A 57,671-nucleotide genomic window follows, 5' to 3' on the forward strand; every position below is an offset into this window, starting at 1 on the left:
ACTCTGCATACGAAGGCTTTCACGCTCTATACCACGTAAAGTTCCCTGAAGCATTGATGCGTCTACCCAAGCTGGCACTATCGAATGAGAACTTGCTTTGGGTTGACTCATAGTATTCCTCACTTTAATTTTTCGCTGTCTATTTTTACAAAGTATATTTTTGCATGAATCTCACAAAACTCTACGTTCAATCATGCAAATTTCATGTAGATTTTAAGTGACTATGCATGTCCAAATCATATTTAAATCGTAAACTTGTACAATATCAAGACATACATTTATGATCCAATAAAAATATATATGACTGAATAAGGTTTATTATGAATAAAAATACCGTTCTTGATTTTTGGTTTAACCCTGAACGTAAAGCAATGTGGTTTGCAAAAGATACACAATTTGATCAAAAAATTGCAGATCAATTCCAAAAAATTCATCATGCAGCATCACAAGCTGAGTTATGGTCATGGAGAACAACTGCTGAAGGTCGTTTAGCTGAGATTATTATTCTTGATCAATTTTCTAGAAACCTTTTTAGAGATCAGCCACAAGCATTTGCACAAGATGCGTTGGCGCTTGCACTCGCACAAGAAGCTATTTCTTTAGAATTAGATCAAGCACTCTCTCCTGAACAACGTTCATTTTTATATATGCCATTTATGCACAGTGAGTCAAAAGTTATTCATGAGCATGCTGTGGTCTTATTTGAAAAATTGGGTAATCCACTTAACTTAGAGTTTGAATATAAGCATAAAGTTATTATTGATCGTTTTGCGCGTTACCCTCACCGTAATAAAGTTTTAGGGCGTAAATCTACAGCAGAAGAAGAAACATTTCTTACACAACCAGATAGCCACTTTTAAGACTTAGTCTTATTAGGTCGGCATCATTTGGAGCATAAAAAAGATGAATAAGAAAATCTTGCCATGTTTAGTTTTGGCTGTTGCAGCTAGCCTTACAGGCTGTATGACTACATTTGAAAAACCACGTACTTTTGATCAACTTGGGCATTTTTCAAGTTATCCGCTTAATCAGCATAGCTTCCGTGTAAGCTTTAAGACCAGTCCAAACATGAGCTATGGTACAGCACAAGAGATTACGCTCGTTAAGGCAGCTCAAGTTACAATACAAAGTGGATTTAGTGCTTTTAAAGTTCTTAATGATCCAAGCAACCGTAATCAACCACCAAGACAAACCGTTATCTATCCCGCACCACCCCCTATGTTTGTTGGGCCATATGGTTTTTATAGACCTGCGCCCGGATTTGGTTATGGACCTTGGGATGACTCCCCTGAAGTTGTAAATTTAGATCCAACGGAAGTTTCTTATACCATTGAGTGTTATAAACAACCTGAAAATACACCAAGTGATGCATTTAGTGCAGGAGTTATTTTACAATCTCTCGGTGCAAAATATGGGGTCTCACCTAACGGTAATGTGTTACCCCCTGTTCAAACAGGAAAATATAACGCACAACCATAAAATATAAGAGGATTAACACATGGGGATACTCACACCTTCTAGTCATTTAAAGCGTAGCCAACGACTTGCCACAATTGCGCTTTTAGTTGCCATTTTGGTTTGGATTGTCTTCATGGTTACAGCCAAACTCTTTCCTGAATATGCATGGTGGCTACATATTCTCATGCTCTCTGCTGAGGCGGGTGTCGTGGGTGGTTTTGCCGACTGGTATGCTGTGACAGTACTTTTTCGTAATCCATTTGGTAAATTCCCTATCCCACACTTTTTAAGAGACCATACGGAAATTATTCCTCGGAATAAAGCACGTATTGCAGAGTCGATGGGACGATTTGTTCAAGAGAACTTTTTATCTCCGCAAATTGTAGAAAAAAGTCTAAGTAAAACTGACCTTACCTTGAGTATTGGGCAATGGTTAGAAAATCCAAACAACAGCACACAAGTCACGCAAGTCGTGCAACAAACACTACCTAAAGTTTTTGATTTTGTGGAACAAGAGCAAATTGCACAGTTTATTCAAAATAATAGCGTGCAGTGGATTCAAAATACCAAAATTAACCACCTTGCCAGTGAAATGCTGCATTCAGTTTTAGACAATGACTTTCATCAAGATGTTTTACAACGTGCTTTAGATTACTCGCATGAATGGGTACGAAAATACCCTGAAAAAACGCGTGAAATCGTCACCCGTATTTTTAAAGAAATGGGCATTTTAAAACTGTCTAAAGGGGTAAGTTGGTTAGGCATCGACATGGAGCAACGCACTGTAGACAGCTTCATGCATAAGCTTGAAGAGATTTTAAAAGATCCTGAACACCCTTGGCGACAACATATCGAAGACTACGGACAAACGCTCATTACTGAGCTTAAAAATGATGAAAGTCTGATTAGCCAACGTTTAAATGCAGGTAAAAATGCATTATTAGAAAACCCACATGTACTCAACTTTATGAGTGGTGCTGTGGTCATTTTATTCAATGCCATCAAAGAAGATCTACTCAAAGAAAACTCAGGTATTGCAATGAATATGCGTGCCGCTATCGAATTGGTCGGTAAAAATCTCGCAGAAAACAATGATGTCAGACAACTCTTAAATACGCGCCTGATTACCCTTGCAACTTATTTTAGTGACCAATATAGCGATAAAGTCATTCGTTTTATTAGTCAACGCATTCATGAATGGGACTCTACAGAGATGATCGCCAAAATTGAAAATTCAGTCGGTGGCGACCTCCATATGATTCGTGTGAACGGCGTGATTGTCGGTGCATTTATTGGTTTAATTCTAGGTGTGATTCGTGCTCTAGTCGACTATCTACTTTAACTAAATAACTAAATCATATTTTTTCATTAAGTCATGGATGACGCATGAAAGAATATACTGCATGATGTATGAGAACCCGTCTAAATATAACAATAGCAACTAGGTCATCTCATGCAAATTCCAAATGCAAAACTTCCAAATCAGGGCACGACTATTTTTTCAGTCATGTCTCATCTCGCACAGCGTTTAAATGCCTTAAATTTATCGCAAGGCTTTCCCGACTTTTCTGCACCACCACAACTTTTAGAAGATTTAGCACAAGCAACTCTAGCAGGCTATAACCAATATCCTGCAGGAGATGGACTACTCTCCTTACGTGAACAAGTTTCAGAAATATTTTATCAGCGTGATCAAACACCATTAGACCCAATTACAGATATTACTATTACCGCAGGTGCAACCATTGCACTGCATAGTGCCATACAAGCATTTGTTCATGCAGGTGATGAAGTCATTATCTTTGATCCAAGCTATGACAGTTACAACCCAACTGTACTACTTGCTCAAGGCATTCCTAAACATATTACGCTCGATGCACCAAGCTTTCATGTCGATTGGCAACGTGTAAAAGACAGTATTACTGCTAAAACACGCATGATTATTGTAAATACACCACATAATCCCACAGGAGCTATTTGGTCAAAAGAAGATTGGCAAACACTTATTGAACTCATTCAAGACACCAACATTATTGTGCTGTCAGATGAAGTTTACGAGCATATTCTTTTTGATAAAAAACATCACTATAGCGCCCTCTCATTTGCAGCACTGCGTGACAGAAGCCTCGTAGTAGGCTCATTTGGAAAGACCTTTCATGTGACAGGATGGAAAACAGGCTATTGCGTAGGGTCATCCGACTTAATGAAACAGTTTAGGCAGGTATATCAGTTTGCCTGTTTTTGTGGGGTCTCACCTGTACAAATTGCTTTAAGCAAGTTTATTGAGCATACGCCTGAACACATTACAAACCTTGCTTCTTTTTATCAAAATAAACGAGATTATGTCCTTAATGGACTGAAAGATTCTGCATTTGAGTTACAAGCAACTCAAGGCACTTACTTTCAATTGCTTGACTATCGCAATATTCGCCCCAACTTATCCGACCATGAAATGTGCCAATACCTTGCAGAGCAATATAAAATCGTGACTATTCCATTATCGGCATTTTACAAAGAAGCACCACAATCATTAAAACTATTGCGCCTTTGCTTTGCAAAAAAACAAACCACATTAGAACAGGCAGTTGATATTTTAAATCAAGTAAAATAAGTCGATATTACAAAGCAATGCTGTACCAAAACCAAGAGAAGTTTTAAAATTATGTCTTTTAGTGAGTAGGTCAGTTTAATGCAGCAGCGTCCCTTAGTAACTGACCAAAAACTTTGGAAGTCATTTTTTCTATTTTTACTACCACTGATTGCCACCAACATTCTACAAAACCTTTCTATGACCATTAATACTGTTTTTGTAGGGCAGTTACTTGGTGTTCATGCAGTTGCTGCGGTTGCGGTATTTTTTCCAATCATATTTTGCTTACTGTCTTTTATGATCGGTCTATCTTCAGGTGCAAGCGTTTTAGTTGGTCAGGCATGGGGAGCAGGTAACTTAGAAACCGTTCGCCGTGCAGTAGGCTCTACGGTGTTTATGACTATTATTTCAGGGGTCATTATTGCAATATTGGGCTTAACATTTACACACCCTTTATTACAACTCCTTGGTGTTGCACCCGATGTTTCTCATCTAGCAGAGCCTTATATACGAAGTATGCTTATTGGTAGTCCATTGCTCTTCTTATATATTGTCTATACCTCTTTACTTAGAGGCGTTGGAGACAGTTTTACTCCGCTTCTTTCCCTTGCTATCACCAGTTTACTCGGTTTATTTATTACACCTGCACTCATTCAAGGTTATTTTGGACTACCTCAACTCGGCATTATCTCACCTGCAATTGCTTCTATTATTGGCAATCTCGCTATTCTGCTCTTCTTAGGGTTTTACCTAAATAAAAAGCAACATCCACTCAGACCCAACAAAGCACTCTTTAAAGAAATTAGACACCATGCTCAGCTCAGTACAACCATTTTAAAACTCGGTGTCCCAACAGGTATTCAAATGATTACCGCATCTGTTGCAGGGCTTGTAGTCATTCGTTTAGTCAATTCTTTTGGTGCAGATGCAACCGCAGCATATGGTGCACTAAATCAAGTCATTAATTACATTCAATTTCCTGCCTTTTCAATTGCAATCGCAGCTTCGATTTTTGGTGCACAAGCCATTGGTGCAGGAAAAGCAGAGCTATTGTCGAAAGTGACTAAAACTGCTTTGCTTATGAATTTAGCAATTACAGGATCTTTGGTACTTCTCGCGTATCTATTTTCTCGCTATTTAATGAATTTATTCATTACAGACCCTAATGTTGTCGCGCTAGGGCAAAAATTACTTTTTACAATTTTATGGGCAATTTTATTCTTAGGGATCAATGCTATATTTGCATCAATCATGCGCGCATCAGGGACTGTTACACCTCCAATGCTCATTAATATTGCAACGATTTTTATTATAGAAGTGCCATGTGCATATTTGTTTAGCCACTTTTGGGGCTTACAAGGCATTTGGTTTGCGTATGCCCTATCATTTGTCAGCTTAAGCCTTTTTCAATTTAGTTATTACCAATTTGTTTGGAAGAAAAAAGCCATTCGTAAACTGGTTTAATTTCATTAAGGTATATTCATAATGAATATACCTTACAGCACGTACAGCAAGATCAGAACTGAATTGCATCAATAATTTTTTGTAGATACTGTGCATCCACTTCATCAAAAGTATTCAGCTCACTGCTATCAATATCTAATACGCCCATACATACCCCATTTCTTAGAATAGGCAGTACAATTTCAGACTTTGACTGCGAGCTACATGCAATATGCCCGGGATATGCATCCACATCAGCTACAATTAATACTTCTGACTTTTCCCATGCATCACCACATACCCCTCGTCCTTTTGCAATACGTGTGCATGCGATTGGTCCTTGAAATGGTGCTAAAACAAGTTCATTGTCTTTCACCAAATAAAAACCAACCCAAAACCAGTTAAACTGTTCTTTCAATGCTGCTGTAATATTTGCTAGGTTTGCAATTAAATCAGGTTCATCTGAAATAATTCCCAAAATCTGCGGAATAATATCTTGATATTGTTCAGCCTTACTACCTTGCGTTACTTTTAAATCTTCAGCCATCATTCTTCGTTCAAAATGTAATAGATATTCTTGAGTTTACGCATTTCAATCAGGCGATAAAATAAAATATCTCATTTTTTATTCGTTTTTTAATTATTTTTATATGCTTTATATCGATTCTCTTTAAAAATTAATTTAATTTATTGTTTTTAAACAAATTAAATGAATTATTAAACAGAAATAAAATCTAAAAGTTATATTATAAATATTTAATGTATTGTTTTGTAAAAAAAATGTCATGTAATATTCATGAAGAATATGTGATTTTGTCATAAAAAAACATTAAAATGTTACATCCTTACAACTATTGCAATAATACTGTCATAATAAATCTTTGTAATACTCCTATAAGGTTTTAATGAAATTCTCATATAGGGTGTGACGTAGTGAAAGATGACTATATTTTAATTGTCGATGATGAGTTACCTATTCGTGAAATGATTCATACTTCACTAGATATGGCAGGTTATCAATGTTTACAGGCTGAAGATGCAAAACAAGCACATCAAATGATTGTAGACCGACGCCCATCTTTAGTGTTACTCGACTGGATGTTACCGGGTGGTTTAAGTGGTGTAGACCTGTGCTACCGTCTAAAAAGAGACGAAACACTTGCCGAAATTCCTGTCATTATGCTTACAGCTCGTGGTGAAGAAGATCATAAAGTACAAGGTCTAGATGCTGGTGCAGATGACTATATGACTAAGCCTTTTTCCACACGCGAACTTATTTCACGTATTAAAGCTGTTTTACGTCGCTCAAGTGCTTTAAGCGGTGAAAAAACGATTGATGCCAATGGATTAATTCTTGACCCTGTAAGCCAACGTGTTAGCTTTAACGACAATATTTTAGATATGGGTCCAACGGAATACCGTCTACTTGCATTTTTCATGACGCATTCTGAACGTGCTTATACACGTGCACAACTTCTAGACCATGTTTGGGGTGGAAGTGTTTATATTGAAGACCGTACAATTGACGTTCATATTCGTCGCTTACGTAAAATTTTAGAACCTTTTGGTGCCGATCGTTTTGTCCAAACTGTTCGTGGAACAGGCTATCGCTTCTCGACACGCACAGACGCTTAAGACCTTTTTCCTATGTATGAACCCTATCCAACGCCTGAGTTAAGTCACGAGCATAAAAAGTATCGTTATAGTAGTTTGTGGGAATCTGCAAAACAAGACTTCAAATTACTGCTCTTTTTTCTACTTATTGCTGGGCTTATTGGGCTTGGAATTGGGCACTTTTGGCTATGTATTGCGATTGGGTTTAGTGTATTTACTGCCCTGCAAATTCGAGCACTCTATTTAGTCAATGAATGGATTTCAAATCGCCCTTATGATGCACCACCAAATATTAATGGTATTTGGGGTGCGCTGCTTTTTAATATTTATCGTGCACAACGCCAAGAGCGTGTTGTACAAGCTGAAATGGTCAGTCTCATCGACCGTGCACAGGCATCGCTATTTGCACTTACTGAAGCCGTAGTTATTACAGATGAACTTCATCAAATTGAATGGTTTAACCCTGCTGCCGAACGTATTTTAGGCATTAAGCCAAGTGACCAAGGCAATAATATTTTAGGGATTTTACGCCGTCCTGCATTTGTTGAATATTTCCAAGACATGGAACAGCACCCAGACGGTATTAAAATTGAGTCTTCTTTATATGAAGGTCATTACGTCCAAATTAAACTCACTCGCTTTGGTGTAGAAAGTCGCTTATTACTCGCATACGATGTCACGCGTATTCATAACCTAGAACAAATGCGTAAAGACTTTGTCGACAATATTTCGCATGAGTTACGTACACCTCTAACCGTTTTAAGTGGTTACTTAGAAACATTTCAAGAGCAAGATGATTTTAACCCACGCTGGAAACGTGCATTCGATCAAATGCAGTCTCAAACACGCCGTATGAATGCGTTGGTTAATGATTTACTGCTCCTTTCTCGTCTTGAAAGTGAAAAAATAATTACCAAAAACCAAATTGTTGAAATGCCAAGTCTAATGACTCAACTTTTTGATGATGCACAGGCATATAACAGTGAATATGGTCATATGCTGCATCTAGAAATAGATAGCCACTGTGATCTTATTGGCTCAGATATGGAGCTTGCGAGCGCTTTTGGCAACCTAATTACCAATGCCATAAAATACACCCCTAAAGGTGGTGGTAATATCACTATTGGTTGGCATGATGACCAAGAGAATGGCTACTTTACCGTACAAGACAATGGTATTGGCATCGACCTCAAGCACCTCCCTCGCCTCACAGAACGTTTTTATCGTGTAGACAGTGCACGAAGTCGTCAAACAGGTGGAACAGGACTCGGGTTAGCAATTGTTAAACATGTCCTCATGCAACATGGTGCATATTTAGAAATTGAGTCAATTCCCAATGAGGGTTCTTGCTTTAAAGCCGTTTTTCCGAAAGAATGTCTCTACCAAAGCGAAAACTAAATTAGATTGGAAATTATGACCACAAAAAAAATAGGTTTACCTATTCTCGGTATACTCGTTGTTATTATTGCATCTGTCTACATCTACATCGTAAAACACCAACCGAATGACGATGATAAGGCATATCATCGAACGGCGCTTTGCTTTGTTATTAGTAAACCAGAATTATCAAAAAACCCTGATGATATGTATTCAAACTTTAAAGATATTGCAACAAATGGTATTCCAGATTATGCCTATTATAAGCCTAAAATCTATGAAGATTATGCACATAAACTCATGAACCACTATTTTAGCCTTTCGCCTGATGAACAAGCAAAAATAAAAGCAGATCCACTCTTATGTACAAAAGTTTTAAGTACTGAGTAAAAAATAAAAGCGCGATAAATTATCGCGCTTTTTTATATTTAAAAGCTAAAACTACAGTAACTCACCTAGCTTTTCACCCATTACAACTTGAGATGTTGCTTGAAACGTTTGATCCCATTGCATTGCATTTTCTTCAAATAAAACCACTGCTGTCGAGCCCAAGTAAAAACGACCAAGCTCATCACCTTTTTGTAGTTCAAGCTGATGCTGTTGTAACTCAAGACGTCCTGTCGGTTTCACTTTGCCTGTCGCGACAGTTTCAATACCTGCAACAATCATTGCACCAACAAGCACGACTGCCATACGTCCAACTTGCGTATCAAAAAGACACACCATACGCTCATTACGTGCAAATAAACCATCGACATTTTCAGCAGTCACTTGGTTAACCGAAAACAATTCTCCGGGCACATACAATGTTTCTGTAAGCGTACCTGTAAATGGCATATGTACACGATGGTAATCTTTTGGAGAAAGATAAACAGTTGCAAATTTGCCTTGCTTAAAAGGCTGTGCAAGCTGTGGATCACCAATTAATTGCTCAACTGTAAACTTCTGACCTTTTGCCTGAAAAATATCGCCATTCACAATTTCGCCAATTTGGGAAATCGCACCATCAGCAGGAGAAACAATATGCGTTTGAGCTTCATCAATCGGACGTACACCCGATTTAAGCGAGCGTGTAAAGAACTCATTAAACGATTTATATTTTAAAGCATCTGATTGTTCAGCAATCGAAAGGTCAATGCCATATTTTGCTTTAAAGGCCTGAATAGCTAAGTTCTTAACCACTAAGTTTTCACTTGCAGCCACCTTCCCCACGACACGGCTAAGTTGGTGCTGAGGAACAATACGTTGTGCCTGTAAAAAAACCTTATTTTTTAATGATGCAAGACTCAAAGTGGTCTCTCTCCCATAACTATTGGACTATCTGACATATTGCCCCACTCACTCCATGCGCCATCATATGCACGGATGTCCCAATTCAATAATCGCCCGACAAAATAAGCGAGTGCTGACCGATGATGAGCTTGGCAATATACCACTACAGGCTGATCTAAATTAAAGCCCACATGCTGTAGACTCTTTTTAATATGATCAAAAGAATGCAATTTTAAACGATTTTCACGATTTAGGGCACTACTCCATTCAAAGTGATAGGCATTGGGAATATGCCCACCCTTTCGTGCAGCTAGTCTTTTCCCTGTATATTCATCAAAAGTTCGACTGTCCCAAATCTGAACATCTTGTTTTTCAACATGTTGCTTCAAATCTGTATAACTAATTTGATATTTTTCTTGTTCTTTAATTTGAGCAGGAATCAAATGACTCGTACGTTCAATATTTTCTATAACATCACTTGTAGGCAACCCTGCTCCAAGCCAAGCATGAATACCACCATTTAATAAACTGGTGTTATGAAAACCAATACAGTGTAAGTTCCACAACAAACGACTTGCCCAACCACCACCTTCATCATCATAAGCCACAACATGATGCTCAGGTGAAAGTTGCAAATAGTCCACAAGTGCTTGAAGCTGTTGTTCATCAGGCAAATACCCCGATGCAGTTCCTTGTTGTTGAACCAATTGCTGTGGCTTTACATGAATTGCATGAGGTATATGCAGTTGCTCATAAACAGATGGTCGTGTTAAATCTACAATACGTAGTTTTGGATGACCTAAATATGAAACAAGTTCTTCTGCTTCAATAAGCAAACCAAAGGGCAAGTCTGGTGTGGTCATAATGAATAAGTTCTATATTTTTTGACATTTTCAATATTATCATAAGCCAAACACATGCTTTTCTGAATTTTGTATAAGCTCAATACAAAAAAGAATGTGTTATTCAGCCGGAATTTCAAAAATCTGTCTTAAATATGCCAAAAACGTATCATTGTCTGTCATAGTTTTTCCGGGACTATCTGAAATTTTAGCGACAGATTGACCATTGCACTCAACCAATTTCAATACAATGTTTAAAGGCGTAAGCCCCATATCATTAGTGAGATTTGTTCCAATACCAAAACTTACTTTAAAACGATCTTTAAAGTACTCGTATAAATCCCAAGCACGATCTAAGTTTAATCCATCACTAAATGTGAGCATTTTAGTTTTACTGTCTATTTTTAACTTTTGGTAGTGTGCATAGGCTTTATCACCCCACAAGTACGGATCACCACTATCATGGCGTAAACCATCAAATAATTTGGCAAAATATAAGTCAAAATCTTTTAAAAATGCATCCATACCTACAACATCGGTCAAAGCAATGCCAAGGTCTCCTCGGTATTCTTGCACCCATGCTTCAAGTGCTGCTTTTTGAAAATCACGTAGTCGAACATCGAGTGCTTGAAAGGCTTGTAAAAACTCATGTGCCATTGTGCCAATTGGAATCATTCCCAACTCTTTTGCAAGTAAGACATTACTCGTCCCCCTGAAAATGGTTGGTGCAGTAAGTTTGAACTCTTGTACAACATGGCGTTGCCAATCTAAGCTATAACGGCGACGCGTTCCAAAGTCTGCAATTAAAAATGGTGGCTCTGTACCTGCCTGTCTTTTTTCAAGTACTTTTAAACGTTCAAGTTTTTGTTGTAGTCGACGCTCTCCTTCTGCTAAAACCTCTGTAGAGTGCAGTCTTCTAAAGTAAAGCTCATTCACAATCGATAGAACAAATATCTCAAACATCAATGCCTGTATCATAGGTCCTTCAATATGGATATCTAAACGTCCTTGCGAATCTAAGCCAACCTCAATAAAACGCCGCTTCAGTTGAAACAACTCTAAATAGTCAACAAAGTCACTTTTAATAAAACGCAGTTTTCTTAAATATAATAGCTCATCTGGCTGAAATCGTAGTTCACATAATAAGTCGAGTTGCTCATTTAGCTCATCTAATATGTCAGGTAAAGGATAAATCGTATCCTCTAAGTTACGACAACGAAATTGGTACACACTATGTGTTTGTGGAAACTTGTGTAATACCACTTGGAGCATTGTAAATTTATATAAATCCGTATCAAGCAACGACTGTATTATTGGTTCCATATCAATATAGCTTTTTTTTGACTTCTAGCATTAAACCATATTTTTCAAGAGATGAAAGGTCGGAAAAACAATTGAGTTCAAAAATGTATAGGAATTTAGTAATGCTTGTTCAATAGCGATGCTGTTATCTATTTTCTTTCACTTCAGAACATCTCATATTATAGTAAAAATACAATTCTTATTTTATTTAAAGATTATGCGTGCCCTCATTCAAAGAGTACTAGAAGCTAAAGTCGTTGTAGATGAAAAAACAACAGGTGAAATTCAACATGGTTTACTTATTTTTTTAGGTATTTCAAAAGAAGACCATTTGGAAATTGGTAAAAAACTAATTGATAAAATTCTAAAATATCGCATTTTTGATGACGAGCAAGGAAAAATGGGATGGAATGTCTCCCAAGCTCAAGGCAGTATTTTATTGGTTTCTCAGTTTACCCTTATGGCAAAAACACAAAAAGGCTTACGTCCAGATTTTGGCGATGCGATGCCACCGCAAGATGCAAAAGTCCTCTATGAAGAACTTGTGCAATATGCTCAAACACAAAATATAGCAGTTGAAACAGGCATCTTTGGAGCAGATATGAAAGTCCACCTCATTAACGATGGCCCTGTTACATTTAACCTTGAAATCACGAATTAAAAAAAGCCCTTTCAAAGGGCTTTTTTATTATCTACCTGTTTTCTTACGAATAAAAGCACGCGCATGCTGTACTTTTTGTTGTACAGATGTTGGTAGTTTTGGTGGTAATAAACGTAATAACTTTGCGAAAACAACCAATACTCTTTGGTCACCCTCTAATTCAATCGTTCCTTTTTGAATGCCAGATAAGATTGCTGAAGCATCATTCTTTAAAAAGGTTTTGACACCTTGGTCACTATTTCTAAATTGGAGTACCAAATCGGCTGGTTCTGCTTGTCCCGATACACTTGAAACAGCACCCTTATCAATAATAATTTGGCGTGCCATGCCTTTTTGCGTACTGATTTGAACACGTACTTGGCGATCATGTGTTAACTCAATAAACTTTGGACTTGTTTTTGCAAGTTGCTTCATACGCAATGCAATACCTGCCACCAACAAATCTAAAGGATCTGTACTGACATCAACGACTGGTAACTTCACAACAGGAATTGCTGAAAAATTCATACGCATTTCGCCTATTCTCATATTCCCAAATATTAGAGCATCGTATCATACCCAAGGAAACATTAGATTTGAACTAAAATACATATCTTGAAATATCTAGATAAAAAAAAGGTGTATTTTTCAATACACCGAGTCGAGTGAGTTACTACTGCTTATTATTATTGTTTGTCTTCATACACAGGGGTATGTTCAATGAGCTGTCGATTTGCAAGTGTTTTTTGTTCAGTATAGTTTAGGCGAAGTAATACAAACAGCATGCCTGCCATTCCTATAAATACTGAAATTATATAGCTATAAGCTGCTGGGCATTGCAAAATATATTGCACGCTCAATCGCATAATTTCAACGCTGCCCCAAAAAACCATACCCGCTAGCATAAACCCAAGCCAATGACGATACGGTGAAAAATATACAGAGACAAGCGCAATCATGATGAGAAACATCCCCACCATACTGGCAAAACTTGCTGTTAGCATAAAACCTCCGTCAATCACTGTATGTGATGAACCATAAATAAAGTATATGTTATTTATTTTGTTGCAACTCAAAGGAGCTAAACATCTGATTCAACACTCCTTACGAAGACATTATGCAGTAAAAAAAAGGAAAAAAAAGAGCTGTATCTGCTTAGTACGACACAAGGTGTCGCTATATTATTTTGTCATTACACTTTTTCAATTTGTACTTTACCGTATAGCCAAGTAAGACTATAGCTTAGCGTGTCATTACAAAAAAATACCGCCTATAAAATGCTGGAAATATATTTTTTATAAGAAATATTGTTTATGAAAATCGTCTTCATCTATAAAAAGAGAAACACCATAATTTATAAGCACTTCTATGAAATTATGGTGTTTTATTGCTATATGTGATTAGTTTCAATTTGATTATCTGAGTAATCAAGCAAATACAGCACACCATCTAAACCAACATGAGAAATGGCTTGTTTTGCACTTTTACGTACCAATGGTTTCGCTCTAAATGCTACCCCTACCCCTGCAAGTGAAAGCATTGGCAAATCATTTGCACCATCACCAACAGCAATCGTTTGTTCTAGACCGATATCCAACTTTATAGATAGTTCCTTCAAGAGTTCAGCTTTACGCGCACCATCTACAATTGTGCCTTTTACTTCACCTGTTACATATCCATTTTGGATATCTAAAGTATTGGCATGTACTTCATCTAAGCCCAGTTTCTTTTGTAGATATTCCGCAAAGTATTGAAACCCACCTGAGAAAATTGCGGTATGAATGCCTTGTGCTTTCAAAGTAGAAATTAAACGCGCTGCTCCTTCATTAATTGTTAAACGAGACGCAATTTTTTCTAAAACATCTATGTCTAGTCCTTTTAACAACGCGACACGAGCACGAAAGCTTTCTTGGAAGTCTAACTCACCTTGCATAGCACGCTCTGTAATCTCTGCAACTTGTGCACCTATGCCTGCTTCTTTTGCCAACTCATCAATTACTTCTTGTCCAATAAGTGTTGAGTCCATATCAAAGCATACCAAACGGCATTGCTTTGTATTAAAGTCCAATGATTGCACCACAAGATCGACATGCTCTGTTTCAGAAAAAGACAAACATAAATCACGCAATATCTCGAAGGGCTGTTCTGCTGTTACGATAAACTGCGTAGCATCGTGCCCTTGCCCTTCAGATAATGTCTTGGTCTGACTTTCAACATGAACTAAATGATAGCGCTGAAAGAAATTTGCTAGTGCTTGAAAATGATGACTCGTGAGTTCCTTCCCTAAAAGGGTAAACTTATATGATAGGCCTTGGGTAATCTGCGTCATATGGTTAATCTTCTATGTTACTCATTGGTTTCAATTTACCTACTTTAGCATTCTATTATGTTAAAATAATGCCTATTTTTTTACACTTATAACAATAAGTTTGATGTTAAGCCCGAAGCTCTTTATACATAAATTAACTGAATTTGACATAATAAAATGTCATATTTTAAATAATGATGAGTAATTTCAATTTATTAGCAATAATATTTATATACTTACTGAGTATTTTGCTGAAATTAACTGATGAAACTCATAGATATAAGTAAACTTCGGCTCAATGGCCAAACTATTGTAGATAGACACTAGAAATACACTCAATTGCTTTGGAATGTTACCTTGAATGCACCTAGACAAGGGCTCTTTGCCAGCCTGCTTATCATCAGTTTTGCACTACAAACTTTTTTATTAGTTTTAGCAACGACGTATCAACTTAAAGAAAATCGTGCAAACCAAGGTCAACTCATGACAAGTCAACTGGTTGCAGATAGCTTGCAAGAAATAAGTCCGCCCAATACCGTTTCGTTGGCACTTATTGCAAACCGCTATTCGAGTAATCCGAGTGTTGCTTCAATTCGTATTCTAAGTGCCAACAATGATGTATTAGCAACCAGTGGGCTGCAACAAACCCGTACAGGTGAGGTCTTTTCACGCGATGCGCTACAAAACGAAAGAAAAATTGGTCGTATTGAAATCACACTCATAAAACCAAGTATTGGTGAAATTTTACGTACTGAGTGGATTGCAATTGTTCTCTCTTTCTTTTTACATGTTATTTTATGGCTCGCCTATCGTGTTATTGCAAGACCAAGTCGCACAGAGTATTTAGCCCGTATTCATAATGAAATGCGTTTAAAAAATGAAATTCAAGCACTGACTGAAGCACTTGAGCAAGAAAAATCCGCATCAGCTTCTACTGCCGAAAATGAAACACCAAAAGCAAAAACGCTTGATACAGCACAACTTTTAGATGATGGAAAGCAAGTAATACTTGATAAACAAGTCATTGCTTTAAATATTCAGTTCTATGACCCAAAGCAACTGCTCAATTCAGTAAGTCAATCTGTTGCAACCTCTCATTTTAATCTATGTCAGATTTTTTTAAATAAGAGTATTGCTTTATGTGCACAACACTATCAAATTCCAACATCAACCATTTCTATTGAAGAAGAATTTAGTGCACAAGGTGCAACCATTTGCATGAGCACAGAAAAACCTAAAGCAGCAACTTGCTTACTCATGATCTCAGCTGTGTTCCAACTACTGTCAGAGGTTCTCTATAAAAGATATAGAGAAGAAAAGCGATTTGTTTTACAAACACGTTGTGGTGTATCTAATGCAGTAGATGAAATGCAACTTGAAGCACCTCAAGCTGCCGCAAAACTATGCCAAACTCTTAGTGCTAAAGAAAGTGCAATTCATCTAGACCATACCATGCTAAAAAATATTAATGAATGTTACCAACTGATTACCTTACCAAATCCAACCAATGTGCTCACACGCCATGCATTTATGATTAATGGTATGAATACGCCATGTGCTATTTTAGCTCAAAAATTTAGAACAGATATTCTCAAAGGGAAGACCCCTCCTCAAAAATAAATTCTTACGCCTGCATTTGCAGGCGTTTTTCATTTACTCAAGCTTACGATATTCAACAGAATTAACGATAAACAATGAGAAGCAGACATCTATGACTTTTCAAACCTTTATATTTCTTTTATTGTAGAGATTAGATTATATAAATTTCGTTGTAGGACATATTGTCTGAATATAAAATATCAGCAAGTCCTATAAAATATTGCTAACATAAATCACTTAATACGATTTGTATCATGTCATGTTATGCAGCTTGCTAAAGGTGGACGAATGTCACTCAATACAGTAGAAGAAATCATAGAAGATATTCGTGCTGGTAAAATGGTTATTCTCATGGATGACGAAGATCGTGAAAATGAAGGTGATCTTGTCATGGCAGCGACACATGTACGCGCTGAAGATATTAACTTCATGATTACCCATGCACGTGGCCTCGTCTGCTTAACACTCAGTAAATCACGTTGTGAACAGTTAAACCTTCCATTAATGGTTGACCAAAATGGTGCGCAACATGGAACAAACTTTACACTTTCCATTGAAGCAACAGAAGGTGTAACTACAGGTATTTCAGCGGCTGAGCGTGCACATACAATTCGTACAGCCGTCGCAGCACATGCCAAACCTTCAGATATTGTACAACCTGGGCATGTTTTCCCACTCATGGCACAACCAGGTGGTGTGCTACATCGTGCTGGACATACGGAAGCTGGTTCAGATTTATCACGCTTAGCTGGTTTAGAGCCTGCATCTGTTATCTGTGAAATTATTAATGATGACGGCACAATGGCACGTCGTCCAGATTTAGAAAAATTTGCCGAGAAACATCAGTTAAAAATTGGTACAATTGCCGACCTGATTCATTATCGCATGACAAATGAACAAACAGTTGAGCGATTAGGACAAGAGACCATCGAGACAGAATATGGCTCATTTGAACTCTACCGTTACCGTGAACATGGTAATACTGAAACACATCTTGCACTTGTTAAAGGTGAACCGAAAGAAGGGGTAACCACTGTTCGCGTTCATGGCTTTAACCCACTGCGTGATCTCGTGAAACTAAAAGCGCAATCTGGTGAAACCGCATGGAATTTAGATCATGCACTTCAATACATTGCACAAAGTGAGCGTGGTGTTTTAGTATGGATTGGTCAAAAACATTTGTTAGACCTTGGTCATGCTTTAGAAACATCTTTACTACCACGTAAAGCAAGTAAGTCAAATGCTGAGTTATCTAAGCAATACCAAAATATTGGTGTGGGTGCTCAAATCTTACGTGATTTAGGGGTTGAGCAAATGAAATTACTCAGCTCACCTTTACGTTTTAATGCACTATCAGGTTTTAACTTAGAAGTAGTAGAATATATTTCTGCTGATCAATCTACTGAAAAATAATAGAGGTTTCTTATGGCTATTCGCCGTATTGAAGGTTTAATGCATCTCGCTGGTGAAGGCCGTTATGCGATTTTAGTTGGACGTTTCAACAGTTTTGTTGTTGAACATCTTCTTGAGGGTGCCATTGACACATTAAAACGTCATGGTGTTGCTGAAGAAAATATTACTGTTGTTCATGCACCAGGTGCATGGGAACTTCCTGTAGTTGCTAAGAAACTAGCAAATACATCAACTTATGATGCCATTATTGCGCTTGGTGCTGTAATCCGTGGTAGTACACCTCACTTTGACTTTGTTGCAGGTGAATGTGCAAAAGGATTAGGCGTTGTTGGTCTTGAAACTGGTCTACCAGTGATTAATGGTGTCTTAACTACAGACAGCATTGAACAAGCCATCGAACGTTCAGGCACTAAAGCGGGCAACAAAGGTAGCGAAGCTGCTCTTACTGCCATTGAAATGGTTAACTTGTTAAAGGCAATTTAATCGATGTCACAAACACAACAAGCAATTTATGCTGCTAAACGTAAAGCACGTCGCTTTGCAGTACAAGGGATTTATGAATGGCAAATGAGCCAAAATCCTGTACATGAAATTGAAGCACGTACACGTGCAGACAATGCTATGCATAAAGTTGACTTAAACTACTATCATGAGCTTCTTACACGTGTCATTGCAGAGCGTGAGGTTCTTGATGAACTGCTTAAAAGCGTACTTGATCGTGAATTGACTGCACTTGATGGTGTAGAGCTTGCAACTTTACGCTTAGGTGCTTACGAACTACGTGATCATGCAGAAATTCCGTACCGCGTTGTACTTGATGAAGCCATTGAGCTCGCAAAACACTTCGGTGGTGCAGACAGTCATAAATACATTAATGGTGTATTAGACCGTTTAGCACAAACATTGCGTCAAGCTGAAAAGCAAGCATAAAGATCTGAGTTATGGCCGAATTTTCAATTATTGACCGTTATTTTAAGCAAAAGCATGCTTACCAAAGCAATATTAACTTAGGTATCGGCGATGATTCGGCCTTAATTACCCCTCCTGTTGACCAACAACTCGTCATTTGCACAGATACCTTGGTTGCAGGGCGCCATTTCCCCCTTTCAACCACTGCTCATGCCATTGGATGGAAAAGTGTTGCTGTCAATTTATCTGACCTTGCAGCAATGGGAGCAACGCCACATAGCATATTATTGGCAATTACATTGCCTGAAGTAGATGAACCATGGCTTGATGAGTTTTGCCAAGGTTTATTCGCCTGCTGTTCTTCCCATCAAGTCGAACTAATTGGTGGTGATACAACTCAAGGTCCTCATCTCACTATTAGCGTGACGGCATTAGGTTGGGTACCCCAAGGGCAAGCCATTACTCGCAGTGGCGCTCAAGTTGGTGACTATATTGTGGTGAGTGGTCAAATTGGTGATGCTGCTTATGGGCTACAACATTTACAGCACCCTTTACAACATCGACTTGACTACCCTACTCCACGCTGTGAATTGGGCAAACATTTACTCGGACTTGCTTCGAGTATGATTGACCTCTCCGATGGGTTAATCCAAGACCTACAGCATATTCTCAATGCATCACATGTAGGTGCAATGATTCAGCTTGAACATCTGCCAATAGATAAAGCATTACGCTCCCTCTCATTTCAAGAACAGTGGCAATATGCGCTCGCTGGGGGTGATGATTATGAGTTATGTTTTACAATTTCCCCTGAAAATTATCAAAAAATTTGTCTAGAAGAAACTATTCCCCTCACTATTGTTGGTCATATTGAATCTAATTTGGGTCTAAGACTGACATATAAAGATAAATTACAATCATTAAACTTTCATGGGTATCAACATTTTGCCTAAACCAAAAATTCATTTTAAGCAATTCTCCTTATACCAACGCTTCATTATTTTTCTTGCAGTCGGTCTTGGGTCAGGTCTTGCACCTAAAGCTCCTGGTACATTTGGCTCTGCTTTTGCACTGTTATTTATTCCATTATTCTTAATCTCAGGGTTTTATGGCACGTTAGCAATTACGGTCATCATGTCAATTATTGGCATTTATATTTGTGGTAAAGCTGCAACACTCATTAAAGTACACGATGATAGCCGAATTGTTTGGGATGAATTTGCAGGGCAATCAATTACTTTTCTGCCTTTAATTTATTTTAATGAAATGAATATACAATGGGCACTTATTGGCTTTGCCCTATTTCGTTTATTTGATATATGGAAACCATGGCCTATCCACATTATTGATACAAAAGTGGATGGTGGCTTTGGCATTATGCTAGATGACATCATTGCAGGTCTATGGGCTGCAATATGTATACTTATTTATTTACTTTTCTCGGTTTAACTCCAATAGGATGATTATGTCTACTACCGTGATTATTCTCGCTGCTGGTAAAGGAACGCGTATGCGCTCTCAATTACCGAAAGTGCTCCAACCTTTAGCAGGCAAGCCTTTACTTGGTCATGTCATTCAAACAGCAAAACAACTACAAGCCCAGCGCATTATTACTATTTTTGGGCATGGTGGCTCGACGGTTCAAGAAACTTTTAAACAAGAAAAGATTGAATGGGTTGAACAGGCAGAACAACTAGGTACGGGTCATGCTGTACAAATGACTTTGCCTGTATTACCTCATGATGGTTTTTCACTTATTTTATATGGCGATGTTCCTTTAGTCACTTCAGAAACGCTTGAAAAACTTCTCGAAGCCAGTCAAAACACTGGTATTGGGATGATCACCCTAAATGTAGTTAATACGACAGGATATGGTCGAATTGTACGTAAAAATCAAAAAGTACAAGCCATTGTCGAACATAAAGATGCCTCTGAAGAGCAGCGTCAAATCACAGAAATTAATACTGGGATTTATTGCGTTGAAAATCGCAAATTACACGAATGGTTACCAAAACTTTCTAATGCAAATTCACAGGGTGAATATTATTTAACTGACATTGTTGCAATGGCTGTGGCCGATGGTCTAGAAATTGCTTCAATTCAACCCGCACTCGACTTTGAAGTAGAAGGTATTAACGACCGTATTCAGCTTGCAAGTTTAGAACGTGCATTTCAACAACAACAGGCATTCAACCTAATGCGTAATGGTGTTGCTTTTGCCGACCCTGCACGATTCGATTTACGTGGCTCTGTCACAACAGGACAAGATGTATATATTGATATCAATGTCATTCTTGAAGGTCATTGTGAAATTGGCAGCAATGTAGAAATTGGTGCAGGATGTATTTTAAAAGATGCACGTATTGCTTCGAATACAAAGATTCAGCCATATAGCGTCATTGATCATGCCATTGTAGGCGAAAAAGTTATTATAGGCCCGTTTGCACGCCTAAGACCAGGTACAGAACTTGCAGATGAAGTTCATATTGGAAACTTTGTGGAGGTTAAGAACTCACGCCTTGAAAAAGGTGTCAAAGCGAACCATTTTACCTACTTAGGAGACAGTGAAGTCGGTGCAACATCCAATATTGGTGCAGGAACAATTACATGCAATTATGATGGTGTAAATAAGCATAAAACAATTATTGGTGAGTCTGCTTTTATTGGGTCAAATAGCTCTCTTGTTGCGCCATTATCTATTGGTAAAGGAGCAACTATTGGTGCAGGTTCTGTCATCACAAGAGATGTTCCTGAAAACACACTTGCTTTTGAACGTTCACAACAAATCGAAAAAGCAAATTATCAACGTCCCCAAAAGACTAAATAATAGCGAGAAATAGAGGTTAAAATATGTGTGGTATTGTTGGTGGTATTGCCGAACGAAATATTAGTGACATCCTTATTGAAGGACTAAAGCGCTTAGAATACCGTGGATATGACTCTGCGGGGCTAGCATTGATTAATAACAAAAATATCTTACGTGAACGACGTGTTGGTAAAGTTATTAATTTAGAAGAAGCTGCCAAAGAGCAGCACCTTAATGGGCATATTGGTATTGCCCATACTCGTTGGGCAACTCATGGTAAGCCAACGGAAACAAATGCACATCCGCATATTTCAGGTAAAGTTGCTGTCGTTCATAATGGTATTATTGAGAACTATGTCGAGATTAAATCTGAGCTTGAACAGTTAGGCTATATATTTGTTTCTCAGACAGATAGTGAAGTTGTTGCTCATCTCATTGCTGAAGCAATGAAGACACATCCTACTCTTTTTAATGCAGTTCAAAGTATTGTTCCCCGTTTAAAAGGTGCTTTCGCTTTGGGGATTGTACATGCAGACCATCCAGAGGATTTAATTGCCGTACGTGAGGGTTCTCCTCTTGTCATTGGTGTAGGTATTGGTGAGCATTTCATTAGCTCAGACCAACTTGCTTTATTACCAATTACAAATCGCTTTATTTACCTTGAAGAAGGTGATATTGCACATTTAACACGTACATCTGTTGAAATCTTTAAAAACCACGGTAAAGAACGTATTGAACGTCCAACCAAAGAGTTAGATGCAACTGTCAGCCATGCATCTAAAGGTGAATATAAGCATTTCATGCTCAAAGAAATTTATGAGCAACCAGAAGCAATTCAACAAACAATTGCACAAGCATTGAATGACAATGCCCTGCGTGATGATTTTCTAAGTGATGCCGTTACTAGCTTTCAAAATATAGACCAAATACAAATTATTGCCTGTGGTACAAGTTACCATGCGGGTATGATTGCAAAATATTGGGCAGAACAACTGATTGATTTACCATGTCAGGTCGAAATTGCAAGCGAATTCCGTTATCGCTCACCTGTAATTATTGATCGTACATTATATGTATGTATCTCCCAGTCTGGTGAAACAGCAGATACTTTAGCTGCGTTAAGAGACACACAGAAACGTGCTAAAGATAAAGGTCTAAATATTTCTACAATGGCTATTTGTAATGTGCCAACTTCATCTATGGTACGTGAAACAGATCATCATTTATTGACTTTAGCTGGCCCTGAAATTGGTGTTGCTTCAACTAAAGCATTTACAACACAGCTTTCAGCGCTCATGTTGTTGCTACTTAAAATCGGTCAAGTGAAAAAGCGTTTAGCTGAATCTCAACTTACTGAAATTGTGGCAAGTCTATGGCATTGTCCAAAAGTCATTTTAGATACTTTGCAACATAATGCAGAAATTTTACGTCTTTCTGAACTATTTGTTGAAAAGCAACACTGCTTATTCTTAGGTCGTGGTACAAACTACCCGATCGCACTTGAAGGTGCATTGAAGCTCAAGGAAATCTCTTATATTCATGCTGAGGGTTATGCTGCAGGCGAACTAAAACATGGGCCTTTAGCACTTGTAGACAATGAAATGCCTGTCGTTATTTTAGCGCCTAAAGATGATATGTTAGATAAGCTAAAATCAAATATGGAAGAAGTACAAGCACGTGGCGGTGAACTCTTTGTATTTGCAGATGAACACAGTGGAATCGCAAATAAAGAGCGCCAACATGTTGTCGACATTCCAACTGTAAACCCTTGGTTAGCACCAATTATTTACAGTATTCCTGTTCAGCTTCTTTCTTACCATGTTGCAGTATTACGTGGTACAGATGTAGACCAACCACGTAACTTGGCAAAATCTGTAACAGTCGAATAATTTTGAGATTTACGAGGGTATATTTTTACCCTCGTAAATAATAAGCATAAATATTTTTTAATTCAGCGTTAAAATTTGAGCATATCTTTCCAAATCAATATTGCCGCCTGTAACAATTACGCCTATTTTCTTTCCTTTACATAATGATTGATATTTCAAAAGTGATGCCAAACCTAAACAGCCTGTTGGTTCAACAACCATTTTCATTCTTTCAGCAAAAAATCGCATTGCTTGTTTTATTTCTAAATCATTGACTGTTTTTATATCAGTTACATATTTTTGAATAATTGGAAAAGTTAACGAACCTAAACTTGTTACTTGTGCACCATCAGCAATTGTTTTTGGTGTATCAATTTGAATAATTTTCCCAGCTTGTAATGATTGCTCACCATCATTTCCTGTTTCAGGTTCTATACCGTATACCTCACAAGATGGTAATAAATCTTTTGCTGTCAGTAATGTACCTGCCAGCATTCCACCGCCACCAAGTCCTACAAATATTTGATCAAGCTCTCCCACATCTTCTATAAGTTCTTTTGCTGCTGTTCCTTGTCCAGCAATGATATCGGCATGGTTATATGACGGAATAAGTGTCATTTCATACTCTAATGCTAAACGCTTACCAATTTCTTCCCGATTTTCTGTATAACGGTTATAGAAAATGACCTCTGCACCATAAGCTTGTGTGGCTTGAATTTTAGACTTTGGAGCATCTTCAGGCATTAAAACTTTTGCAGGTATACCTAAAGTTTTTGCTGCATATGCAATGCCTTGTGCATGATTTCCAGATGAAAATGCCAAAACACCTTTTTGTCGTTGTAAAACATTAAAATTTAATAATGCATTGAGTGCACCTCTAAATTTAAATGCACCCGTTTTCTGAAAGTTTTCGCATTTGAAATAGATTTCTGCATCCAACAAATTATTTAAAGTTTGAGAAGTTTGAATTTCTGTTCTTTTGACGTGCTGTCTAATTTTTTCATGTGCTTGAACTACATCACTATATTGAATAGTCTTCATCGTCACTCTTCTAAAGTCATTAAACCATATTTACAAAATATTAATTTAATGACTTTTTGTAAAGTTAAATTTTTAAAAAATACTACAAGGTGAGGCTATAAACACTATTATTTTAGATATGAATAAATTGTAGGTCGTGAAACACCAAGATGTTTTGCTATTAAATCAATTGAACGACGAATCTCTAAAAAGCCTTCATTTTTTAATTCATGCATTAATTGTTTTCTTTCCTGACTATTCAAACCTCGTACAGGTATTCCCTTTTTCGCTGAAAACTGATCTATATAATGAATCAATTCTTCTTGGCTCAAAGGCTGTAAACTTTCTTTAGGCTGTAAGTCATGAATTGCTGTAAATTGAGCCAGCATATTTTGTACTATTGAAAATGCTGCTATATCCAGATTTAGGCATAATGCAGCAATATACTCTCCCTCTTTGTTTTTAATCCCAATAGAAGTACTCTTCAACGGCTTACCATTGGGTAATCTATTGGCATAATTAGCAATAATATTTGGATAATTTTTATCCTCAATCCGTACTTGACCTAAGGCGGTTATATCATCACCCTCTTTACGGTCAGATAAATTATTATAAATACGGTGAATACCTTGTTGCTCACCTTTTAAATGATGAACTACAACTTCACAAAAAGGTTGTAAGGTTTGACTAAGACCATCGGCAATATTATCTAATTGCTCTAAAAGATGTTGCTCTTCTACGTTATATTTAGACATCACTTACCCAATCACAATATAGTCATTTTCAAAACTATTTGGTTCAAATGTGCCTTTAACAAGATGTATATGCTTCTGATCAAACAAACTTAATTCAATACAAGCATCTACATCAACCACTGCATCTGTATGTGGTTTAAACCAATGTTTTTCTATTGCCTGTTTCCCTTGTTGCTTTGCCTCTGCTGGATTCGTTCCTGCAACAATAAGATACTTATGAACCTCACCAAACTCTTGAGGAATATATGCACCTAAGTTAATTAAATAAGGTTTTAAATCTGAAAGCTGCGGTTGCTCAGAAATAGTTATTTTATAAGGCTGGTTATGATAATGCACACCATTAATTTTCATCCAGCCATCAATATGTAAACCTTTTTGTACACCAAACCATTGTTGCTTTAATGCAGTATAAGCATCCGATAAATTCGAGCAAATAACAGGTCGAATATCATGAACCTCTATATTTGCTTTTTCATGTTTTCCACCAAGTAAAACAATATATAGATTTTCTTGTGACATCTTTCTTTCCTATTATATGGGCTTAAATATAAGTACTGAAGCAATTGTAAACATCATTATAGCGACAAAGCCATCTATAAAACGCCAAGCGATTGGTTTTTGTAACCATGGGGCAACTTTTTGTGCTCCCCAACCCAATAGAGTAAACCATAAAATAGATGCAGAAATTGCTCCCATCGTAAAGGCTATTTTTGCATTACTTTCACTATGTTGCCCACCAATAGCACCCAATAAAACCATCGTATCTAAATATAAATGGGGATTAAGTACAGAAACAGCTAAAACCAATTGAACGGCATACATTCTAGTAAGCGTTTTATTTTGCTGCTCAACATAAAGACCCTCTTTAGCAAAGAGTGCTCTTTTTAATGCTAAAAAGCCATATGACAATAAGAACAAAGCACCACCCCAACGTGCAATATTCATTAAAATATCATTGCTTTGAATAAAAGTACCTACACCTGCAACCCCAAGTGATATTGCAATTGCATCACATAAAATACAGATTAAAACAGTAAGTAGAACATGCTGTCGTTGTAATCCTATGCGTAATACATGTGCATTTTGCGCACCCACTGCAATAATTAAACAAGCTCCCATCACAAGACCTTGTACCCAAATTCCCCACAGCATTTTAAGCTCCTATATTCCATATTTCTATTTAGATGTATTATTCATATATTTCTTGCTTTTTAAGTATTATTAAGAAAATATAGGTCAAACTAAAAATAATTTAGGTAAAATATGCTTGATGATAAACAGTGTGAAGCCTTTTTAGCTGTCATTGAAACAGGAAGTTTTGAGCTTGCGGGTGCACAACTTCATGTCACTCCCTCAGCCATTACCTTACGCATTAAGTCCCTTGAGCAATATTTAGGAAAAACATTATTATTACGTGAACGTCCATGCAAACCGACTCAATCGGGGCACGAGTTACTGTCTTATTTAAGAAAAGTTAAAATTTTAGAACAAGATTTATTACAACAGTTTTCAGGAAAAGAACTTTCTTCTGAATTTTTTAAACTCGCGATTGCTATTAATGCCGATACATTAGCAACATGGTTTTTACCTGCATTACAGCAAATAACCCTCAATGAAAAGATTCTCTTAAACTTACAGTTAGAAGATCAAGACTATACCCATTATTTATTAGAAACAGGACAGGTAAATGCCTGTATATCTACCGAGTCAAAACCTAGAAGTGGGTGCTATGCTACTTTTTTAGGTAAGGTTCGTTATCATTTGGTCGCATCAGATGCATTTATTCGTACTTGGTTTCCTAATGGTATATCTAGAGAAGTACTTAAGCATGCCCCTGCTGTTATTTTTAATCGTAAAGACAACATGCATGGTAATGTATTACTTGAACATTTTGGTCTTCCTAAAACAGCCTATCCTTACCACTTCATTCCCTCTTCAGAATCTTTTGTAGATGCAATTGAGTTAGGTCTCGGCTATGGCATGGTTCCCGAGCTACAAATACGAGATACTAAATTAGTTGTACTTACACAAAAAACAACACTAGATATCTCTTTATATTGGCATCATTGGCAACAGCAATCGCCTCAACTTGAAAGGCTCACGAACCATCTGATTATGAAGTCACAAGAATTTTTACTTTAACTCATTGTTGCGGGTGTATACGTCACAATAAACTGTCCATCAGGTAAGCTCTCAACCGTATAAATGACTGAATTATTCACAGTTTTTTGTGCAAAACTTTTAGGGCTAGCCACTGATGCTTCTATCACATCTTCTAATAAATCACCTTTTTTCTTTTCATCCATATTTGGCGGTAAAACCTTTGCCGTCAAATCGACCAATGCCATTGTTTTTATTAAACTTTCATCATCTACCATACGGCTTTTATAAGTAATGGAGCTTAACTCTCCATTGGGTGCAACTGTACCCTCTAAAATAATATTTCTTTGTGAAATATCATCGACCTTAAATTTATTTTTCTGAATATCAAATACTTGAAATGGAGCTAACCTCTCATTAGTTGTTTTACTCATACGTTCATTTATTTGCTGACGAAAACTCTCTGCCGTTATACCAAACGTTTTTTGGCTATCATCATATTTAGACTTGGTATTTGATGAAACTTCATTTTTTGAGTTTTGTACTGAAGTAGAACATGCCGTTCCAACAATCGTAAAAAAACAAAGCATGATGCCTATGACGTATTTTTTTTTCATTAATATGCCTACTTATAATTCATTTTAGGTCGTTACATTTAATCTAATTATTAATATTCACATTCATATCGAATGTTTAATGTACTTCAATATATCAAATTTTTATAATATTAAAACCTCAGAATAGCCAAAAACCACAACCAAATAAGACTAATTAAATATTAAAGCAATACATGAAATAATTTATATACTTTAAGTGACTTAATATACAAAAATGATAAAAACATCTAAAACTTAAATAAATCAAATACTTTTAACAATATTTACATTATTTTTTTCAAACACTGTCTTAAAAGATGAAATGCATCAAACATCTGCTTTTCATCAACACAGGCAAAACCAAGTAAGAGTCCTCTCTCAGCTATGTTTTTATTAATATAATATTGAGACAACGGACGAACCTTTACCCCCTGTTGAATGGCATATTGACTTAAAGCCACATCATCAATTTCTTTCGGCAGTTTCAGTACAAGATGTAAGCCTGACGCATTATCATACTCATGTAGGAACGTATGACCTAAATATTTAAAAATAAGATCGATCAAATACTTTCTGCGTTTGGCATACAGTAATCGCATACGTCGAATATGTGCCTCATAATGTCCCTCTTCTATAAACTCAGCTAACGTATTTTGGAGCAACGTATGTCCTCCACGATACAGTTCAGTCGCTGCTTGGCGTAAAACTAAAGCCAAATTTTTAGGCACAACAACATATCCAATACGCAAAGCAGGATAAATAGTTTTACTAAATGTTCCCATGTAGATCACAGGACTATTCTTTTCTAACCCCTGTAAAGAAGGATAAGGTTGTCCTGAAAAACGAAACTCACTGTCATAGTCATCTTCGACAATCCAACTCTGATTTTCACGTGCGAAATTAATCAATTGCTTACGGCGTTGTAAACTTAAATGTGGCCCTAAAGGGTATTGATGAGAAGGCGTCACAAAAATAAGTTTTGGTGAAATCTGATTAGATTCAATGGGTAAACATAATCCCTCATCATCGATTGGTATTGGTTCTACAGCCAACCCATTCACATTAAGGTTGTTCTTTACTCCCCAATACCCCGGTTCTTCAACCCATGCAGTATCGCCAACATCCGCAAGTAAGCGAGTAATTAAATCAATGCCTTGGTGAATTCCCTCTGTAATAATAATTTGATCTGCATCGCATGCAACAGACCTAGAAACTTTTAAGTACTGTGCCAAAGCCAAACGTAGCCTTAGGCAACCGCCCTCATGACTATAGATAAGCTGTTCCACTTGGGGAGATTTACTCAGCTTGGCTTGAATACGCTGAAAAATATGATGCGGAAATGCCGTGACATCGGGTGCACCGGGAACAAAAGCTCCCCATTGATACGGCGATGCAGCCGCATTTTCAATTAAAAACTGTCCTCGTTGAGAAATTTCATATTGAGCATCTTTACTTTTCTCTTCTTTTTGCGAAGTTTTATCTAATAATGAAGATAAAAAAGTATCTGGGATAGTGCTCGAAACCCATGTGCCATGCCCTGTTTTTGCTTCGACATATCCTTCTGCTTGCAACTGATCGTAAGCACTTAGTACTGTATTTCTCGAAACATGTATTTCCTGTGCAAGATCGCGTGATGCAGGTAGCCGTGTATTGGACTGTACCACCCCATTCACAATAGCATGTCTTAAACAGCGAAATAAGCGACTGTGCAATGCGCCACTTTGCTCATTTTGTAAATGCTGTAAGACATAATCTCCAAGCAGACTACGCAATTGGTACCCTCCAAATTTAAGACAATGGCTCTCGTCAATACCTATAAAACAAGACACATTAGAGCATAAGAAAAGTTAGATTAATCTTTACATTATAAAGCATTGTATATGCACGATGTAATCATCAACACCAAGGATGTCACCATGGAAACAAATACCTCATTAAATACACGTAAACAACAAGCTACCCCGCGTGGTGTAGGTGTTATGTGTGATTGGTATGCCCAAAAGTCAGAAAATGCAACGATTTGGGCGACAGATGGTCGTACATTTACAGATTTTGCAGGTGGTATTGCGGTACTCAATACAGGACATCGCCATCCAAAAATTATTAAGGCTGTAAGTAATCAGCTTGAGCATTTCACACATACAGCTTATCAAGTCACACCCTATGAAAGTTACATTTCTCTTGCTGAACGTATTAATGCACTTGCACCCATTGATGGTGATGCCAAAACAGCATTTTTTACAACAGGTGCAGAAGCTGTTGAAAATGCAGTAAAAATTGCAAGATCATATACAGGACGTCACGGTATTATCACGTTTGGCAATGCTTTCCATGGTCGCTCATTTATGACCATGGCAATGACAGGAAAAATCGCACCTTATAAACGTGATTTTGGCGTGATGCCTGCAGGTGTATTCCACGCGCGCTACCCTGTAGCATGTAATGGTATTACTGTAGATGATGCGATTGAAAGTATTCACAATATTTTTAGCGAAGATATCTCAGCACATGATGTGGCCGCAATTGTACTTGAACCTGTGCAAGGTGAAGGTGGTTTCCACATTGCACCGACTGAATTTCTAACCCAATTACGTGAAATTTGTGATGCACACGGCATCTTACTCATTGCAGATGAAGTTCAGTCAGGTTTTGCACGTACAGGACAAATCTTTGCCATGCAGTACCATGATGTGAAAGCAGATTTAATTACAATGGCGAAAAGCTTAGGTGGTGGTTTCCCTATTTCTGGTGTGGTTGGTCGCGCAGAAGTAATGGATGCACCCAATGCAGGGGGATTAGGTGGAACTTATGCAGGAAGCCCAATTGCCGTTGCAGCAGCACATGCAGTGCTTGATGTTATTGAAGAAGAAAAATTGTGTGATCGTGCAAATACACTTGGTAAAACCTTAGTGACATTGCTTGAGACATTAAAAGAAAAATATCCTGCCGTTATTCAAGATATCCGTGCACTAGGCTCTATGATTGCTGTTGAAGTTCAAAATGCAGATATTGCGAAAGCAATACAAAACCATGCAATGGAACATGGCTTGCTGTTACTTACTTGTGGTAAACATGGAAATGTCATTCGCTTCCTCTATCCACTTACTATTCCAACAGAACAATTTAACGCAGGATTAAATATCCTAGAAAAAAGCTTTGCATCTTTATAAAAGATACGAAGATTGGAGAGATTTTAATGATTGCAACAGAACTACAATACCTGCTTCAGCATCCTGATATTTCTTTTAAAAAACAGGATTCAAACTATCTTGAAGTTACAGATGCAGCCACAGATGCACCCTTAGCATGGGTAAAAAAACATGATCGTGCTGCGGTGGAAAATATTATTCAACGTGCAGAAAAAGCACAGAATACTTGGAAGAAACAAACTGCTTTAGCACGTGCAGATATCTTATTGTCGTGGTATCAATCACTGATTGAGCATAAAAAAGATCTTGCACAAATTTTGACAGCAGAGCAAGGGAAATCGCTTACTGAAGCTGAAGGTGAAATTGGTTATGCAGCTTCATTCATCCGTTGGTTTGCAGAACAAGCAAGACGCATTGATGGAGAAATTATTCCACAAACACAAAGCCAGCAACGTATTCTTGTGATTAAACAACCCATTGGTGTTACTGCTGCAATTACACCTTGGAACTTCCCTGCTGCGATGATTACCCGTAAAGCAGCACCTGCCCTTGCTGCAGGGTGTGCCATGATTGTAAAACCAGCTGAGCTTACACCTTTAACGGCATATGCACTGGAAGTATTGGCACTCAAAGCAGGTCTGCCACAAGACTTACTTATTCATGTCAGTGGTGAAACCGAAGATGTCGGACAAGTTTTATGTGAAAGTGATGTTATTCGAAAGTTAAGCTTCACTGGTTCTACGGAAGTTGGGCGTATTCTTATGAAACAGTGTGCACCGACTATTAAGAAACTCTCATTAGAACTTGGTGGGAATGCACCTGTCATTGTCTTTGATGATGCAAATTTAGAACAAGCAATCCAAGGCATTATGGCAAGCAAGTTCCGCAATAGTGGGCAAACATGTGTATGTGCAAACCGTATCTATGTGCAAGATGGAATTTACGATACATTAAGCGAAAAACTTGTTGAGGTAGTAAAAAATCTAAAAGTTGGTGATGGTCGTGATGAAGGAACAACTCAAGGACCACTGATTGAGCAGGCTGCTGTAGATAAAGTACTTTCACACATTCAAGATGCAACAGAAAAAGGCGCATCTGTCGCAATCGGTGGAAAATCGAGTGCTTTAGGCACGCGCTTCTTTGAACCAACCGTACTTACCAATGTGACTCAAGCCATGAAAGTCGCTAAAGAAGAAACTTTTGGTCCTGTTGCACCACTGTTTCGCTTTACAGAGGAAAGTGAGGCGATTGCGATGGCAAACGATACAGAGTTTGGTCTCGCAGCTTATGTATTTACACAAAATACAGGTCGTCAATGGCGCGTTGGCGAAGCCTTAGAATATGGCATGGTGGGTATCAATACAGGCGCAATTTCAAATGAAGTTGCTCCATTTGGAGGAATTAAACAATCTGGTCTTGGACGCGAAGGTGGACAAACAGGCATTGATGAATACCTCGAAACCAAATATCTATGTCTTGATATTTCATAATACTTTGCCAACCTTGTCTTACAAGGTTGGCATTTCTATTTAGGCATTAAAACGAGTACCACATTGCTTACACTGATAGTCAAAAAAGATATTTTTATCTACCACAGTGCCTGCTTTATTGCCGAATTTCCGTCCTAAGAAACCACCTGTCACACCAGCACTAATTGCTCCAACAAATGTTCCGATAGTCGCGCCTGTAATTACACCTAAAGGTCCTGCAAGTGTACCAATGGCTGCACCCGTCGATGCTCCTGCTGCTGCACCACCTACTGTACCCGCAGCAACACCCGCTGAACCAAGGACAACACCGCCTAAAGTTTTTAACCGTTGTTCATGGTCTCTAATTTCTAACTCAGATGAACCACATTTTGGACACATCATGGCTTTTTCCATATTGATGAAAGCATTTTTGCATCATAAACTGTCTTTATTCGATGTGCGTTGGCAAAAAAAGTCTTTCACCTAAGAATACATTACACTCATGGCAACGCCATAAATGGCAATTAACATCAGAATAAGACCGCAAAGATATAAAATCTTAGGATAATGCCTACTCTTAGATAAACGATTAAAACCAATATAAACAATAGACAATGTTAAAAAATCTAAAATAATCCAAACAACCGTTAAAACAACTAAGCTACTATTTATATTGGACGTTACATTTACAAACTGAGGGAAAAATGCAGAGAAAAATATGATGTCTTTAGGGTTAGAAATACCGACAAAAAATCCTTTTTTAAAACCACCACGCTGTGGAGAAACAGTATCTATTTTTTCTTCATCGCCTAAGGCTCTCGCATCTTTTAATGTCTGATACCCTAAATATCCAATATACAAGCAACCAATCAGTTTAAATACGATAAATACTTGTGTATTTAAACTAAAAACTCCTTTTAAAATACATATAGATGCTGCAATTAAGATCAATGAAGCCGTATTTGTACCAAAAATTGTTTTTAAAGCTTGTGAATAACCTCCTTTTAATCCTGCGCTCGCTACCAATAGCATTACGGGGCCAGGTACTGCAATCATTACAATCACAGTAATTATATAAGTAAGTAAAGCAAGCCCATCCATTTTTAAATCTCTTGTTTATATATCTTCATCTAAATTCACCGAACCAATACTAATTGGATCACCTTCATTATATCTTTAAATTTCCTTCATCTTATTCCAAAAACTATTCCATAAATCACAATATTGAAATGCAATGCTCTCAACATCATGAAAACTGAAAACATGCAAGGCATGATTCAGTAATAGCCATAGATCTTCTTCATGCAGGTCATCTGCTGCTGCAGTTGTTTCATCAGCGGTTGTACCATGTACATCATAGTAGCCACACTCTACATCTATCTCTAAATCTTTCACTGCTTGCTTAAGTGGTGGAGAAAATGTAATTACTTGCTGCTCAGCAATAGCCAAAGCAACAATAACCTTTATATAGTTACTATAGGTATTTTCTAGAAACACTCTTAAATTAATTGCTTCTGATGAGTATATATATTCTTGTCGCTGTTTATTTGTTGAAATACCTAAATCAGCTAATACTTTATTAAATAGACAAAAGTGTGAATTTAATGGCGTATTCTCATAATTATTATGTTCTGATACTAACCCAAACTCATCATTAATATTAAATGCAATTAAAAAACGAGGAAGCATCTTCATTGTCGGATATAAATAACTATCTAATTGCTTAGCTTGAAACTGTGCCATTAATAATGCATCTGTAAATATTTCAACAATACTATGTTCATATTCCAAATGAATTTTTTGTATTTGAATTAAATTAAATGACTTATTCTTTAAAAGACTTATAATGTCATGCTGAAATAATGGATGCTTTAAAATCCGCAGTTTTAAATCAGTAATTTTATCTTCATTATCTTTCCAGATATTTGAAGGAATTGAATTTCTTAATGAATTAATTGCTAACTCTCTAGCAGATTTTTGTGTATGACTCATTGTGATATTACACCTATTTATTATTGCATTATTAAACAAATCAATACATAACCATGTATACAGACCTGTATATTTTTATGGATAATATTTAAAAGTATGGAGACTTCGTAATGTCTACAAAACAAAAAGATATTCTTTATAAAGCAATTGAACTCTTTAATCAATTTGGTTATACCAGTGTTGGTATTGACCGAATTATTTCTGAGTCTAAAGTTGCAAAAATGACTTTTTATAAATACTTTCCTTCCAAAGATATTCTTATTACAGAATGTTTACGCGAACGAGATCGCCTCATTCGTGCAAGTATTTCTAAAGCTTTAGAAGCAAGTACTGACCCTTACCAACAGTTAAAAATTATATTCGATTGGTTTGAAAATTGGTTTTATCAAGATGACTTTTATGGCTGTATGTTTATCAAAGCACTAGATGAACTACCACACCATACAGCATCCTTAGATGTTGCAAGAGCTTATAAAAATTGGACAACTGATACTTTTAATGAAATTTTAAAAGATATGAAGCTTGTTGAACATAAACGCTTGTCAATTCAGATTTGCTTATTATTGGATGGTGCGATCATTTATGAACAATTATTTAGAAATCATAAAGCAATTTCTTCAGCTTGGAACGTTGCTACGACAATGATAGACCAAGCCCAAAGAGCATAGTTAGTTACAAAAAACATAAAATAAATACAGAACTGTCTACTCAATTAATGTATCATTACAATTATCGAGAACCTTAAATATTTTTTTGAGCAATTGTATGATTTACCAGTCTGAAGATCATTTTATACATGATAGAAGTTGGAAAAATGAAATCATTGAAGATTTACAATCTGTTGCATTGGCAACAGATTTTCCTTGTTCAGTCGCTAAAAAAAATATCACCACAGACCAATTCTTTTATAGCTTTTGTTGTAAGGAACAATTTAAAAATTATCATCAATTTGTTTCTTGTTTACTTCTCTATACAAACTCACTAAAAGACCATTTTGGTAATATTCAATCTCAACAGCCTCTCGTTGTATTTTTTGATAAAAACTTAAATCGTTTTTTTCGTAAGCAACTAAATCAATTGGTTTGGGATGCTTTAGCATACGCACAAACTTCAGATCCAACATCTTGGCAAAAAGAAAAAGAAGCCACTACCTCTGATGAATTTTTTTATTTTAATGATGTTCAACTTTGCTTAAATATTGTTGACTCACCTGTAAAATATTCTAGAGGTGTTTTTGATAAAAACTTAATGCTTATTATTCATCCTAAAAAAAATAATGATACTCGCACAATTAAAATGAAAACAGCGAGCTAATCCTTTATCCCAACAGTAAAAATATAGTAGCCCTATATTTTTACTGTCCTTTTTTTAAATATCTTTGATATGTATCTTTTGAACACCAATATTTAACATATCATTCCATGCTTTTTCCAAAGAACCATTAAGGTCAATTGCTGCAGTTGCATCTTCTATTACATATGTTTTAAAACCAAGTTTTACAGCATCCATTGCTGTCCAAGCCACACAAAAATCCGTTGCTATACCTACAATATAAACTGTATCAATATGACGTGTACTCAAATAGCCTTGCAATCCAGTTGCTGTTTTATGATCAGCTTCTAAAAAGGCAGAATAACTATCAATATTTTTATTAAATCCTTTTCGAATAATCAATTGTGCTGTAGGAACATTTAACTCAGGATTAAAATTGGCATCATACGACCCTTGTATACAGTGTGCTGGCCATAGCACCTGTGTACCATAGTCAAGCTCTATAGTTTCGAAAGGTTGCTTACCTTCATGGTTTTCTACAAATGAAATATGGTCTGCTGTATGCCAATCTTGAGTAAGTACCACACAATCAAACTTTTTCGCTAATATATTTATACTAGGAATAATCTGATCTGCATTTTTAACAGCCAGATTCCCCCCTGGGGTAAAGCCATTTTGCACATCTACAATAATAAGTGCAGCGTTCTCATCTCGCATATTAGAAACCTAGAATCTTCATTTATTTTATTTAACCATAAATAATTATGAGATATTTCGGTAGATATTTTTTCAAATTTTGAACAGGTATATTTTTCTATTTAATAAACAAACGAATATAGTTGAAAAAATAACAAAAAATGACTATAAAGTTTTATAGACTTATTTCAAATGATGTTGTTCTTCACACTATGATCAGTCATAATTTGGATAAGCATTATGCAATGATCAACTTTTTCATTCAATTTTTAAAACGACTTTAACCATCCGCTTTATTGATTAAAATATGGATGACCAAATAGGATATTTTTTTAAAATGACTCAGCTAGCTCAGAATATTCAAGGCTCAATTGTCGCACTCGTCACCCCTATGTTTGAAGATGGCAGCGTAGATTGGAAGGGTCTCGAAAAGCTCGTTGAGTGGCATATTTCTCAAGGTACAAATGCCATTGTTGCTGTCGGTACGACAGGAGAATCATCAACACTAACCATGCAAGAGCATGCCAAAGTCATTAGAGAAGTTATTCGGGTTGCGAATAAACGCATCCCTATTATTGCAGGTACAGGTGCAAACTCAACGCATGAAGCAATAAAACTGACAAAAGAAGCGTATGAGTTTGGTGCAGATGCCGTTCTTTCTGTGACACCATATTATAATAAACCAACTCAAGAAGGTTTATACCAACATTTTAAAGCAATTGCTGAATCTGCAGATATTCCAGTTATTCTTTACAATGTACCAGGACGTACAAGCGTTGACCTAAAGAATGAGACTGTTCTTCGCCTTGCAGATGTTAAAAACATTATCGCAATTAAAGATGCAACAGGCGATATTTCTCGTGGCAAAGAACTTATTGAAAAACTAAATGGAAAAATAGATGTTTTTTCAGGTGATGACGATACTGCTGTCGAACTAATGCTTCTAGGTGGTAAAGGAAATATTTCTGTTACCGCAAATATTGCACCTAATACTGTTAGCCAAATTTGTAAAGTTGCAATTGCAGGCAGTGCCGAAGAAGCGCGTAACCTAAATGAGAAAATTGCAAATCTAAACAATATTTTATTTTGCGAATCAAATCCAATTCCTGTCAAATGGGCCTTATATGAAATGGGACTCATGTCTACAGGTATTCGCCTTCCCCTTACGCCACTTGCAGAAGAGTATAGAACGCCTTTAAATGAGGCACTCAAAGAAGTAGGAATTATTTAAGAGCACAATATTATGCAATTACGTTTAGGTCTAACTCTCATTACACTTTCAGTGCTTACCGCAACAGGTTGTAGTACTTTAAGTACTAAACTTGCTGTAAATAACGGCTCTTTAGACTATAAAAAAGCAACAACTCTTGCTCCACTTCAATACCCTGAAGGTGATCAGGCTAGACCTGCTACACCACTTTATCCTGCGCCAATTATTGATCCTTTAGCATTACAACATGCACCAGATTTTGAAAATCAAAAAGGTAATCGCTTTGCAATGCCTCGCCCGGGTGAAATCGTAAGCAATAGAGCATCTGCAAAACAAGCACTTTATGTTCACCCAGTAGTATTATTAGATGGACAGCAAAATCCTTTACTGAAAGTTAGTGGTAAACCTGATACTATTTGGCAGTATACACTTGCAACGCTTGGTAACTTGAATTACAAGGTCATTGACCAAAGCCGTTCAAATTATGAAGCAACAATTCAAGTGAATGATAGTACATATATCATTAAGCTTTCTGCAGTTGGAAAAGAAAATACACTTGTATTATTTAATCCAGACAATAGCTTCGCTGATTCTACAAAAGCAAAAACGCTTTTAGATCAGATTTCTCAGAATTGGCCAGCCTAAACTTTAAGCATTACTTTTGAAAAACAGGTTTATCCCATGTTAAAACAAACCCTGCTCTATACCGGTAAAGCAAAATCTGTATATGAAACAGATCATCCAGATCATTTAATTTTAGTGTTCCGTGATGATGCTTCAGCATTCAATGGCGAAAAAGTTGCACAACTGGATCGTAAGGGCAAGGTAAATAACCTTTTTAATGCCTTTATTATGGAAAAACTTGCTGAAGCAGGTATCGAAACTCATTTTGAGAAACTGATCAATCCAAGCGAAGTTTTAGTTAAAAAACTAGATATGATCCCTGTAGAATGTGTAATTCGTAACTATGCTGCGGGCTCTTTATGCCGTCGTTTAGGTGTTGAGGAAGGCAAACAACTTACACCACCTACATTTGAACTATTCTTCAAAGATGATGCTTTAGGTGATCCAATGGTCAACGAGTCACAATCTGTGGCTTTGGGTTGGGCGACTGAAGAACAACTTGCTCAAATGAAAGTACTTACATATAAAGTAAATGAAGTACTTACTGCTTTGTTTAATGAAGCTGGCATGATTCTTGTCGACTTCAAACTTGAATTTGGCGTGTTCCATGACCGCATCGTGCTTGGTGATGAATTCTCACCAGATGGTTGCCGTCTATGGGATAAAGAAACAAAGAAAAAATTAGATAAAGACCGTTTCCGTCAAGGACTTGGTGATGTTGTAGAAGCATATGAAGAAGTTGCACACCGTTTAGGCGTAAACTTAGATAGCATCTAATTCCAAACATCATAAAAAACCGAGTGTTATCACTCGGTTTTTTTTACAAGTATAAGTTTATAAAAATAAAGCTTTAATCTACATACAATTACAACCTATAAAAAATTACTCTATTTTTTCAAGCTAAATTAAATACAAATGCATCAAAATTCATTTTAAAACTCATATATCAAGTCAAGTGATTAATATCCATGATAAAAAATTATTTTCTATTTATTTGTGCATTACTCATGACATCAATGTCTATCTCAGCACAGCCAATAAATATTGCACTATGGCCAAATGAACATCTTACCAATGAATCTCTATTTAATACGAATGTTGGAAAACAAGATGCAAAAGCGCCCATGATGGCGTTATATCAACCCACTCAAGAAAATAATAAGCATATTGCAATACTCGTACTTAGTGGTGGTGGCTACGCACATGAAGCTTTGAATAAAGAAGGAACACCTACTGCCAAATGGCTAAAAAAACAAGGGTTTACAGTTTTTGAACTTCTTTATCGCTTACCCAATATTAAAGAAAACTCTGACTCACGTTATGATCCATTTGCAGATGGACAACGTGCTATCCGCATTATTCGTGCAAGTGCAGAAAAATATGGTTATAACGCACATAAAATTGGAGTGCTTGGCTTCTCAGCAGGAGGCCATCTTGCAGGTATTTTAAGCACACGTTGGAATGCACACTTTTATCCAAACCAAGATGTGTTAGATTCAATATCAGCCCGCCCTGACTTTACCGCTCTACTCTACCCTGTTGTTCATATGGAAGCACCCCTCAATACAACACATGCTTACCATAGCTTATTTGGACACAGGTCAAATCCATCTATAGAAGCAGATTTTTCTGTAGATGAACAAGTCAGACCAAACATGCCACCTGTATTTCTTTCACATGCAGAAGATGACCAAACAGCACCAATTCTACATAGCATTTTATTAGAACACGCACTTCAAAAAGCACATGTCCCATATCAATTTTATAGATTTAAAAATGGTGGTCATGGATGGGGACTTGGCAAACAAGGCACAGACACCACGGCATGGCCACATCTATTTTTAGACTGGTTTCAAACGTTACAGTAATTTCGTACCTAGTGCGACATCGCCATCAGGAACACATAGAACTACCTCACCATGTTCATTATGTAGTCCTGTGACTAAACACTCTGACATAAACTTTCCAATTTGTTTTTTTGGAAAGTTTACAACAGCCATAACTTTTTTACCTTTTAAGTTAGATGCATTGTATAAATCAGTAATTTGAGCACTCGACTTACGTATGCCAATTTCATCACCAAAATCGACAACCAACTTATAGGCAGGTCTTCTAGCTTCAGGAAAGTCAATAACATCAATAATTTGACCTACACGCAACTCTACCTTTTCAAAATCACTCCATGTAATTTCTTGCATATTTATTCCTGTTCTTTATTCCAACGGCGTTGTTGTAATTTTTCACCCTCAACTTCTCTTTTATTACGTGCAGAAGTATACAACTTTGTCCCCTGTAACTCAGGTGGAAGGTACTCTTGCGTTACAAAGTGCTCAGGGTAATCGTGAGGATATAAGTATTCAACACCATAACCTTGCTCTTTCATTAAAGTTGTTGGTGCATTTCTTAAATGAAGGGGTACAGCTACATTTGGCGTTTTTTCAGCAAGTGCCATTGCTTTATTGATTGCAAGGTAAGTGCTGTTACTTTTCGCACTGGTTGCAAGATAAACAGCACACTGCCCTAAAAGAATACGGGCTTCAGGCATACCAATGACTTGTACAGACCTAAAACACTCACCTGCAAGTAAAAGTGCATTTGGATTCGAGTTACCTATATCTTCAGAAGCAGCAATCAACATTCTGCGTGCAATAAATAGTGGGTCTTCCCCACCTTTGAGCATACGTGCCATCCAATACAGGGCTGCATCGGGGTCACTTCCTCGAATAGATTTAATAAATGCAGAAACAAGGTCATAATGCTGCTCACCACTTTTGTCATAGCGGGCAATATTTTGCTGTGCAACTTTTACCACCAATGCATTGGTAATATGATTTACATCTTCATCTACATCAAATGTACTGGCAACCAAATCGAGTAAGTTCAATGCTTTTCGCGCATCGCCAGCCGAAAACTGAATCAGTGCTTCAAACTCATCAATAAATAAATGACGTGCTTGTAAAATTTTGTCTGTTGCAATGGCATGATTGAGTAAGTGCGTAATGGCCTTCTCATCCAAAGCATTTAAGGTATAAACCTGACAACGCGACAACAATGCACTATTTACTTCAAATGAAGGGTTCTCAGTCGTTGCACCAACAAGGGTTATTTTTCCTTTTTCGACCGCACCCAACAATGCATCTTGCTGAGACTTATTAAAGCGATGAATTTCATCAATAAATACAACCGCTGCAAGTAAGTCACCACTTTCAGCAATAACTTCTCGTAACTCTTTTACACCTGTATTGAGTGCCGATAAGCTGAGAAATGGACGGTCAACAGCTTGTGCAAGTAAGAGCGCAATTGTTGTTTTTCCAACACCCGGCGGCCCCCAAAAAATAATAGATGGTAAATGACCTTGATCAATCATCTGACGTAAAGGCGCATTTTCACCGAGTAAATGATCTTGCCCAATAATCTCAGATAAGTCACGTGGGCGAATACGCTCAGGTAAAGGAATATGGCTGTCTGTCATCATGAATAATATGTAATCAAATAAAAATTTAAATAAGTATGTGCCACATCATGCCATGCTTTTTTCAAAAAATCGCCATGCACATTACGTGTTCTGTTGGGCTTAATGTAAATCAATCGTTGTTACCTGCCCGAAAGCTTGCTCTTCATCTGAACGTTGCAAGGCCTGAATAATTTGGCACGCTTGAATGGTTTCATCGGAATGGCATGAATTTTTTAATTGTGCCAATTGAGTTTTAAATACTTCAAGTTGTGCAATTTTTTCCTCTACATGCTGCAAATGATCTGTAATGACTTGCTTTACTTCAGCACAGTTATTTAAAGGATGTTGCAATTGTAAGTGCAACGCTTCTATTTCCTTTAAAGACATGCCTAACTCACGACAATGTCGAATAAATGTCAGCCGAGTAAAACTATCTTCATCATAATAACGGTAATTATTTTCAGCACGTTTTGCAGGGGCAATCAATTTTCTCTTTTCATAAAACCGAATCGCATCTGCACTTAGTTTTGTTTTTTTTGCCAACTCACCAATTGTAAATTTCATATTTACCTCTTGACCTTAGAGTTACTCCAAGCTTTCTAATGAGTTTAAATAAGTTCTGGGGGATTTTCAAATGGCTGGATGCGCTTGCAGTCACGACATTCCAAAAAAGTCGTACTCAAAAAAATTTCGCAATGCTTTATGGATTGCACTCGTACTCAATTTAAGCCTGTTTCTTACTGAAGTCATTGGTGGGATGCAATCGGGTTCTGCCGCGCTTTGGGCAGATGCACTCGACTTTGCAGGTGACTCTTTTAATTATATTTTGTCACTTATTGCATTAAGTATGAGCTTATATTGGCGTGCCAATGCAGCATTGCTCAAAGGTGCAATGATGTTGTTATTTGCAGGTCTCGTGGTTGGTAAAGTCGTATGGTCTTATGCCAATGGACAGCCACCTGAAGCCATCACTATGGGGCTAATTGGTGTTTTAGCACTTGGGGCAAATATTATTAGCGCATTAGTCCTTTATACATTTAGAGATGGTGACTCAAACATGCGCTCTGTATGGATTTGTAGCCGTAACGATGCGATTGGTAATGTTGCCGTTTTACTTGCTGCACTGGGTGTATTTGGTACGCAAAGTATTCTTCCCGACTTAATTGTTGCTTTTATTATGGCTGTACTTGGTTTTTCAGGTGGGCTACAAATTATAAAAAAAGCATGGGCAGAACGTCAGCAATCTCATGGACATAAACACGCACACTAATTGATATAAACTAGTACGTTGGGCTATCTTACCCAACGTACAATATATTCATCAATGTCATCATCATTGATGTCTTTTTCCGAAATACAACGTCCTGCAACAGATTTTTTAGCTTGAATAACAGTCTTTCTAGAACCTGTATTTAAATAATGCCATGAAGGTAAGCTTTTCCCCTCATATAAACGGCGATAGGCACAACTCGTCGGTAACCAATATGAAATTTCAGCGATTTTTTGCATTGTAAGTTGAATACAATCAGGTACAAAGTTTTTACGATGGATGTAATCTGAACAATGCCCTGTTGTACAATCTAAAAGCTGACAAGCCACTTTTGTATAAGCCACTTCATCCGTTTCATCATCTTCAAGCTTAATTAAACAACACTGCCCACAACCATCGCACAATGCTTCCCATTCATCTGTATTTAGCGCTGCTAATGGATATTTTTTCCAAAATGATGGACGTAACGAAGCCATCTTTTTCAACCTATTTGGGTGCAACAAAGTACATATTATAACAGTTCAAGAAAGCGAAGATGTATCTCTTATCACAGCCATTTTATTTGCTTTTTAACACATAAAAACATTGACGACTGTCTAGAATCACAACATCATAAGAAGCGAAATATAACAAACGATCGTCTGATTGATCTTTACTTATATTCATATCATTTAAATCAAAAAATTAAGCCTTCCTACAATAATTGGTATCTTTAATAGGGACAAAAATGACTGAAATTATTACACGCGAAATCGAATATTCTGCACATGACGGTAAAAAACTCATTGGCTTCTTTGCGGCACCTGTAACAGATCAGACGGTTGCAGGCATTATTGTTGGGCCTGAATGGTGGGGACGCGATGAATATACAGTTCAACGTACCAAAGACCTTGCAAGAAAAGGCTATGCGGCCTTGGCAATAGACATGTATGGCGATAAAAAAACAACTGATGAAGCAAGCCAAGCACATGCGTGGATGAATGAAACATTTGCTGAACCAAATACACTTGTCAAACGTGCCAATGCTGCACTTGCAACACTTGCAGCACAGCCTGAAGTCAATTCAAACCAACTCGCTGCAATCGGTTTTTGCTTTGGTGGAAAAGTTGTTTTAGAACTTGCTCGAGCAGGTGCACCACTACAAGCGGTTGCCTCATTCCATGGCAACTTACAAACACAGAACCCTGCACAAAAAGGTGTATTTAAAGCCAATACGCTTATCTGTCATGGTAAAGATGACAGCATGGTTAGCCTAGAAGATGTCAATAATATTGCGCAAGAGCTCGATAATGCCGACGTGAAACATCATATTTTGGTATTAGAAAATGCAAAACATGGCTTCATGAATCCATTGGCAGATGAGCGCTCTAAAAAAACAGGGGTAGATGTTGCCTATAACGCACAAGCTGAACAGAAAAGTTTAATTGCCTTAGATAGCCTTTTAAAATCTGCACTAGACTAAAGATAATCCACAAAGTTGATGATATATATTAGAATTTTCATATCATCATTGATATGGCAAAAGGAAACACATCATGTCTACAGAAAACTGTATGTATTGTGACGTGGATGAATACGACATCATCGCAAAGAATGAGTTTGGTATAGTCTTTCCTGAACCTGCTTCTTTATCTAAAGGTCATGTTGTTATTGTTCCTTTACGCCATATCAGTTCTTTCTTCGAAGTAACAGACCAAGAACGTAAAAGCTTAATGTCTTTGCTCGATAAAGCACGTAATGAGCTTGAAATGCGATATAAACCCTCTGGTTATCATATTGGGTTTAATGATGGTGATGTGTTTGCAGAACGCGCAGAACACTTACACATTCATGTGATTCCACGTTACTCAAAACAAGAACTACAACTCGATAAACGTTGGGGTGTACATCAACCTGAACTAGACTAAAACCTAGTTCTAAGCTTCACAAATTGTAAAGTGAACATTCGTTTTTAATTCATTTAGACTTATAATACGCTACTGATAAAAGTAGGGTTAATATGTCACAGTTTTCTTTTTCTCAAGCATTACTTACATGGTTCGATCAATATGGTCGCCATGACTTGCCTTGGCAAGTTTCCGACAACCCATATAAAGTTTGGGTATCTGAAATTATGCTTCAGCAAACACAAGTTAAAACTGTACTGAAATACTTTGATCGTTTTATTGAGCGTTTTCCAACAGTAGTTGCGCTCGGCAATGCATCTTGGGAAGATGTTGCACCCTATTGGGCAGGGCTTGGATACTACGCACGCGCAAGAAACCTACATAAAGCAGCAAACCAAATTGTTCAAATGGGAGGAGAACTCCCTCAAAACTTTGAAGAATGGATCGCACTTCCCGGTATTGGGCGCTCAACTGCAGGTGCACTCATGTCATTGGGATTACGTAAATACGGCGTCATTATGGATGGCAATGTGAAACGTGTACTGGCTCGCTTCTTTGCCATTGAAAATGATCTCAGCAAATCTGTTCATGAAAAAGAAATGTGGGCATTGGCAACCACACTTTGTCCAACAGAGCGCAACCATGATTACACACAAGCAATTATGGATTTAGGCGCAACAGTGTGCACGCCAAAGAAACCTTTATGCTTATACTGTCCAATGCAAGCGCACTGTAAAGCACATCAACAAGGTTTAGAAAACGAGTTACCATTTAAAAAAACCAAAAAGCCTGTACCAATTAAACAAGCAAATGTATTGCTCCTAAAATGCGAAGATACATGGCTATGGTATCAACGTCCTTCTCTTGGGCTATGGGGTGGCCTTTGGAGCTTGCCTATTTATGACCATGAAGTTCAATCAGAATATGAAGCACTTCAACTGCCTTCCTCTCAACTAGAATTCCAAATTAAACATAGCTTTACTCACTTTACATGGTTGCTTGACACACACTGTATCAACATTACACATGATCAAAAGCAACATATAACAGATCAAATTGGTGGAGAGTGGATTAGCTTAGATGAAGCGAAAAAAAGAGGGATTCCTACAGCGATGCAAAAAATTATAAAGCACTATACAATGCTAACACTGGATGAAAAGCACTATTTATAGGATATTCAATCGTGCACCAATTACGTTTTATATTCATACTAATCTATAGCCTTTTTATTTTAAGTGCTTGTCAGCACACGCCGAACAAAACGAAAGTACTTCCTGCTTCTCAAGTACAATATCTAAAACAACTCCCCTTAAGTCCTATACTTCCTATTCCTGTAAAAGGTATACAAAAGCAACAGCTCACTGACACTTGGGGCGTTGCACGTAGTGCAGGAAGACGTCATGAAGGCATAGATATTATGGCTCCACGTGGAACACCTATCACAAGTACCACAGAGGGAATTATTGCAAGCCTACAAAGTAATACTCTCGGTGGAAATGTTGTTTGGATTTTAGGGCCAAGTGGATCATGGCATTATTATGCCCATCTCTTACGCCATAAACGTGGTTTAAGTATCGGAGATGAGATACATATTGGTGATACAATTGGTTATGTCGGTAATAGTGGCAATGCTAAACATACCGCGAGCCATCTACATTATGGTATTTATTTAACAGGCAAAGGACGTGGCGCAACAAACCCCTTCCCTTACTTAAATGGTGATTTTTAATGTCTGACCAACAACTTGAATTTTTAATTGCATTTGCAGAATCAGGTAATCAACAAAAAATAGTATTCCCTCATATTTCATATCAAGGTTGGATTATGGAAATATCTGAGGAAGGCTTAGTGATTAGCACAGGCTTCAATGAAAAAAAGGGCAAAGATATTCTACTCTCTCTAGAAGAACTACAACAAGCAGAGCTCTTTTTTTGGGATCAGAAAACAAGTGAATGGACTGCATTTAAAAATAAATTACAAACGTGTTAACTACTCTGTTTTTTATTTGTAACGCCTAGTTTCTGCCTATCTAAAAAGTGATATTTTAAATATCGCCAACTTATGAATAATCTGAAATGAGTGACTTACCACGATGTCGTTGGTGTTTAGGTGATGCTTTATATATTCACTATCATGATCATGAGTGGGGAAAACCACTTGATAATGAACACCAACTTTTTGAGCTACTCTGCTTAGAAGGCCAACAAGCAGGCCTTTCATGGCTTACTGTACTCAAAAAAAGATCTGCTTATCAAGAACACTTTTTTCAGTTTTCTATTGCAGAAATTGCTCAACTATCAGATCAAGCAATTCTTCATAAATTGGAAGACAAAAGTCTTATTAGACATAAAGGCAAGCTCTTTTCAATTCGAGACAATGCCATTGCATGGCAAAACCTCAATCGTGAAATAGAAAATATTCCTCTATGGCTTTGGTCTTTTGTCGGTGGTGAAACGATCAGAAATAATGTGCTAGATAACACACATATTCCAAGCCAGACGATGGCAAGTCAAAATATGTCAAAAGCACTCAAAAAACATCACTTCAAATTCGTTGGCCCAACCATTTGCTATGCTTTTATGCAAGCATCAGGCATGGTCAATGACCACGAAAATTTGTGTATATTTAAATAAATTTAAAGGCTCAATCTAGGAGAACACATGTCTAATAATACCATCCGAGCTTATGCTGCCAAAGAAGCAGGCGCAGCACTTGAAGCCTATGAATTTGATGCAGGTGAACTACAAGCTCACCAAGTTGAAGTTAAAGTTGAATATTGTGGTTTATGCCATTCAGACATTTCAGTACTCGATAATGACTGGGGTGTTTCATCTTATCCTGTCGTGGCAGGTCATGAAATTATTGGTACCGTTGAACGTCTAGGTTCAGAAGCTAAAGGGCTTAAAGTTGGTCAACGTGTTGGAATTGGTTGGACAGCCGAAAGTTGTGAAGCATGTGACCAATGTATTGGTGGACAACAAGTACTTTGCACAGGTGAGCAAAAGCCAACAATTATTGGTCATGCAGGTGGTTTTGCAGATAAAGTTCGTGCAGGATGGCAGTGGGTTATTCCTTTACCAGAAGAAGTAAACCCTGAAAGTGCAGGCCCACTTTTATGTGGTGGAATTACCGTATTTGACCCTATTTTAAAACATGATATTCAAGCCATTCACCACGTTGGTGTGATTGGTATTGGTGGTCTTGGTCATATTGCCATTAAACTATTAAAAGCTTGGGGTTGTGAAATTACAGCCTTTACATCAAATTTAGATAAAACTGATGAACTCAAAGTAATGGGGGCCGATCATGTTGTCAACAGCCGTGACTCTGAAGCTTTAAAATCTCAAGTTGGCAAATTTGATCTTTTACTCAGCACAGTCAATGTAACCTTAGATTGGTCTAGCTATTTAGCAACTCTTGCACCAAATGGCAGTGTACATCTTCTCGGTATTCCATTAGAACCTATTCCAACACCTGCACCAATGCTTATTAGTGGATCAAAATCAATTAGTGGATCACCAACAGGGTCACCTCTAGCATTACGTCAGTTATTAAAATTTGCTGCACGTAAGAATATTGCACCACAAATTGAATTGTTCCCAATGTCAAAAATTAATGATGCAATTGCACATTTAAAATCGGGTAAAGTTCGTTATCGTGTTGTTTTAAAGTCTGATTTTTCTTAGTATTTGATCTGTTATGCCCTTGTTGAAGGGCATAATAGCTTTAATCTACTCAATAAGTACATCACACATTATCTATAAACGAAGCCATGCCTTTTCTTTCATTTATATATGTAAAACCCACTCTTCCTTGAATAGCAAAGCAAAAGCTATAAAGCCTCTTTAAATGGCATAATATGGTGGATGATTTTATAAATTTGAGCATTATACTTTGAACCAACCAAGTAGCCATTTTTAACACCACCAAGTGATAATGCAATACGCTCACTTGGAATATTATCTTCAGCAACAGTATAGTTAAATTGTTCAATACCAAGCTCTTGTGTTGCCCACTCTATAACAGCTTGTACAGCAGCTTTACCATACCCTTTCCCATGGCAGCGTTCTTTAATCCAGATACCAATACGTGGCGCAGTTGTTAAACGATGCAACCCAACAAGACCCAAAAACTCTTGGCTTTTTCGGTCACGAATGGCAAAGACTATTTCTAAGCCACGCTTACGATTCTCACTCCAACCATTCCAAACTTTTTCAAAGTCTAAAGGTGTTTTGGGTGCTTCCCACGGCATAAATTTTGCTATGCCGGGTGTAATTGCATCAAAAGCTTCGTCAGCATCTGTGAATGAGAATACGCGTAAAATAACTTTATCGGATCTCACTTCTACATTATTTCTTAAAGGCATGGTCTTATAACATCATGTTTCTATGAGGAAGCCTAGCTTAACTTCAAACCATGACAGTTCATTGACCATTTTCTTTCCTTTAAAATAATATAACAATTTACTCATTTTTATATATTTATTTTACAATACATCTCTTTATTATATAAAAACATGAACTATATCTAATCTTATTATAAAAAAGCCTGAACTCAGTTCAGGCTTTTTCTTTAGTTCAAAGATTTTTTCAAATCGAGTACATCTTGCATATCATATTTTTGTGCTTCTTTACTAGCAACCCAAGCTGCAGCACGAACGGCACCCGAAGCAAAGTTCATACGATTTGTTGCTTTATGTGTTACTTCTACACGTTCGCCTTCACCAATAAACATAACCGTATGTTCACCCACAATATCGCCACCACGAATCGTCTCAAAACCAATTGTTTGACGGTCTCTTGGTCCTGTATAGCCTTCACGACCATATACAGCAACATCTTTTAAATTGCGACCAAGCGTATCAGCAACTGCATCTCCCATCATCAGTGCTGTACCCGATGGTGCATCTACTTTATGACGATGATGTGCTTCAATAATTTCGATATCAACTGTGTCGCCAAATACTTTGGCAGCAAGCTCAAGTAGTTTAATAGAAACATTTACACCCACAGAGTAATTAGCAGCATATACAATAGGAATATGCTTTGCTGTCTCTTCAAGAAGTTGTTTTTGTTCTTCTGAAAAACCAGTTGTACCAATCACCATTGCAACACCTGCCTCACGACATAGCTTTAGATGCTGTTCAGTCGCTGCTGGTGCAGTAAAGTCAATAATTACATCAACATCATTAAGTACAGATTCTAACCCACCAACGACCTGAACATTAAGTTTACCAACACCTGCGAGCTCACCAGCATCTGCACCCACAAGCGAACTCTCAGGGCGTTCAACTGCTGCAGCCAAAGTATGACCTGCTTGTTGTACTGCCTGAATTAAGATACGGCCCATACGACCGCCTGCACCTAAAATACCAATACGAGGTGAACTAGACATCTTCTATTCCTAATGATTAACTCTTTTATCGCGTCTAATATAACAAACTAAAATGCTCTGTTTATCTTTAAACATAAAAAAACCTACCATTTACAGGTAGGTTTTTTTAAGATCATTCAATCGATTAATCGAATGTTTCTTTCAAGCGATCAAAGAAAGATTTTTTCTTTTCGCTTGAGTGATGGTCTGTACCATCCATAGAAGCTTGAAGTTCTTTAAGTAAATCACGCTGATGACTTGTTAAATTAACAGGCGTTTCAACGACTATACGGCAAAGTAAATCACCAACCATGCTTGCACGTACTGGACGAACACCCTTGCCACGTAAACGGAAAACTTTTCCATTTTGTGTACCTTCAGGAATTTTCAAGCTTACACGGCTGTCGAGTGTTGGAATTTCAATTTCTTTACCAAGTGCTGCATCTGCAATACTAATAGGTACATCCATATAAAGGTCTGCACCATCACGTTGAAATACTGCATGTTCACGTACAGCAACTTCTACATAGAGATCGCCTGCCTGACCATTACGAATCGCTTCACCTTTACCTGTTAAACGAACGCGGTCGCCATTATCTACACCAGCAGGAATGGTCACTTCTAGAGACTGTTGACGATCTTTTACGCCCGACCCATGACATGTACCACATGGGTTCTTAATAATTTTACCTTGTCCATGACACGTACTACATGTTTGCTGTACAGAGAAAAACCCCTGTTGCATACGTACTTGACCTGCACCATGACATGTTGGACAAGTTTGGACATCATTTGGATTTTGAGAACCTTTACCATCGCAAGTATCACAAGGTGCAGGTGCAGTAAATGTAATGGTTTTTTTAACGCCTGTAACTGCTTCTTCTAGCGAAAGCTCCATCACATAACGAAGATCGGAGCCTTTACGTTGACGTTGTTGACCACGGCCACCACCACCAAATGCACCACCGAAAATATCACCAAACTGGCTAAAAATGTCTTCTGCACTAAAACCGCCGCCACCGAAGCCACCAGCACCGAAACCACCTTCAAACGCATTATGTCCCATACGGTCATACATACTACGTTTTTCGCCATCTGAAAGTACTTCATAAGCTTCGCTAGCTTCTTTGAACTTATCTTCAGCTTCTTCGTTGTCAGGGTTACGGTCAGGGTGATATTTCATCGCCAACTTACGGTAGGCTTTTTTAATTTCATCATCACTTGCGGTTTTAGATACACCTAAAACCTCATAATAATCACGTTTAGCCATGATAGGCGATGCTCCTTACGGAATTTGAAAAAATACGATAACTTTCGAATAGATTGGGTTGTTTAATTATTTTACAAGGGGATATTTGTAGAAAATTTCACATCATTAAAAAACTGCTTTATTTTTAATATACTTAGCTAGCCCTTTAATAAAAGCATTAAGCAGCATCATCCATGCAATAAAGGCAAAAATAACACCAACAACCGTACACCCTTTTACCCATAAAAAGGTATCCCAATAATAAAAATGTAATGGGATGAACCACAACACAGCAAATATCATTGTGGCAACAAATAACATAATACTACGCATAACCCAAAGCGCTTGTGCCTGCATCCATACTTCTACATCTTGTGCTTGTGCAACTTTTGCAGACAAAAGGTAGGCAATTACACCCGTAATGACAGTAAATAAGGCAAAAAACATAAAAACATATGCCCAATTTATTAAACGTCGGTGCTTGAGAATATCGTCTTGCCCCATGTAGTCTAGACCTCTCTCATGACCTCTTGTGATGCCATGGATCATTGCTTGAAATTATCTTTTAAAATTAGCCCACTACTATAATGTAGTTTTGTAAATTTAGCACCTCCAATACCCTAATACTTAGGGATAATTCACAAAACTACTAAACAAAATGTAAGTATTTATGTCATTTATTTAGATGTCTTATAGCAATGCTAATTATAAAAATAAGTCATTTAAATCTTTTCTATTTTTACGTCAATGCTAGACCAATGGCTAAAGATTTTTCGATATTTATTTGCTATGGTTGAAAGAGATTATTGAGGATTAATAATTCAAAGCATCATTCTTTATTTTATAAGAAACATACTCCCTAGAAGGAATTTATTATGGCACAAGATATCGATGCTCCATTACGCGACGATGTTCGCCTTTTGGGTAATCTCCTTGGAGAAACCTTAAAAAGGCATGTTGGAGAAGATCTGTTTAACCAAGTTGAACAAATTCGTGCATTGGCAAAAGGTGCAAGTGACGGTCAAATCGAAGCTGAGAAAAAGCTAGAAGAATTATTTTTAAACCTCGAAGATGATGCTTTCCTTCCACTCACCCGTGCCTTCACGCATTTCTTAAATTTTGCAAATATTGCAGAGCAGTACCATGTTGTTCGTGGACGCAGAGAAGCTGAGTTCGATACAGCACGAACATCGCCAAATCCACTCATTCCACTATTTGAAAAGTTACAGCAGCACAATATTGATCAAGAAACGCTATATCAGCAAATTTGTGATTTAAGTATTGAGCTTGTACTTACTGCTCATCCAACAGAAGTCAGCCGCCGTACACTTATTCAAAAATATGACAATATCAATCGTTGTTTAGAAACATTAGATCAGAAAAAACTTACCCCTCATCAACGTACAAAAATTATTGAAGAACTCAAACATTTAATATGTTCGGCATGGCATACCGATGAGATTCGTCAACAACGCCCAACACCTGTAGATGAAGCCAAATGGGGTTTCACTGTTATTGAGCAAACTTTATGGAAAGCAATTCCTCGCTTTTTACGTGAGCTGAGTGAGCTGGTCGAAGAAAAATGTGGTAAGCCATTACCTATAGATGCAACCCCAATACGTTTCGCCTCTTGGATGGGTGGAGATCGTGATGGTAACCCAAATGTCACACATAAAGTAACTCAGCAAGTCCTTTGGTTTTCTCGTTGGCAAGCAACTGATTTATATTTACGTGACTTAGAGAGCTTACGTTGGGAATTGTCTATTCAGGAATGTACGCCTGAATTACGTGAAGCTTTAGGCAGTGACCATTCAGAACCATATCGTGAGTATTTAAGAGATACTCGTGAACGTTTACGTCTAACGCATGAATGGCTTGCAGATAAGCTACAAGGTAACCCAACTACAGACCACCTTCGACTTATTCGTCATAAAAATGATTTATTAGACCCTCTCATGCTGTGTCATAAATCATTGGTTGAATGTAATCTTGCAGAAATTGCCAATGGTAACCTACTCGACTTCATTCATCGTGTTCAATGTTTTGGTATTGAATTGCTTAAGCTCGATATCCGTCAGGAGTCTACACGTCACCGCCAAGCCATTTCAGCCATTACCGAATATTTAGGTCTTGGAAACTTTGAAACGTGGACAGAACAAGCAAAACAAAACTTTTTGCTCAATGAATTACAAAGTAAGCGTCCTTTACTTCCTAAAGTTATTCATGAGCCGAAAACAAGTTTAATTAATCATCCTGATGTACAAGAAGTGTTTGCAACCATGCGTACACTTGCAGAGCAACCGCCTGAATCATTAGGTGCGTACATTATTTCAATGGCAGAACACCCAAGTGATGTATTGGCTGTTTTACTTTTACAAAAAGAAGCAGGTATTCAGACTCCTTTACGTGTTGTGCCACTCTTTGAAACGCTCAAAGATTTAGACGGCGCTGCTGAGGCCATGAATAGCTTATTTAATATGCATTGGTATAAACAGCATATTCAGGGCAAGCATGAAGTCATGATTGGTTACTCTGACTCTGCCAAAGATGCAGGATTTATGTCTGCAAACTGGGCACAGTACCGTGCACAAGAAGAACTCACGGCAGTTGCTAAAAAACATGATGTTCGCTTAACCCTATTCCATGGTCGTGGTGGTTCAATTAGTCGTGGTGGTGCACCAACACAACAAGCACTTTACTCTCAGCCTCCGGGTTCAATTTCAGGTGCTATCCGTGTTACTGAACAAGGGGAAATGATTCGCTTTAAGTTTGGTGTTGCCGATATTGCTTTACAAAACTTAGAGATCTACACCGCAGCAACACTCGAAGCGACATTACTCCCACCTCCTGTACCGAAAAAGGCATGGCGGACGCTTATGGATCAGATGACTGAAACATCTGTGCATGTATACCGTAATACGGTACGTGAAAATCCACACTTTGTGAGTTATTTACGCACTGTTACGCCTGAGCTCGAATTGCAGATGTTACCGCTAGGTTCTCGTCCTGCAAAACGTAAAGTGAGCGGTGGTATTGAGTCATTGCGTGCAATTCCATGGGTTTTTGCTTGGACACAAATTCGTTTAATGCTACCTGCATGGTTAGGTACAGGTGCTGCATTAGATGAAATACTCAATGCAGACAAAAAATCGCAACTAGATGAAATGCTACAAGAGTGGCCATATTTCAGAACACTGATTGATATGCTAGAAATGGTATTATCTAAGTCGGATGGTGATGTTGCTTGGTATTACGAAGCACACCTAACCAACGATCCAAACTTACATGCGCTAGGCAATGAATTGCGTCAAAGACTACAAGATGCAATTGATACTCTGCTTCGCTTAAAAGGTGAATCTGAGTTATTAAGCCAAAATGAAGTGCTCGACCAAGCAATGCGTGTACGTAAAACATATCTGCTTCCACTACATTTATTGCAAGCAGAATTAATGCGTCGTCGCCGTGCATATGTTGCCGAACATCAAGCAGAGCATACACCTGTAGATCACTCACTGATGGTGAGTATTACAGGTATTGCCGCAGGTTTACGCAATACAGGTTAAATGTTTTAGCAACAATCAATATAGATATAGAGAGTAGTCATCTACTCTCTATATTTTTTTAGCAGTTTAAAAAATTCATCCATTTCACTTTCATTATACTGGCTCTCCGTCAGCACATGATTTTTTAAATGCTCTTCAATCAGCTCATTCATCAGTCCATTCACTGCACCTTTGACCGCAGCAACTTGCTGTAATACCTCTACACAACTCTTTTCTGAGTCATGCACAGTTTTTTGTATGCCATTAATTTGACCTTGCAACCGATTTAAGCGATTTATAATTTTTCGATTCTCGTGTAAATGACCCATATATAGATTTCCTAAGAAAATAAATATACCATACCCAGTATAGTATATTTAGGATTTGTATTATGCAAAAAACCACATATTCTCCTACACATTCTCATGTATTTGACGAGGGGAATCCATTAGCGCAAAGAAAAATTTTAATTGCGACAATTTTTACAGCAGTCATGATGGTATTAGAAATTGTTTGTGGCAGTTTATTTAACTCAATGGCATTGCTTGCAGATGGTTGGCATATGAGTTCACATATGGTGGCTCTCGGGCTTGCATATGTTGCCTATAAAGCTGCACAACATTATGCAAAAGATCCGCGTTTTTGTTTTGGCACATGGAAAATTGAAGTACTTGCTGCCTATACAAGCGCAATTATTCTCATGATGGTTGCTGTATTTATGGGATATGAATCTATAGTGCGTTTACTTCACCCAATAGCGATTCAATATAACGATGCTATTTTTGTCGCAACCCTTGGGCTGATAGTAAATTTAATTTGTGCATGGCTACTTAAAGATAACCACGGTCACGGTCATCATGATATTAACCAAAAAGCTGCTTTTCTACACGTTGTTGCAGATGCCGCAACATCTATTTTTGCAATTCTTGCCCTATTTGCAGGGAAATATTTAGGTTGGAATTTTTTAGATTCAGTATTGGGTATTGTTGGTGCATTTTTGGTTGCGCACTGGGCATGGGGTCTTATTCAACAAGCAGGTAAAACCTTATTAGATGCAGAAATGGATCATCCACTTGTCGAACGTGTTATGCACTCTTTTGACATACTTCAAGATAAAATTACCATTACAGATATACATCTTTGGAAAGTTGGAACAGATAAATTTTCTTGTATTTTGGCATTACAAACCCATGACTCAAGTATCTCAAGAAATTCGATTCAACAAATACTTTTAAAACAACATGAAATTGTTCATACAAGTATAGAAATAAGGAATATATGATATTTTTCATTGCTTTATTTTTACTTTAGAGAAGGATGCCTTTTAAAAATATTAATTTTTTGCAGAATTTTAATCTAACAACGCGTATCATTGTTTTAATTTTGTCTGCTTCTTTGGTGCTTTTATGTCATGGTTTCCTCAATGGCGCCCATATCAGGGTGAAACTGAAAATCGTCCCGTTGCAACGAACGAATATCTTCCCGCATCTCATAGCATCATTTTAGGTTTACAACATACATTTGCGATGTTTGGTGCAACAGTACTTGCACCTATTCTTATGGGGTTTAATCCAAATCTTGCGATTTTAATGTCAGGTATATGTACGATCTTGTTTTTTATACTTACAGGTGGTCGTGTACCCAGTTATTTAGGTTCAAGCTTTGCATTTATTTCAGTGGTTGCAGCAGCAACAGGACATGCAATTGGTGCAGGTGCAAACCCTAACCTAGGTGTTGCACTGGGCGGTATTATGGCATGTGGTATTACTTATGCCATCATTGGTCTGATCGTAATGGGGACAGGTACACAGTGGATTGAGAAACTTATGCCGCCTGTTGTTACAGGTGCAGTAGTTATGATTATTGGTCTAAACCTTGCACCTGTTACAGTAAAGTCTATTGCGGGTAATCCTTTTGATACTTGGATGGCTCTCATTACCATTTTATGTATGGGTGGAGTTGCTGTTTTCACTAAAGGTTTATTACAACGTCTTTTATTACTGCTTGGGCTCGTCCTTTCTTATATTATTTATATTATTGCGACCAATGTTTTAGGATTGGGGCAAACCATCGACTTTGGAAAAATTGCTGCACAACCATGGTTCGGCATTCCTTCATTTACACACCCAACATTCGATATAAATGCAATTTTAATTATTGCTCCTGTTGCACTTATTCTAGTCGCTGAAAATCTTGGGCATATTAAAGCGGTTGGCGCAATGACCAATGAAAATCTAACTCCACAACTTGGCAAAGCATTTTTTGCAGATGGTATTGCCACAACTTTATCAGGTGGGCTCGGAGCACCCGGTATGACAACTTATGGTGAGAACATTGGTGTTATGTCTGTTACACGTGTTTATTCTTCTATTATCTTTGTGATTGCAGGTGTATTTGCTGTTTTACTCGGCTTATCACCAAAATTTGGTGCGGTAATCAGTACCATTCCAACTGCATTACTTACAGGTGCATCTATTGTTGTATTTGGTTTAATTACCATTGCAGGTGCAAAAATTTGGATTCAAAATAAAGTTGATTTTGCACAAAACCATAATCTTATTATTGCTGCCGTG

63 protein-coding genes and 1 pseudogene (2 of these 64 cut by a window edge) are annotated in these 57,671 nt (G+C 37.4%); 37 read left to right on the forward strand and 27 right to left on the reverse strand.

The features are described 5' to 3' along the window. Positions 1-111, reverse strand: partial view of a glutamate--cysteine ligase gene (gene gshA, locus P256_RS08270; RefSeq protein WP_023273234.1) — the 5' end (the start) only. It extends 1,467 nt beyond the left edge of the window; only the first 111 of its 1,578 coding nucleotides appear in the window; it begins with the start codon at positions 109-111; the stop codon falls past the left edge of the window. Between the two features lie 209 nt (positions 112-320). On the opposite strand from gshA, the gene P256_RS08275 reads away from it, so the two are divergent. From P256_RS08275 to P256_RS08295, 5 genes are all read left to right on the forward strand, one after another. Then, positions 321-860 carry a DUF924 family protein gene (locus P256_RS08275; RefSeq protein WP_023273235.1) on the forward strand — a complete coding sequence of 180 codons (540 nt, stop codon included), beginning with the start codon at positions 321-323 and terminating at the stop codon, positions 858-860. A 43-nt stretch (positions 861-903) separates the two neighbouring features. Further along, positions 904-1,479 carry a CC0125/CC1285 family lipoprotein gene (locus P256_RS08280; protein WP_023273236.1) on the forward strand — a complete coding sequence of 192 codons (576 nt, stop codon included), beginning with the start codon at positions 904-906 and terminating at the stop codon, positions 1,477-1,479. Between the two features lie 19 nt (positions 1,480-1,498). After that, positions 1,499-2,800 (forward strand): DUF445 domain-containing protein, encoded by a 1,302-nt coding sequence (locus P256_RS08285; RefSeq protein WP_023273237.1) that lies wholly within the window; start codon positions 1,499-1,501, stop codon positions 2,798-2,800. A gap of 111 nt (positions 2,801-2,911) precedes the next feature. Then, complete coding sequence (locus P256_RS08290) at positions 2,912-4,069, forward strand: methionine aminotransferase (RefSeq protein ID WP_023273238.1); 1,158 nt, start codon at positions 2,912-2,914, stop codon at positions 4,067-4,069. Between the two features lie 78 nt (positions 4,070-4,147). Then, positions 4,148-5,512 carry an MATE family efflux transporter gene (locus tag P256_RS08295; RefSeq protein WP_023273239.1) on the forward strand — a complete coding sequence of 455 codons (1,365 nt, stop codon included), beginning with the start codon at positions 4,148-4,150 and terminating at the stop codon, positions 5,510-5,512. A gap of 52 nt (positions 5,513-5,564) precedes the next feature. Here the strand turns inward: P256_RS08295 and P256_RS08300 are convergent, their stop codons facing one another. Beyond that, complete coding sequence (locus tag P256_RS08300) at positions 5,565-6,038, reverse strand: GAF domain-containing protein (RefSeq protein WP_023273240.1); 474 nt, start codon at positions 6,036-6,038, stop codon at positions 5,565-5,567. A gap of 386 nt (positions 6,039-6,424) precedes the next feature. Here P256_RS08300 and phoB point away from each other — a divergent pair, with 386 nt between their 5' ends. Genes phoB through P256_RS08315 form a run of 3 tightly spaced genes read left to right on the forward strand, consistent with a single transcriptional unit; the run spans position 6,425 to position 8,872 of the window. Beyond that, complete coding sequence (gene phoB, locus P256_RS08305) at positions 6,425-7,126, forward strand: phosphate regulon transcriptional regulator PhoB (protein WP_023273241.1); 702 nt, start codon at positions 6,425-6,427, stop codon at positions 7,124-7,126. Positions 7,127-7,138: 12 nt separating this feature from the next. Continuing rightward, positions 7,139-8,503 carry a phosphate regulon sensor histidine kinase PhoR gene (phoR, locus tag P256_RS08310; protein ID WP_023273242.1) on the forward strand — a complete coding sequence of 455 codons (1,365 nt, stop codon included), beginning with the start codon at positions 7,139-7,141 and terminating at the stop codon, positions 8,501-8,503. Between the two features lie 15 nt (positions 8,504-8,518). Then, positions 8,519-8,872 carry a hypothetical protein gene (locus tag P256_RS08315; protein WP_023273243.1) on the forward strand — a complete coding sequence of 118 codons (354 nt, stop codon included), beginning with the start codon at positions 8,519-8,521 and terminating at the stop codon, positions 8,870-8,872. Between the two features lie 51 nt (positions 8,873-8,923). On the opposite strand, the gene asd is transcribed toward P256_RS08315, so the two are convergent. The 3 genes from asd to pncB all read right to left on the reverse strand — a co-directional run bounded on the left by asd (position 8,924) and on the right by pncB (position 11,919). Further along, the gene (asd, locus tag P256_RS08320) at positions 8,924-9,772 is read right to left on the reverse strand and encodes an archaetidylserine decarboxylase (protein ID WP_023273244.1); all 849 of its coding nucleotides are present in this window, start codon (positions 9,770-9,772) and stop codon (positions 8,924-8,926) included. Next, on the reverse strand, positions 9,769-10,617 hold the full coding sequence (locus tag P256_RS08325; protein ID WP_023273245.1) for a sulfurtransferase: 849 nt from the start codon (positions 10,615-10,617) through the stop codon (positions 9,769-9,771). The genes asd and P256_RS08325 overlap by 4 nt, the downstream gene beginning before the upstream one ends. 99 nt (positions 10,618-10,716) lie before the next feature. Beyond that, a complete protein-coding gene (pncB, locus tag P256_RS08330) occupies positions 10,717-11,919 on the reverse strand; it encodes a nicotinate phosphoribosyltransferase (RefSeq protein ID WP_023273246.1) in 1,203 nt (400 codons plus the stop codon). Positions 11,920-12,115: 196 nt separating this feature from the next. On the opposite strand from pncB, the gene dtd reads away from it, so the two are divergent. Continuing rightward, positions 12,116-12,559 carry a D-aminoacyl-tRNA deacylase gene (dtd, locus tag P256_RS08335; protein WP_023273247.1) on the forward strand — a complete coding sequence of 148 codons (444 nt, stop codon included), beginning with the start codon at positions 12,116-12,118 and terminating at the stop codon, positions 12,557-12,559. 27 nt (positions 12,560-12,586) lie between these two features. Here dtd and P256_RS08340 read toward each other — a convergent pair whose 3' ends face one another. The 3 genes and pseudogenes from P256_RS08340 to serB form a co-directional block, all read right to left on the reverse strand. After that, a complete protein-coding gene (locus P256_RS08340; protein WP_040332021.1) occupies positions 12,587-13,066 on the reverse strand; it encodes a hypothetical protein in 480 nt (159 codons plus the stop codon). Positions 13,067-13,224: 158 nt separating this feature from the next. After that, positions 13,225-13,542 (reverse strand): AciT family ciprofloxacin tolerance protein, encoded by a 318-nt coding sequence (gene aciT, locus P256_RS08345; RefSeq protein WP_023273249.1) that lies wholly within the window; start codon positions 13,540-13,542, stop codon positions 13,225-13,227. Between the two features lie 386 nt (positions 13,543-13,928). Continuing rightward, positions 13,929-14,666 (reverse strand): annotated as a pseudogene (gene serB / locus P256_RS08350) (phosphoserine phosphatase SerB); the annotation flags it as partial. Positions 14,667-15,185: 519 nt separating this feature from the next. Here serB and P256_RS08355 point away from each other — a divergent pair. The 8 genes from P256_RS08355 (at position 15,186) to glmS (ending at position 23,462) form a co-directional block, all read left to right on the forward strand. Further along, positions 15,186-16,466, forward strand: a complete 1,281-nt coding sequence (locus P256_RS08355; protein ID WP_407637986.1) for a hypothetical protein — start codon at positions 15,186-15,188, stop codon at positions 16,464-16,466. A 267-nt stretch (positions 16,467-16,733) separates the two neighbouring features. After that, the gene (gene ribBA, locus P256_RS08360) at positions 16,734-17,858 is read left to right on the forward strand and encodes a bifunctional 3,4-dihydroxy-2-butanone-4-phosphate synthase/GTP cyclohydrolase II (RefSeq protein WP_040331975.1); all 1,125 of its coding nucleotides are present in this window, start codon (positions 16,734-16,736) and stop codon (positions 17,856-17,858) included. Between the two features lie 12 nt (positions 17,859-17,870). Next, on the forward strand, positions 17,871-18,341 hold the full coding sequence (ribH, locus tag P256_RS08365; protein ID WP_023273253.1) for a 6,7-dimethyl-8-ribityllumazine synthase: 471 nt from the start codon (positions 17,871-17,873) through the stop codon (positions 18,339-18,341). 3 nt (positions 18,342-18,344) lie between these two features. Then, the gene (nusB, locus tag P256_RS08370) at positions 18,345-18,788 is read left to right on the forward strand and encodes a transcription antitermination factor NusB (RefSeq protein WP_023273254.1); all 444 of its coding nucleotides are present in this window, start codon (positions 18,345-18,347) and stop codon (positions 18,786-18,788) included. 11 nt (positions 18,789-18,799) lie between these two features. Continuing rightward, positions 18,800-19,720 carry a thiamine-phosphate kinase gene (gene thiL / locus P256_RS08375; protein ID WP_023273255.1) on the forward strand — a complete coding sequence of 307 codons (921 nt, stop codon included), beginning with the start codon at positions 18,800-18,802 and terminating at the stop codon, positions 19,718-19,720. Beyond that, positions 19,698-20,216, forward strand: a complete 519-nt coding sequence (locus P256_RS08380; protein WP_023273256.1) for a phosphatidylglycerophosphatase A family protein — start codon at positions 19,698-19,700, stop codon at positions 20,214-20,216. Before thiL ends, P256_RS08380 begins: the two co-directional genes overlap by 23 nt. Before the next feature lie 16 nt (positions 20,217-20,232). Then, positions 20,233-21,594, forward strand: coding sequence for a bifunctional UDP-N-acetylglucosamine diphosphorylase/glucosamine-1-phosphate N-acetyltransferase GlmU (gene glmU, locus P256_RS08385; protein ID WP_023273257.1), 1,362 nt, complete (start codon positions 20,233-20,235; stop codon positions 21,592-21,594). 23 nt (positions 21,595-21,617) lie between these two features. Beyond that, the gene (glmS, locus tag P256_RS08390) at positions 21,618-23,462 is read left to right on the forward strand and encodes a glutamine--fructose-6-phosphate transaminase (isomerizing) (RefSeq protein ID WP_023273258.1); all 1,845 of its coding nucleotides are present in this window, start codon (positions 21,618-21,620) and stop codon (positions 23,460-23,462) included. A 57-nt stretch (positions 23,463-23,519) separates the two neighbouring features. Here glmS and P256_RS08395 read toward each other — a convergent pair whose 3' ends face one another. From P256_RS08395 to P256_RS08410, 4 genes are all read right to left on the reverse strand, one after another. Then, positions 23,520-24,482: a threo-3-hydroxy-L-aspartate ammonia-lyase gene (locus tag P256_RS08395; protein WP_023273259.1), complete on the reverse strand. Its 963-nt coding sequence runs from the start codon at positions 24,480-24,482 to the stop codon at positions 23,520-23,522. A 107-nt stretch (positions 24,483-24,589) separates the two neighbouring features. After that, a complete protein-coding gene (locus P256_RS08400; RefSeq protein WP_023273260.1) occupies positions 24,590-25,216 on the reverse strand; it encodes a helix-turn-helix transcriptional regulator in 627 nt (208 codons plus the stop codon). Positions 25,217-25,219: 3 nt separating this feature from the next. Further along, complete coding sequence (locus tag P256_RS08405; protein WP_023273261.1) at positions 25,220-25,735, reverse strand: DUF1543 domain-containing protein; 516 nt, start codon at positions 25,733-25,735, stop codon at positions 25,220-25,222. 12 nt (positions 25,736-25,747) lie between these two features. Continuing rightward, the gene (locus tag P256_RS08410; protein ID WP_023273262.1) at positions 25,748-26,368 is read right to left on the reverse strand and encodes a LysE/ArgO family amino acid transporter; all 621 of its coding nucleotides are present in this window, start codon (positions 26,366-26,368) and stop codon (positions 25,748-25,750) included. A gap of 111 nt (positions 26,369-26,479) precedes the next feature. On the opposite strand from P256_RS08410, the gene P256_RS08415 reads away from it, so the two are divergent. Beyond that, a complete protein-coding gene (locus P256_RS08415; RefSeq protein WP_023273263.1) occupies positions 26,480-27,358 on the forward strand; it encodes a LysR family transcriptional regulator ArgP in 879 nt (292 codons plus the stop codon). Here P256_RS08415 and P256_RS08420 read toward each other — a convergent pair. Continuing rightward, complete coding sequence (locus tag P256_RS08420) at positions 27,355-27,933, reverse strand: hypothetical protein (protein ID WP_023273264.1); 579 nt, start codon at positions 27,931-27,933, stop codon at positions 27,355-27,357. The genes P256_RS08415 and P256_RS08420 overlap by 4 nt on opposite strands. Before the next feature lie 263 nt (positions 27,934-28,196). Further along, positions 28,197-29,684: a MocR-like pyridoxine biosynthesis transcription factor PdxR gene (pdxR, locus tag P256_RS08425; protein WP_023273265.1), complete on the reverse strand. Its 1,488-nt coding sequence runs from the start codon at positions 29,682-29,684 to the stop codon at positions 28,197-28,199. Between the two features lie 144 nt (positions 29,685-29,828). Between pdxR and gabT the strand changes: the two genes are divergently transcribed. Together gabT and P256_RS08435 are read left to right on the forward strand one after the other, a co-directional pair. Then, the gene (gabT, locus tag P256_RS08430) at positions 29,829-31,082 is read left to right on the forward strand and encodes a 4-aminobutyrate--2-oxoglutarate transaminase (RefSeq protein WP_023273266.1); all 1,254 of its coding nucleotides are present in this window, start codon (positions 29,829-29,831) and stop codon (positions 31,080-31,082) included. Between the two features lie 26 nt (positions 31,083-31,108). Next, positions 31,109-32,551, forward strand: coding sequence for an NAD-dependent succinate-semialdehyde dehydrogenase (locus P256_RS08435; protein WP_023273267.1), 1,443 nt, complete (start codon positions 31,109-31,111; stop codon positions 32,549-32,551). A gap of 39 nt (positions 32,552-32,590) precedes the next feature. Here the strand turns inward: P256_RS08435 and P256_RS08440 are convergent, their stop codons facing one another. The 3 genes from P256_RS08440 to P256_RS08450 all read right to left on the reverse strand — a co-directional run bounded on the left by P256_RS08440 (position 32,591) and on the right by P256_RS08450 (position 34,522). Further along, on the reverse strand, positions 32,591-32,944 hold the full coding sequence (locus tag P256_RS08440; RefSeq protein WP_040331976.1) for a hypothetical protein: 354 nt from the start codon (positions 32,942-32,944) through the stop codon (positions 32,591-32,593). A 69-nt stretch (positions 32,945-33,013) separates the two neighbouring features. Further along, positions 33,014-33,631 carry a LysE family translocator gene (locus P256_RS08445; protein WP_023273269.1) on the reverse strand — a complete coding sequence of 206 codons (618 nt, stop codon included), beginning with the start codon at positions 33,629-33,631 and terminating at the stop codon, positions 33,014-33,016. 75 nt (positions 33,632-33,706) lie between these two features. Beyond that, positions 33,707-34,522 carry a hypothetical protein gene (locus P256_RS08450; RefSeq protein ID WP_023273270.1) on the reverse strand — a complete coding sequence of 272 codons (816 nt, stop codon included), beginning with the start codon at positions 34,520-34,522 and terminating at the stop codon, positions 33,707-33,709. Between the two features lie 110 nt (positions 34,523-34,632). Between P256_RS08450 and P256_RS08455 the strand changes: the two genes are divergently transcribed. Beyond that, positions 34,633-35,190: a TetR/AcrR family transcriptional regulator gene (locus P256_RS08455; protein ID WP_023273271.1), complete on the forward strand. Its 558-nt coding sequence runs from the start codon at positions 34,633-34,635 to the stop codon at positions 35,188-35,190. Positions 35,191-35,287: 97 nt separating this feature from the next. Continuing rightward, the gene (locus P256_RS08460) at positions 35,288-35,836 is read left to right on the forward strand and encodes a YqcI/YcgG family protein (protein WP_023273272.1); all 549 of its coding nucleotides are present in this window, start codon (positions 35,288-35,290) and stop codon (positions 35,834-35,836) included. Between the two features lie 54 nt (positions 35,837-35,890). Here the strand turns inward: P256_RS08460 and pncA are convergent, their stop codons facing one another. Continuing rightward, entirely contained in the window at positions 35,891-36,511 is a 621-nt protein-coding gene (gene pncA, locus P256_RS08465) for a bifunctional nicotinamidase/pyrazinamidase (RefSeq protein ID WP_023273273.1), read from the reverse strand. 316 nt (positions 36,512-36,827) lie between these two features. On the opposite strand from pncA, the gene dapA reads away from it, so the two are divergent. The 4 genes from dapA to P256_RS08485 all read left to right on the forward strand — a co-directional run bounded on the left by dapA (position 36,828) and on the right by P256_RS08485 (position 40,192). Then, entirely contained in the window at positions 36,828-37,721 is an 894-nt protein-coding gene (gene dapA / locus P256_RS08470) for a 4-hydroxy-tetrahydrodipicolinate synthase (protein ID WP_023273274.1), read from the forward strand. 12 nt (positions 37,722-37,733) lie between these two features. Next, positions 37,734-38,345 carry a hypothetical protein gene (locus P256_RS08475; protein WP_023273275.1) on the forward strand — a complete coding sequence of 204 codons (612 nt, stop codon included), beginning with the start codon at positions 37,734-37,736 and terminating at the stop codon, positions 38,343-38,345. Between the two features lie 36 nt (positions 38,346-38,381). Then, positions 38,382-39,101 (forward strand): phosphoribosylaminoimidazolesuccinocarboxamide synthase, encoded by a 720-nt coding sequence (purC, locus tag P256_RS08480; protein WP_023273276.1) that lies wholly within the window; start codon positions 38,382-38,384, stop codon positions 39,099-39,101. A gap of 191 nt (positions 39,102-39,292) precedes the next feature. Further along, positions 39,293-40,192, forward strand: coding sequence for an alpha/beta hydrolase (locus tag P256_RS08485; RefSeq protein ID WP_023273277.1), 900 nt, complete (start codon positions 39,293-39,295; stop codon positions 40,190-40,192). Here P256_RS08485 and P256_RS08490 read toward each other — a convergent pair. The 3 genes from P256_RS08490 to P256_RS08500 form a co-directional block, all read right to left on the reverse strand. Further along, positions 40,184-40,522 carry a tRNA-binding protein gene (locus P256_RS08490; RefSeq protein ID WP_023273278.1) on the reverse strand — a complete coding sequence of 113 codons (339 nt, stop codon included), beginning with the start codon at positions 40,520-40,522 and terminating at the stop codon, positions 40,184-40,186. The two genes, P256_RS08485 and P256_RS08490, sit on opposite strands and share 9 nt — an antisense overlap. Positions 40,523-40,524: 2 nt before the next feature. Then, positions 40,525-41,796, reverse strand: a complete 1,272-nt coding sequence (locus P256_RS08495; RefSeq protein ID WP_040332023.1) for a replication-associated recombination protein A — start codon at positions 41,794-41,796, stop codon at positions 40,525-40,527. Positions 41,797-41,898: 102 nt separating this feature from the next. Beyond that, positions 41,899-42,342: a MerR family transcriptional regulator gene (locus P256_RS08500; protein ID WP_023273280.1), complete on the reverse strand. Its 444-nt coding sequence runs from the start codon at positions 42,340-42,342 to the stop codon at positions 41,899-41,901. Positions 42,343-42,412: 70 nt separating this feature from the next. Here P256_RS08500 and P256_RS08505 point away from each other — a divergent pair, with 70 nt between their 5' ends. Further along, positions 42,413-43,048 (forward strand): cation efflux transmembrane domain-containing protein, encoded by a 636-nt coding sequence (locus P256_RS08505; RefSeq protein ID WP_023273281.1) that lies wholly within the window; start codon positions 42,413-42,415, stop codon positions 43,046-43,048. 23 nt (positions 43,049-43,071) lie between these two features. Here P256_RS08505 and P256_RS08510 read toward each other — a convergent pair whose 3' ends face one another. After that, the gene (locus P256_RS08510) at positions 43,072-43,524 is read right to left on the reverse strand and encodes a YcgN family cysteine cluster protein (protein WP_023273282.1); all 453 of its coding nucleotides are present in this window, start codon (positions 43,522-43,524) and stop codon (positions 43,072-43,074) included. Positions 43,525-43,775: 251 nt separating this feature from the next. Between P256_RS08510 and P256_RS08515 the strand changes: the two genes are divergently transcribed. The 7 genes from P256_RS08515 (at position 43,776) to ahr (ending at position 48,620) form a co-directional block, all read left to right on the forward strand. Then, the gene (locus tag P256_RS08515) at positions 43,776-44,510 is read left to right on the forward strand and encodes a dienelactone hydrolase family protein (RefSeq protein ID WP_023273283.1); all 735 of its coding nucleotides are present in this window, start codon (positions 43,776-43,778) and stop codon (positions 44,508-44,510) included. A 73-nt stretch (positions 44,511-44,583) separates the two neighbouring features. Then, complete coding sequence (locus tag P256_RS08520) at positions 44,584-44,955, forward strand: HIT family protein (protein ID WP_023273284.1); 372 nt, start codon at positions 44,584-44,586, stop codon at positions 44,953-44,955. Between the two features lie 92 nt (positions 44,956-45,047). Next, positions 45,048-46,106 carry an A/G-specific adenine glycosylase gene (gene mutY, locus P256_RS08525; protein ID WP_023273285.1) on the forward strand — a complete coding sequence of 353 codons (1,059 nt, stop codon included), beginning with the start codon at positions 45,048-45,050 and terminating at the stop codon, positions 46,104-46,106. Positions 46,107-46,114: 8 nt separating this feature from the next. Next, on the forward strand, positions 46,115-46,663 hold the full coding sequence (locus tag P256_RS08530) for a M23 family metallopeptidase (protein ID WP_040331977.1): 549 nt from the start codon (positions 46,115-46,117) through the stop codon (positions 46,661-46,663). Then, entirely contained in the window at positions 46,663-46,923 is a 261-nt protein-coding gene (locus P256_RS08535; protein ID WP_023273287.1) for a hypothetical protein, read from the forward strand. The genes P256_RS08530 and P256_RS08535 overlap by 1 nt, the downstream gene beginning before the upstream one ends. Before the next feature lie 86 nt (positions 46,924-47,009). After that, entirely contained in the window at positions 47,010-47,567 is a 558-nt protein-coding gene (locus tag P256_RS08540; RefSeq protein ID WP_023273288.1) for a DNA-3-methyladenine glycosylase I, read from the forward strand. A gap of 27 nt (positions 47,568-47,594) precedes the next feature. Then, on the forward strand, positions 47,595-48,620 hold the full coding sequence (ahr, locus tag P256_RS08545) for an NADPH-dependent aldehyde reductase Ahr (RefSeq protein WP_023273289.1): 1,026 nt from the start codon (positions 47,595-47,597) through the stop codon (positions 48,618-48,620). Positions 48,621-48,766: 146 nt separating this feature from the next. Here the strand turns inward: ahr and P256_RS08550 are convergent, their stop codons facing one another. The 4 genes from P256_RS08550 to P256_RS08565 all read right to left on the reverse strand — a co-directional run bounded on the left by P256_RS08550 (position 48,767) and on the right by P256_RS08565 (position 52,060). Continuing rightward, entirely contained in the window at positions 48,767-49,300 is a 534-nt protein-coding gene (locus P256_RS08550; protein WP_023273290.1) for a GNAT family N-acetyltransferase, read from the reverse strand. A 206-nt stretch (positions 49,301-49,506) separates the two neighbouring features. Then, a complete protein-coding gene (gene dapB, locus P256_RS08555; protein ID WP_023273291.1) occupies positions 49,507-50,328 on the reverse strand; it encodes a 4-hydroxy-tetrahydrodipicolinate reductase in 822 nt (273 codons plus the stop codon). A 124-nt stretch (positions 50,329-50,452) separates the two neighbouring features. Further along, positions 50,453-51,577 carry a molecular chaperone DnaJ gene (gene dnaJ, locus P256_RS08560; protein ID WP_023273292.1) on the reverse strand — a complete coding sequence of 375 codons (1,125 nt, stop codon included), beginning with the start codon at positions 51,575-51,577 and terminating at the stop codon, positions 50,453-50,455. A 105-nt stretch (positions 51,578-51,682) separates the two neighbouring features. Further along, on the reverse strand, positions 51,683-52,060 hold the full coding sequence (locus P256_RS08565) for a hypothetical protein (RefSeq protein WP_023273293.1): 378 nt from the start codon (positions 52,058-52,060) through the stop codon (positions 51,683-51,685). Between the two features lie 371 nt (positions 52,061-52,431). Here P256_RS08565 and ppc point away from each other — a divergent pair, with 371 nt between their 5' ends. Further along, the gene (ppc, locus tag P256_RS08570) at positions 52,432-55,119 is read left to right on the forward strand and encodes a phosphoenolpyruvate carboxylase (RefSeq protein WP_023273294.1); all 2,688 of its coding nucleotides are present in this window, start codon (positions 52,432-52,434) and stop codon (positions 55,117-55,119) included. Between the two features lie 41 nt (positions 55,120-55,160). Here the strand turns inward: ppc and P256_RS08575 are convergent, their stop codons facing one another. Beyond that, positions 55,161-55,427 carry a metal/formaldehyde-sensitive transcriptional repressor gene (locus P256_RS08575; protein WP_023273295.1) on the reverse strand — a complete coding sequence of 89 codons (267 nt, stop codon included), beginning with the start codon at positions 55,425-55,427 and terminating at the stop codon, positions 55,161-55,163. A gap of 62 nt (positions 55,428-55,489) precedes the next feature. Between P256_RS08575 and P256_RS08580 the strand changes: the two genes are divergently transcribed. Both P256_RS08580 and P256_RS08585 read left to right on the forward strand, forming a co-directional pair. Beyond that, entirely contained in the window at positions 55,490-56,380 is an 891-nt protein-coding gene (locus P256_RS08580; RefSeq protein WP_023273296.1) for a cation diffusion facilitator family transporter, read from the forward strand. A 124-nt stretch (positions 56,381-56,504) separates the two neighbouring features. Next, positions 56,505-57,671 carry the 5' portion of a solute carrier family 23 protein gene (locus tag P256_RS08585; RefSeq protein WP_023273297.1) on the forward strand. 123 nt of this gene lie beyond the right edge of the window, so 1,167 of the gene's 1,290 nt are visible here — the first part of the coding sequence; it begins with the start codon at positions 56,505-56,507; its stop codon lies off the right edge, out of view.

Origin of the sequence: Acinetobacter nectaris CIP 110549 (assembly GCF_000488215.1) — a bacterium.
Classification (GTDB): Bacteria; Pseudomonadota; Gammaproteobacteria; order Pseudomonadales; family Moraxellaceae; genus Acinetobacter; species Acinetobacter nectaris.

Excerpts from the sequence above, each read along its gene's own strand:
- P256_RS08275 (WP_023273235.1), top strand. The coding sequence starts at position 321 with ATGAATAAAAATACCGTTCTTGATTTTTGGTTTAACCCTGAACGTAAA.
- P256_RS08280 (WP_023273236.1), top strand. The coding sequence starts at position 904 with ATGAATAAGAAAATCTTGCCATGTTTAGTTTTGGCTGTTGCAGCTAGC.
- P256_RS08285 (WP_023273237.1), top strand. The coding sequence starts at position 1,499 with ATGGGGATACTCACACCTTCTAGTCATTTAAAGCGTAGCCAACGACTT.
- P256_RS08290 (WP_023273238.1), top strand. The coding sequence starts at position 2,912 with ATGCAAATTCCAAATGCAAAACTTCCAAATCAGGGCACGACTATTTTT.
- P256_RS08295 (WP_023273239.1), top strand. The coding sequence starts at position 4,148 with ATGCAGCAGCGTCCCTTAGTAACTGACCAAAAACTTTGGAAGTCATTT.
- P256_RS08300 (WP_023273240.1), bottom strand. The coding sequence starts at position 6,038 with ATGGCTGAAGATTTAAAAGTAACGCAAGGTAGTAAGGCTGAACAATAT.
- phoR (WP_023273242.1), top strand. The coding sequence starts at position 7,139 with ATGTATGAACCCTATCCAACGCCTGAGTTAAGTCACGAGCATAAAAAG.
- P256_RS08315 (WP_023273243.1), top strand. The coding sequence starts at position 8,519 with ATGACCACAAAAAAAATAGGTTTACCTATTCTCGGTATACTCGTTGTT.
- P256_RS08325 (WP_023273245.1), bottom strand. The coding sequence starts at position 10,617 with ATGACCACACCAGACTTGCCCTTTGGTTTGCTTATTGAAGCAGAAGAA.
- pncB (WP_023273246.1), bottom strand. The coding sequence starts at position 11,919 with ATGGAACCAATAATACAGTCGTTGCTTGATACGGATTTATATAAATTT.
- dtd (WP_023273247.1), top strand. The coding sequence starts at position 12,116 with ATGCGTGCCCTCATTCAAAGAGTACTAGAAGCTAAAGTCGTTGTAGAT.
- P256_RS08340 (WP_040332021.1), bottom strand. The coding sequence starts at position 13,066 with ATGAATTTTTCAGCAATTCCTGTTGTGAAGTTACCAGTCGTTGATGTC.
- aciT (WP_023273249.1), bottom strand. The coding sequence starts at position 13,542 with ATGCTAACAGCAAGTTTTGCCAGTATGGTGGGGATGTTTCTCATCATG.
- ribBA (WP_040331975.1), top strand. The coding sequence starts at position 16,734 with ATGTCACTCAATACAGTAGAAGAAATCATAGAAGATATTCGTGCTGGT.
- ribH (WP_023273253.1), top strand. The coding sequence starts at position 17,871 with ATGGCTATTCGCCGTATTGAAGGTTTAATGCATCTCGCTGGTGAAGGC.
- nusB (WP_023273254.1), top strand. The coding sequence starts at position 18,345 with ATGTCACAAACACAACAAGCAATTTATGCTGCTAAACGTAAAGCACGT.
- thiL (WP_023273255.1), top strand. The coding sequence starts at position 18,800 with ATGGCCGAATTTTCAATTATTGACCGTTATTTTAAGCAAAAGCATGCT.
- P256_RS08380 (WP_023273256.1), top strand. The coding sequence starts at position 19,698 with ATGGGTATCAACATTTTGCCTAAACCAAAAATTCATTTTAAGCAATTC.
- glmU (WP_023273257.1), top strand. The coding sequence starts at position 20,233 with ATGTCTACTACCGTGATTATTCTCGCTGCTGGTAAAGGAACGCGTATG.
- glmS (WP_023273258.1), top strand. The coding sequence starts at position 21,618 with ATGTGTGGTATTGTTGGTGGTATTGCCGAACGAAATATTAGTGACATC.
- P256_RS08395 (WP_023273259.1), bottom strand. The coding sequence starts at position 24,482 with ATGAAGACTATTCAATATAGTGATGTAGTTCAAGCACATGAAAAAATT.
- P256_RS08400 (WP_023273260.1), bottom strand. The coding sequence starts at position 25,216 with ATGTCTAAATATAACGTAGAAGAGCAACATCTTTTAGAGCAATTAGAT.
- P256_RS08405 (WP_023273261.1), bottom strand. The coding sequence starts at position 25,735 with ATGTCACAAGAAAATCTATATATTGTTTTACTTGGTGGAAAACATGAA.
- P256_RS08410 (WP_023273262.1), bottom strand. The coding sequence starts at position 26,368 with ATGCTGTGGGGAATTTGGGTACAAGGTCTTGTGATGGGAGCTTGTTTA.
- P256_RS08415 (WP_023273263.1), top strand. The coding sequence starts at position 26,480 with ATGCTTGATGATAAACAGTGTGAAGCCTTTTTAGCTGTCATTGAAACA.
- P256_RS08420 (WP_023273264.1), bottom strand. The coding sequence starts at position 27,933 with ATGAAAAAAAAATACGTCATAGGCATCATGCTTTGTTTTTTTACGATT.
- gabT (WP_023273266.1), top strand. The coding sequence starts at position 29,829 with ATGGAAACAAATACCTCATTAAATACACGTAAACAACAAGCTACCCCG.
- P256_RS08435 (WP_023273267.1), top strand. The coding sequence starts at position 31,109 with ATGATTGCAACAGAACTACAATACCTGCTTCAGCATCCTGATATTTCT.
- P256_RS08440 (WP_040331976.1), bottom strand. The coding sequence starts at position 32,944 with ATGGAAAAAGCCATGATGTGTCCAAAATGTGGTTCATCTGAGTTAGAA.
- P256_RS08445 (WP_023273269.1), bottom strand. The coding sequence starts at position 33,631 with ATGGATGGGCTTGCTTTACTTACTTATATAATTACTGTGATTGTAATG.
- P256_RS08450 (WP_023273270.1), bottom strand. The coding sequence starts at position 34,522 with ATGAGTCATACACAAAAATCTGCTAGAGAGTTAGCAATTAATTCATTA.
- P256_RS08455 (WP_023273271.1), top strand. The coding sequence starts at position 34,633 with ATGTCTACAAAACAAAAAGATATTCTTTATAAAGCAATTGAACTCTTT.
- P256_RS08460 (WP_023273272.1), top strand. The coding sequence starts at position 35,288 with ATGATTTACCAGTCTGAAGATCATTTTATACATGATAGAAGTTGGAAA.
- pncA (WP_023273273.1), bottom strand. The coding sequence starts at position 36,511 with ATGCGAGATGAGAACGCTGCACTTATTATTGTAGATGTGCAAAATGGC.
- dapA (WP_023273274.1), top strand. The coding sequence starts at position 36,828 with ATGACTCAGCTAGCTCAGAATATTCAAGGCTCAATTGTCGCACTCGTC.
- P256_RS08475 (WP_023273275.1), top strand. The coding sequence starts at position 37,734 with ATGCAATTACGTTTAGGTCTAACTCTCATTACACTTTCAGTGCTTACC.
- purC (WP_023273276.1), top strand. The coding sequence starts at position 38,382 with ATGTTAAAACAAACCCTGCTCTATACCGGTAAAGCAAAATCTGTATAT.
- P256_RS08485 (WP_023273277.1), top strand. The coding sequence starts at position 39,293 with ATGATAAAAAATTATTTTCTATTTATTTGTGCATTACTCATGACATCA.
- P256_RS08490 (WP_023273278.1), bottom strand. The coding sequence starts at position 40,522 with ATGCAAGAAATTACATGGAGTGATTTTGAAAAGGTAGAGTTGCGTGTA.
- P256_RS08495 (WP_040332023.1), bottom strand. The coding sequence starts at position 41,796 with ATGACAGACAGCCATATTCCTTTACCTGAGCGTATTCGCCCACGTGAC.
- P256_RS08500 (WP_023273280.1), bottom strand. The coding sequence starts at position 42,342 with ATGAAATTTACAATTGGTGAGTTGGCAAAAAAAACAAAACTAAGTGCA.
- P256_RS08505 (WP_023273281.1), top strand. The coding sequence starts at position 42,413 with ATGGCTGGATGCGCTTGCAGTCACGACATTCCAAAAAAGTCGTACTCA.
- P256_RS08510 (WP_023273282.1), bottom strand. The coding sequence starts at position 43,524 with ATGGCTTCGTTACGTCCATCATTTTGGAAAAAATATCCATTAGCAGCG.
- P256_RS08515 (WP_023273283.1), top strand. The coding sequence starts at position 43,776 with ATGACTGAAATTATTACACGCGAAATCGAATATTCTGCACATGACGGT.
- P256_RS08520 (WP_023273284.1), top strand. The coding sequence starts at position 44,584 with ATGTCTACAGAAAACTGTATGTATTGTGACGTGGATGAATACGACATC.
- mutY (WP_023273285.1), top strand. The coding sequence starts at position 45,048 with ATGTCACAGTTTTCTTTTTCTCAAGCATTACTTACATGGTTCGATCAA.
- P256_RS08535 (WP_023273287.1), top strand. The coding sequence starts at position 46,663 with ATGTCTGACCAACAACTTGAATTTTTAATTGCATTTGCAGAATCAGGT.
- P256_RS08540 (WP_023273288.1), top strand. The coding sequence starts at position 47,010 with ATGAGTGACTTACCACGATGTCGTTGGTGTTTAGGTGATGCTTTATAT.
- ahr (WP_023273289.1), top strand. The coding sequence starts at position 47,595 with ATGTCTAATAATACCATCCGAGCTTATGCTGCCAAAGAAGCAGGCGCA.
- P256_RS08550 (WP_023273290.1), bottom strand. The coding sequence starts at position 49,300 with ATGCCTTTAAGAAATAATGTAGAAGTGAGATCCGATAAAGTTATTTTA.
- dapB (WP_023273291.1), bottom strand. The coding sequence starts at position 50,328 with ATGTCTAGTTCACCTCGTATTGGTATTTTAGGTGCAGGCGGTCGTATG.
- dnaJ (WP_023273292.1), bottom strand. The coding sequence starts at position 51,577 with ATGGCTAAACGTGATTATTATGAGGTTTTAGGTGTATCTAAAACCGCA.
- P256_RS08565 (WP_023273293.1), bottom strand. The coding sequence starts at position 52,060 with ATGGGGCAAGACGATATTCTCAAGCACCGACGTTTAATAAATTGGGCA.
- ppc (WP_023273294.1), top strand. The coding sequence starts at position 52,432 with ATGGCACAAGATATCGATGCTCCATTACGCGACGATGTTCGCCTTTTG.
- P256_RS08575 (WP_023273295.1), bottom strand. The coding sequence starts at position 55,427 with ATGGGTCATTTACACGAGAATCGAAAAATTATAAATCGCTTAAATCGG.
- P256_RS08580 (WP_023273296.1), top strand. The coding sequence starts at position 55,490 with ATGCAAAAAACCACATATTCTCCTACACATTCTCATGTATTTGACGAG.